56 protein-coding genes, 1 tRNA gene, 1 rRNA gene and 1 riboswitch are annotated in these 50,974 nt (G+C 71.5%); of the genes, 42 read left to right on the top strand and 16 right to left on the bottom strand.

Translation table 11 applies throughout. The annotated features are described in order from the left end of the window. The 3 genes from rrf to IEX47_RS13940 all read left to right on the top strand — a co-directional run. A 5S ribosomal RNA gene (gene rrf, locus IEX47_RS13950) occupies nucleotides 1-75 on the top strand; the annotation flags it as partial. Nucleotides 76-186: 111 nt separating this feature from the next. Continuing rightward, the gene (locus tag IEX47_RS13945) at nucleotides 187-1,230 is read left to right on the top strand and encodes a tetratricopeptide repeat protein (RefSeq protein ID WP_188784600.1); all 1,044 of its coding nucleotides are present in this window, start codon (nucleotides 187-189) and stop codon (nucleotides 1,228-1,230) included. 110 nt (nucleotides 1,231-1,340) lie between these two features. Then, nucleotides 1,341-1,664: a single-stranded DNA-binding protein gene (locus IEX47_RS13940; RefSeq protein ID WP_188784599.1), complete on the top strand. Its 324-nt coding sequence runs from the start codon at nucleotides 1,341-1,343 to the stop codon at nucleotides 1,662-1,664. Here the strand turns inward: IEX47_RS13940 and IEX47_RS13935 are convergent. Then, nucleotides 1,642-2,721, bottom strand: a complete 1,080-nt coding sequence (locus tag IEX47_RS13935) for a DUF1015 family protein (RefSeq protein ID WP_188784598.1) — start codon at nucleotides 2,719-2,721, stop codon at nucleotides 1,642-1,644. The two genes, IEX47_RS13940 and IEX47_RS13935, sit on opposite strands and share 23 nt — an antisense overlap. Before the next feature lie 28 nt (nucleotides 2,722-2,749). Here IEX47_RS13935 and IEX47_RS13930 point away from each other — a divergent pair, with 28 nt between their 5' ends. From IEX47_RS13930 to IEX47_RS13890, 9 genes are all read left to right on the top strand, one after another. Then, entirely contained in the window at nucleotides 2,750-3,760 is a 1,011-nt protein-coding gene (locus tag IEX47_RS13930; RefSeq protein ID WP_188784597.1) for an HAD-IIA family hydrolase, read from the top strand. Continuing rightward, a complete protein-coding gene (locus tag IEX47_RS13925; RefSeq protein WP_188784596.1) occupies nucleotides 3,757-3,975 on the top strand; it encodes a hypothetical protein in 219 nt (72 codons plus the stop codon). Before IEX47_RS13930 ends, IEX47_RS13925 begins: the two co-directional genes overlap by 4 nt. After that, entirely contained in the window at nucleotides 3,975-4,808 is an 834-nt protein-coding gene (locus tag IEX47_RS13920; protein WP_188784595.1) for a TlyA family RNA methyltransferase, read from the top strand. Before IEX47_RS13925 ends, IEX47_RS13920 begins: the two co-directional genes overlap by 1 nt. Continuing rightward, nucleotides 4,805-5,764, top strand: coding sequence for an NAD kinase (locus IEX47_RS13915; RefSeq protein WP_229662881.1), 960 nt, complete (start codon nucleotides 4,805-4,807; stop codon nucleotides 5,762-5,764). Before IEX47_RS13920 ends, IEX47_RS13915 begins: the two co-directional genes overlap by 4 nt. Then, the gene (gene recN / locus IEX47_RS13910) at nucleotides 5,764-7,524 is read left to right on the top strand and encodes a DNA repair protein RecN (RefSeq protein ID WP_188784594.1); all 1,761 of its coding nucleotides are present in this window, start codon (nucleotides 5,764-5,766) and stop codon (nucleotides 7,522-7,524) included. Before IEX47_RS13915 ends, recN begins: the two co-directional genes overlap by 1 nt. 84 nt (nucleotides 7,525-7,608) lie before the next feature. Next, a complete protein-coding gene (pyrG, locus tag IEX47_RS13905) occupies nucleotides 7,609-9,315 on the top strand; it encodes a CTP synthase (protein ID WP_188784593.1) in 1,707 nt (568 codons plus the stop codon). An 8-nt stretch (nucleotides 9,316-9,323) separates the two neighbouring features. Continuing rightward, nucleotides 9,324-9,911 (top strand): NUDIX domain-containing protein, encoded by a 588-nt coding sequence (locus IEX47_RS13900; RefSeq protein WP_188784592.1) that lies wholly within the window; start codon nucleotides 9,324-9,326, stop codon nucleotides 9,909-9,911. Beyond that, nucleotides 9,908-10,834, top strand: a complete 927-nt coding sequence (gene xerD, locus IEX47_RS13895) for a site-specific tyrosine recombinase XerD (RefSeq protein WP_229662880.1) — start codon at nucleotides 9,908-9,910, stop codon at nucleotides 10,832-10,834. The genes IEX47_RS13900 and xerD overlap by 4 nt, the downstream gene beginning before the upstream one ends. Next, on the top strand, nucleotides 10,831-13,359 hold the full coding sequence (locus tag IEX47_RS13890) for a DEAD/DEAH box helicase (protein ID WP_188784591.1): 2,529 nt from the start codon (nucleotides 10,831-10,833) through the stop codon (nucleotides 13,357-13,359). The genes xerD and IEX47_RS13890 overlap by 4 nt, the downstream gene beginning before the upstream one ends. Before the next feature lie 39 nt (nucleotides 13,360-13,398). Here IEX47_RS13890 and IEX47_RS13885 read toward each other — a convergent pair whose 3' ends face one another. Genes IEX47_RS13885 through IEX47_RS13875 form a run of 3 tightly spaced genes read right to left on the bottom strand, consistent with a single transcriptional unit; the run spans nucleotide 13,399 to nucleotide 15,762 of the window. Then, nucleotides 13,399-14,397 (bottom strand): aldo/keto reductase, encoded by a 999-nt coding sequence (locus IEX47_RS13885; protein ID WP_188784590.1) that lies wholly within the window; start codon nucleotides 14,395-14,397, stop codon nucleotides 13,399-13,401. 9 nt (nucleotides 14,398-14,406) lie between these two features. Then, nucleotides 14,407-14,802 (bottom strand): MerR family transcriptional regulator, encoded by a 396-nt coding sequence (locus tag IEX47_RS13880; protein WP_188784589.1) that lies wholly within the window; start codon nucleotides 14,800-14,802, stop codon nucleotides 14,407-14,409. Between the two features lie 33 nt (nucleotides 14,803-14,835). Beyond that, nucleotides 14,836-15,762 (bottom strand): methylenetetrahydrofolate reductase, encoded by a 927-nt coding sequence (locus tag IEX47_RS13875; RefSeq protein ID WP_188784588.1) that lies wholly within the window; start codon nucleotides 15,760-15,762, stop codon nucleotides 14,836-14,838. Nucleotides 15,763-16,047: 285 nt separating this feature from the next. Here IEX47_RS13875 and IEX47_RS13870 point away from each other — a divergent pair, with 285 nt between their 5' ends. From IEX47_RS13870 to IEX47_RS13845, 6 genes are all read left to right on the top strand, one after another. Further along, a complete protein-coding gene (locus IEX47_RS13870) occupies nucleotides 16,048-17,019 on the top strand; it encodes a ParA family protein (RefSeq protein WP_373289228.1) in 972 nt (323 codons plus the stop codon). Next, nucleotides 17,004-17,351 (top strand): hypothetical protein, encoded by a 348-nt coding sequence (locus tag IEX47_RS13865; protein WP_229662879.1) that lies wholly within the window; start codon nucleotides 17,004-17,006, stop codon nucleotides 17,349-17,351. The genes IEX47_RS13870 and IEX47_RS13865 overlap by 16 nt, the downstream gene beginning before the upstream one ends. Beyond that, a complete protein-coding gene (locus tag IEX47_RS13860) occupies nucleotides 17,348-18,235 on the top strand; it encodes a segregation and condensation protein A (RefSeq protein ID WP_188784586.1) in 888 nt (295 codons plus the stop codon). The genes IEX47_RS13865 and IEX47_RS13860 overlap by 4 nt, the downstream gene beginning before the upstream one ends. Then, entirely contained in the window at nucleotides 18,228-18,830 is a 603-nt protein-coding gene (scpB, locus tag IEX47_RS13855; RefSeq protein ID WP_188784585.1) for an SMC-Scp complex subunit ScpB, read from the top strand. Before IEX47_RS13860 ends, scpB begins: the two co-directional genes overlap by 8 nt. After that, nucleotides 18,827-19,615: a pseudouridine synthase gene (locus tag IEX47_RS13850; RefSeq protein WP_308423282.1), complete on the top strand. Its 789-nt coding sequence runs from the start codon at nucleotides 18,827-18,829 to the stop codon at nucleotides 19,613-19,615. The genes scpB and IEX47_RS13850 overlap by 4 nt, the downstream gene beginning before the upstream one ends. 67 nt (nucleotides 19,616-19,682) lie before the next feature. Next, nucleotides 19,683-19,904: a hypothetical protein gene (locus IEX47_RS13845; protein WP_188784584.1), complete on the top strand. Its 222-nt coding sequence runs from the start codon at nucleotides 19,683-19,685 to the stop codon at nucleotides 19,902-19,904. A gap of 40 nt (nucleotides 19,905-19,944) precedes the next feature. Here IEX47_RS13845 and IEX47_RS13840 read toward each other — a convergent pair whose 3' ends face one another. Beyond that, entirely contained in the window at nucleotides 19,945-20,508 is a 564-nt protein-coding gene (locus tag IEX47_RS13840) for an NYN domain-containing protein (RefSeq protein ID WP_188784583.1), read from the bottom strand. A 96-nt stretch (nucleotides 20,509-20,604) separates the two neighbouring features. Here IEX47_RS13840 and aroH point away from each other — a divergent pair, with 96 nt between their 5' ends. Genes aroH through der form a run of 5 tightly spaced genes read left to right on the top strand, consistent with a single transcriptional unit; the run spans nucleotide 20,605 to nucleotide 24,850 of the window. Next, nucleotides 20,605-21,012, top strand: coding sequence for a chorismate mutase (gene aroH / locus IEX47_RS13835; protein WP_188784582.1), 408 nt, complete (start codon nucleotides 20,605-20,607; stop codon nucleotides 21,010-21,012). Beyond that, nucleotides 21,005-22,087 (top strand): prephenate dehydrogenase, encoded by a 1,083-nt coding sequence (locus IEX47_RS13830; RefSeq protein WP_188784581.1) that lies wholly within the window; start codon nucleotides 21,005-21,007, stop codon nucleotides 22,085-22,087. Before aroH ends, IEX47_RS13830 begins: the two co-directional genes overlap by 8 nt. Nucleotides 22,088-22,098: 11 nt before the next feature. Next, nucleotides 22,099-22,773 carry a (d)CMP kinase gene (gene cmk / locus IEX47_RS13825; RefSeq protein ID WP_188784580.1) on the top strand — a complete coding sequence of 225 codons (675 nt, stop codon included), beginning with the start codon at nucleotides 22,099-22,101 and terminating at the stop codon, nucleotides 22,771-22,773. 23 nt (nucleotides 22,774-22,796) lie between these two features. Next, nucleotides 22,797-23,489: a lysophospholipid acyltransferase family protein gene (locus tag IEX47_RS13820; protein WP_188784579.1), complete on the top strand. Its 693-nt coding sequence runs from the start codon at nucleotides 22,797-22,799 to the stop codon at nucleotides 23,487-23,489. After that, a complete protein-coding gene (gene der, locus IEX47_RS13815) occupies nucleotides 23,486-24,850 on the top strand; it encodes a ribosome biogenesis GTPase Der (RefSeq protein WP_188784578.1) in 1,365 nt (454 codons plus the stop codon). Before IEX47_RS13820 ends, der begins: the two co-directional genes overlap by 4 nt. 24 nt (nucleotides 24,851-24,874) lie before the next feature. On the opposite strand, the gene IEX47_RS13810 is transcribed toward der, so the two are convergent. Beyond that, the gene (locus IEX47_RS13810) at nucleotides 24,875-25,429 is read right to left on the bottom strand and encodes a hemerythrin domain-containing protein (protein ID WP_229662878.1); all 555 of its coding nucleotides are present in this window, start codon (nucleotides 25,427-25,429) and stop codon (nucleotides 24,875-24,877) included. An 86-nt stretch (nucleotides 25,430-25,515) separates the two neighbouring features. Here IEX47_RS13810 and IEX47_RS13805 point away from each other — a divergent pair, with 86 nt between their 5' ends. Beyond that, complete coding sequence (locus IEX47_RS13805; protein ID WP_188784577.1) at nucleotides 25,516-26,457, top strand: beta propeller repeat protein; 942 nt, start codon at nucleotides 25,516-25,518, stop codon at nucleotides 26,455-26,457. A 62-nt stretch (nucleotides 26,458-26,519) separates the two neighbouring features. Then, entirely contained in the window at nucleotides 26,520-27,665 is a 1,146-nt protein-coding gene (locus IEX47_RS13800) for a CDP-glycerol glycerophosphotransferase family protein (protein ID WP_188784576.1), read from the top strand. A gap of 31 nt (nucleotides 27,666-27,696) precedes the next feature. Here the strand turns inward: IEX47_RS13800 and IEX47_RS13795 are convergent, their stop codons facing one another. From IEX47_RS13795 to IEX47_RS13780, 4 genes are all read right to left on the bottom strand, one after another. After that, on the bottom strand, nucleotides 27,697-28,389 hold the full coding sequence (locus IEX47_RS13795) for an acyltransferase (RefSeq protein WP_229662877.1): 693 nt from the start codon (nucleotides 28,387-28,389) through the stop codon (nucleotides 27,697-27,699). Nucleotides 28,390-28,456: 67 nt separating this feature from the next. Beyond that, nucleotides 28,457-28,530: transfer RNA gene (locus tag IEX47_RS13790), tRNA-Pro, on the bottom strand. A gap of 31 nt (nucleotides 28,531-28,561) precedes the next feature. Beyond that, nucleotides 28,562-29,233, bottom strand: coding sequence for a hypothetical protein (locus IEX47_RS13785; RefSeq protein WP_188784575.1), 672 nt, complete (start codon nucleotides 29,231-29,233; stop codon nucleotides 28,562-28,564). Nucleotides 29,234-29,314: 81 nt separating this feature from the next. Beyond that, complete coding sequence (locus tag IEX47_RS13780; RefSeq protein WP_188784574.1) at nucleotides 29,315-30,148, bottom strand: adenylate/guanylate cyclase domain-containing protein; 834 nt, start codon at nucleotides 30,146-30,148, stop codon at nucleotides 29,315-29,317. A gap of 65 nt (nucleotides 30,149-30,213) precedes the next feature. Here IEX47_RS13780 and IEX47_RS13775 point away from each other — a divergent pair, with 65 nt between their 5' ends. From IEX47_RS13775 to gcvP, 13 genes are all read left to right on the top strand, one after another. Further along, on the top strand, nucleotides 30,214-31,575 hold the full coding sequence (locus tag IEX47_RS13775; protein WP_188784573.1) for a hemolysin family protein: 1,362 nt from the start codon (nucleotides 30,214-30,216) through the stop codon (nucleotides 31,573-31,575). Continuing rightward, entirely contained in the window at nucleotides 31,572-32,618 is a 1,047-nt protein-coding gene (locus IEX47_RS13770) for a hemolysin family protein (RefSeq protein ID WP_188784572.1), read from the top strand. Before IEX47_RS13775 ends, IEX47_RS13770 begins: the two co-directional genes overlap by 4 nt. Nucleotides 32,619-32,688: 70 nt before the next feature. After that, nucleotides 32,689-33,288 (top strand): cardiolipin synthase ClsA, encoded by a 600-nt coding sequence (clsA, locus tag IEX47_RS13765; protein ID WP_188784621.1) that lies wholly within the window; start codon nucleotides 32,689-32,691, stop codon nucleotides 33,286-33,288. After that, nucleotides 33,281-34,132 (top strand): DUF881 domain-containing protein, encoded by an 852-nt coding sequence (locus IEX47_RS13760; protein WP_188784571.1) that lies wholly within the window; start codon nucleotides 33,281-33,283, stop codon nucleotides 34,130-34,132. The genes clsA and IEX47_RS13760 overlap by 8 nt, the downstream gene beginning before the upstream one ends. Then, a complete protein-coding gene (locus IEX47_RS13755; RefSeq protein ID WP_188784570.1) occupies nucleotides 34,129-34,461 on the top strand; it encodes a small basic family protein in 333 nt (110 codons plus the stop codon). Before IEX47_RS13760 ends, IEX47_RS13755 begins: the two co-directional genes overlap by 4 nt. Next, nucleotides 34,454-35,209, top strand: coding sequence for a DUF881 domain-containing protein (locus tag IEX47_RS13750; RefSeq protein ID WP_188784569.1), 756 nt, complete (start codon nucleotides 34,454-34,456; stop codon nucleotides 35,207-35,209). Before IEX47_RS13755 ends, IEX47_RS13750 begins: the two co-directional genes overlap by 8 nt. 56 nt (nucleotides 35,210-35,265) lie before the next feature. Next, nucleotides 35,266-35,652 carry a glycine cleavage system protein GcvH gene (gcvH, locus tag IEX47_RS13745; protein WP_188784568.1) on the top strand — a complete coding sequence of 129 codons (387 nt, stop codon included), beginning with the start codon at nucleotides 35,266-35,268 and terminating at the stop codon, nucleotides 35,650-35,652. 64 nt (nucleotides 35,653-35,716) lie between these two features. Continuing rightward, nucleotides 35,717-36,208, top strand: coding sequence for an FHA domain-containing protein (locus IEX47_RS13740; protein WP_188784567.1), 492 nt, complete (start codon nucleotides 35,717-35,719; stop codon nucleotides 36,206-36,208). A gap of 2 nt (nucleotides 36,209-36,210) precedes the next feature. Beyond that, complete coding sequence (ftsR, locus tag IEX47_RS13735; protein ID WP_188784566.1) at nucleotides 36,211-36,945, top strand: transcriptional regulator FtsR; 735 nt, start codon at nucleotides 36,211-36,213, stop codon at nucleotides 36,943-36,945. A gap of 31 nt (nucleotides 36,946-36,976) precedes the next feature. Next, nucleotides 36,977-37,441, top strand: coding sequence for a bifunctional nuclease family protein (locus IEX47_RS13730; protein WP_188784565.1), 465 nt, complete (start codon nucleotides 36,977-36,979; stop codon nucleotides 37,439-37,441). 220 nt (nucleotides 37,442-37,661) lie between these two features. Continuing rightward, nucleotides 37,662-38,213 (top strand): MerR family transcriptional regulator, encoded by a 552-nt coding sequence (locus IEX47_RS13725; protein WP_188784620.1) that lies wholly within the window; start codon nucleotides 37,662-37,664, stop codon nucleotides 38,211-38,213. Between the two features lie 76 nt (nucleotides 38,214-38,289). Next, nucleotides 38,290-39,501: a low temperature requirement protein A gene (locus IEX47_RS13720; RefSeq protein ID WP_188784564.1), complete on the top strand. Its 1,212-nt coding sequence runs from the start codon at nucleotides 38,290-38,292 to the stop codon at nucleotides 39,499-39,501. A gap of 56 nt (nucleotides 39,502-39,557) precedes the next feature. Beyond that, nucleotides 39,558-39,649, top strand: a riboswitch (glycine riboswitch). Nucleotides 39,650-39,737: 88 nt separating this feature from the next. Continuing rightward, nucleotides 39,738-42,623 (top strand): aminomethyl-transferring glycine dehydrogenase, encoded by a 2,886-nt coding sequence (gcvP, locus tag IEX47_RS13715; RefSeq protein WP_229662876.1) that lies wholly within the window; start codon nucleotides 39,738-39,740, stop codon nucleotides 42,621-42,623. A gap of 92 nt (nucleotides 42,624-42,715) precedes the next feature. On the opposite strand, the gene IEX47_RS13710 is transcribed toward gcvP, so the two are convergent. After that, a complete protein-coding gene (locus tag IEX47_RS13710; protein WP_188784562.1) occupies nucleotides 42,716-43,930 on the bottom strand; it encodes an SGNH/GDSL hydrolase family protein in 1,215 nt (404 codons plus the stop codon). Between the two features lie 181 nt (nucleotides 43,931-44,111). Here IEX47_RS13710 and IEX47_RS13705 point away from each other — a divergent pair, with 181 nt between their 5' ends. Then, complete coding sequence (locus tag IEX47_RS13705; RefSeq protein WP_188784561.1) at nucleotides 44,112-44,711, top strand: hypothetical protein; 600 nt, start codon at nucleotides 44,112-44,114, stop codon at nucleotides 44,709-44,711. 18 nt (nucleotides 44,712-44,729) lie between these two features. Here the strand turns inward: IEX47_RS13705 and IEX47_RS13700 are convergent, their stop codons facing one another. Then, nucleotides 44,730-46,100, bottom strand: a complete 1,371-nt coding sequence (locus tag IEX47_RS13700; protein WP_188784560.1) for a DNA recombination protein RmuC — start codon at nucleotides 46,098-46,100, stop codon at nucleotides 44,730-44,732. Nucleotides 46,101-46,183: 83 nt separating this feature from the next. Here IEX47_RS13700 and IEX47_RS13695 point away from each other — a divergent pair, with 83 nt between their 5' ends. Next, nucleotides 46,184-46,624, top strand: a complete 441-nt coding sequence (locus tag IEX47_RS13695; protein WP_188784559.1) for an OsmC family protein — start codon at nucleotides 46,184-46,186, stop codon at nucleotides 46,622-46,624. Here the strand turns inward: IEX47_RS13695 and IEX47_RS13690 are convergent. Further along, the gene (locus tag IEX47_RS13690; RefSeq protein ID WP_188784558.1) at nucleotides 46,608-47,288 is read right to left on the bottom strand and encodes a peptidylprolyl isomerase; all 681 of its coding nucleotides are present in this window, start codon (nucleotides 47,286-47,288) and stop codon (nucleotides 46,608-46,610) included. The two genes, IEX47_RS13695 and IEX47_RS13690, sit on opposite strands and share 17 nt — an antisense overlap. A 25-nt stretch (nucleotides 47,289-47,313) precedes the next feature. After that, nucleotides 47,314-48,573: a helix-turn-helix domain-containing protein gene (locus IEX47_RS13685; RefSeq protein WP_188784557.1), complete on the bottom strand. Its 1,260-nt coding sequence runs from the start codon at nucleotides 48,571-48,573 to the stop codon at nucleotides 47,314-47,316. A gap of 79 nt (nucleotides 48,574-48,652) precedes the next feature. Between IEX47_RS13685 and IEX47_RS13680 the strand changes: the two genes are divergently transcribed. Further along, entirely contained in the window at nucleotides 48,653-49,063 is a 411-nt protein-coding gene (locus tag IEX47_RS13680) for an ester cyclase (protein ID WP_188784556.1), read from the top strand. Here the strand turns inward: IEX47_RS13680 and IEX47_RS13675 are convergent. Next, nucleotides 49,060-49,629 carry a nitroreductase family protein gene (locus tag IEX47_RS13675; RefSeq protein ID WP_188784555.1) on the bottom strand — a complete coding sequence of 190 codons (570 nt, stop codon included), beginning with the start codon at nucleotides 49,627-49,629 and terminating at the stop codon, nucleotides 49,060-49,062. The genes IEX47_RS13680 and IEX47_RS13675 overlap by 4 nt on opposite strands. Before the next feature lie 259 nt (nucleotides 49,630-49,888). Here IEX47_RS13675 and IEX47_RS13670 point away from each other — a divergent pair, with 259 nt between their 5' ends. Next, entirely contained in the window at nucleotides 49,889-50,218 is a 330-nt protein-coding gene (locus tag IEX47_RS13670; RefSeq protein WP_188784554.1) for a hypothetical protein, read from the top strand. Between the two features lie 41 nt (nucleotides 50,219-50,259). Here IEX47_RS13670 and IEX47_RS13665 read toward each other — a convergent pair whose 3' ends face one another. After that, nucleotides 50,260-50,907, bottom strand: a complete 648-nt coding sequence (locus IEX47_RS13665; protein WP_188784553.1) for an aggregation-promoting factor C-terminal-like domain-containing protein — start codon at nucleotides 50,905-50,907, stop codon at nucleotides 50,260-50,262. Nucleotides 50,908-50,974 lie beyond the last annotated feature (67 nt).

Here is a 50,974-nt window from a genome sequence, read left to right as displayed (position 1 = left end):
AACCCGGAAGTTAAGCCTGACAGCGCCGATGGTACTGCAACCGGGAGGTTGTGGGAGAGTAGGACGTCGCCGGACAATTTTTCACTAGGGGCCTCCGCCTTCGCGGGGGCCCCTAGTCTTTTGTCCACACCCCGTGCAGGGAGCATGCCTCCTGCACGCCGCCGTATGTGTTGAAAGGTTGCCCCCATGGCTGACCAGTTCCGTCCCCGTCGTTCCGACGCCCCTCGTGGCGGACGTCCCCAGGGCGGTGGTCGCCCCACGAGCCGCGACGGCAAGCCCGCCGCTCGTGATGGCAAGCCTGCCGGCCGGAGCGGGGGCGGCAAGTCCGACTTCCGTGCCGCCGGCCGGGACGAAGCGCCCTCGCGCGGTGGCAAGCCTGCCTCGCGCGACGGCAAGCCGTCGTACGGCAAGCCGGCGGCTCGTGACGGGAAGCCCGGGTCGCGCGACGGGAAGCCGTCGTACGGTGACCGGAAGCCCGGCTCGCGCCCGGCGCGCAAGGACGACTGGAAGCGTCCCACGGACGACCAGCGCCCGCGCAGCGAGGAGCAGTCCCGCTATGACGGTCCGGAGATCCCCGAGGAGGTCACGGGCAAGGAGCTCGATCGCTCCGTGCAGGCCCAGTTGAAGGGCCTGCCCGAGAAGCTGGCGCTCCGCGTCGCGCGTCACCTCGCAGCAGCGGGCCTCCTGATCGACGAGGACCCCGAGACTGCCTACAAGCACACCCTCGCTGCGCGAGCCCGCGCGGCTCGCCTGGCCGTCGTTCGTGAGGCCTGCGGTGAGGCTGCCTACGCAGCGGGGGAGTACGCCGAGGCCCTCGCCGAGCTTCGCGCGGCCAAGCGGATGAACGGCTCTGCTGCGTACCTGCCGATCATGGCGGACTGCGAACGAGCCCTCGGCCGTCCGGACCGTGCCCTGACCCTGGCGAAGAGCCCGTCGGTGGCGAACTTCGAGCCGGAGGCGAAGGCGGAGATGACGATCGTCGAGGCTGGCGCTCGTCGCGACCTCGGCGAGCTCGACGCCGCGCTGCGGACGCTCGAGTTCGCTCCGCTGAGCTCGCGCTCGCGGGCCTCCTGGGTGGTGCGGCTGCGCTACGCGTACGCCGACACCCTCGAGGCGGCCGGCCGCCTCGAGGATGCGCTCACGTGGTTCCACCGCACCGCTGGCATCGACGGTGACGAGATCACCGACGCCATGGACCGCGCTGCTGAGCTGGAGAAGCGGCTCGGCTGAGACCCGCTTTCTGCACACAGCGGCGCGCCGCCAGACGCCTTGCACAGGCCCGGACCCCGGTGGTCCGGGCCTGTTGTCATTTCGGGTCCCATGGGCGCGGAGGTGCAGAGATGACCAACGAGGTGCGTCTGGTGGGCAGGGTGTCCCGCCGTCCTGAGGAGCGGGTGTTGCCGAGCGGTGACAAGGTGGTGTCGTTCCGGCTGTCGGTGCCGCGACCCGGGGGCTCTGCCCGGCCCGGTTCGGACTGGGTCGACTGTGCGGTGTGGTCGGCGCGGTTGCGTCGCACCGTCGCGCGGTGGGTCGTGGGCGAGCAGGTGGAGGTGAGCGGCGCCCTTCGGCGGCGGGTCTTCCGGTCAGGTGCGGGAGTGGTGCCGCTCGTCGAGATCGAGGTCGCTGAGGGGCGGCGAGCGGTCAGTCGCGCAGATCCCGCATGAGCGCGCCCAGGTGCGGCTTCGGCTGGAACGACGTGGCCTTCTGCGGGAAGGGCTGGCCGGCCCGCGCGGCTGTGGCCACCTGCTCGAAGGAGGGGGCGGGCAGGAGGATCGCGACGCCGTCCCGGGCGCGGGCCAGGGCCTGCCCGGCGGTGTGGTGATGCTGGACGCGGGCGTCGTCGACACCCCACGCCGGCAGCAGGTCCTCGTGGAGCGCGAAGACGGGAAGCTGGAGTCCGCGCGGGTGCAGGCTCGCCCACTTCTCGCCGTCGTGGAGGACCAGGGCGTGCTCCAGGCTGGCGAGTGCCTCGCGCCTGCTCGCGTGCGGGCGGTAGTCGTCCCCGCGAAGGATGGCGGCTGCGGCGACGGTCTCGAGGGTCAGGCAGACGACGGAGCGGTGGATGGCCCCGAGCTGCAGCGGCGTGTCCGACTGGTCGACCAGCATCACCAGCGTCTGCTCCCACCCGGTCCCGGGGCGCTGTGCGGCGAGCTCCAGTGCAGCGGCGTAGCGGTGGTGCCCGTCGGCGATGACGGCGCGCGTCGCTGCGACGAGCGTGCCGATGAGCTGGACGTCGTCCGTGTCCTGCACGCGCCACATGCGGTGGTGCTGCCCGCCGGGGTCGGTGAAGGAGAGATCAGGTTTGCGTTCGGTCAGCAGGCCGACAGCGGTCCGGAGGGCCGGCGTGCCGCGGTGCATGAGGAGGATCGGCGCCGGGTTGAGCGCCAGCGTCTCCATGCGCTCCGCCAGCTCGGCGACCTGCTCCATGCGCACGGCCTCGTGGGGGAGGACGGCCGAACCGGCGCGCGTGACGTCGAGCTCGCCGACGATCCCACGGACGCTGACGCCCGACGAGGTGTACTCGTGGATGTAGAGCGCGGGCTCGCCGTCGATCCGGACGTGGCGCTGGCGCTGCCAGTCCTGCAGGCGGCGTGCGGCCGACCGGTAGGGTCGCGCGAAGATCCTGTTGGCCACCGGTGCGCCCACGAAGCTCTCGCGGAGTCGCAACGCGCGGAACGGCCGCAGCACCAGCTGTGGTTCCTGCTCCGGTGGCGTGTCCATGAGGCTGCATCGTAGGGGGAGACGGCAAGTGCTCGGTTCGTGTGGGGAGCCGCTGGCGCGCGTCTACGACCTCGCGATGCTCGATCTCGACGGTGTGGTCTACGTCGGTGACCACGCGGTCGGCGGCGCGCCCGAGGCCATCGACGCGGCACGCGCGCTGGGTATGGCGGTCGCCTTCGTGACCAACAATGCCGCGCGTCCGCCCGCAGCCGTCGCCGAGCATCTCAGCGCCCTCGGTGTCCCCGCACGTGCGGACGACGTGGTCACGTCGGCGCAGGCGGGCGCACGCGTGGTGCGTGAGCGCCATGGTGCCGGCACGATGGTCTTCCTCTGCGGAGGACCCGGCGTCGAGGAGGCCCTGCTCGCCGAGCAGTTGGTGCCGACCGCCGACCCCGCCGCCGCCGAGGTTGTCGTGACCGGCTACGGACCCGACCTGCCCTGGCGCCGCATCCTGGAGGCGTCGATCCTCGTGCGCGACGGACGTCCCTGGGTCGCGACGAATGCCGACCTGACGATCCCGACGTCGAACGGCGTGGGTCTCGGCCACGGCGCGGTCGTGAAGATGATCGAGGAGTTCAGCGGGAGGCGGGCGATCGTCGCCGGGAAGCCCCAGCGCCCCCTGCTCGACGAGACCGTACGCCGCATGGCCGCGCGGCGACCGTTGATGGTCGGCGACCGGCTCGACACCGACATCGAGGGTGCGCAGGTGGCTGGTGTCGACTCCCTGCTCGTGCTCACCGGAGTCAGCGGTCTCGACGACCTGGCGGCCGCGGCGGCGCCGCTGCGCCCGACGTACGTCGCTGCGGACCTGGGCGGCCTGCTCGTCGCGCACGAGGCTCCGACGCGGGTCGCCAGCGGCGCCTGGCACCTCAATGGCTGGTCGGGTGAGGTCGTCGCGGGTGAGCTCGTCGTGCACGGCGACGGCGCCCCAGAGGACTGGTGGCGTGTGGTCGCCTGCGCTGCGTGGCGACACCTGGACGACACGGGTCGGCCGGTGGCGCTGGGTCGGGTGCGCGGTTCGGTACCGTGGTGCGCATGACCGAACAGGATTTCGATCGCGCGGCGGAGCAGGCGACGCCTGCGTCGACGGGCAACACGGCCGTCGACGGCGTCATCTCCAGTCTTGCTGGCCTCGCTGAGGTCCCGGTCTCCGAGCACGTCGCGATCTTCGAGAGCGCCCACGAGCAGCTCCGGGGAGCGCTCGACGCCCCCGCCGGCCCGAAGCCGCCCACGCTGCCGGGCCCGCAGGGCTGATGCCACCGCGTCGACTCCGCCTGGACGCCGAGCTGGTCCGCCGCGGCATGGCCACGTCGCGGGCCCACGCCTCGGAGCTGATCTCCGCGGGCCGGGTGAAGGTCGCAGGTGCCGTCGCGACGAAGCCCGCCACACAGGTGACCACCGATGCGGACGTCTACGTCGTCGAGGACCCTGACGACCCGGGCTACGCCTCGCGCGGGGCACACAAGCTCGCGGGCGCGCTCGCGTCGTTCGGGCCGCTCGGCCTGACGGTGGAGGGGCGCCGCTGCCTCGACGCCGGCGCCTCGACCGGCGGCTTCACCGACGTGCTCCTCCGCGCCGGCGCCCGAGAGGTCGTCGCGGTGGATGTCGGCTACGGGCAGCTGATCTGGCGCCTGCAGAACGACGACCGGGTCCAGGTCCACGACCGCACCAACATCCGGGACATCACCCCGGAGCTGCTGGGCGGCCACGTCGACGTCGTCGTCGGCGACCTCTCCTTCATCAGCCTCGAGCTGGTCCTCGACGCCCTGCTCGGCGTGTGCACCCCCGACGCGGACCTCGCGCTGATGGTCAAGCCGCAGTTCGAGGTCGGCAAGGAGCGCCTGGGCAAGGGCGGCGTCGTCCGCGACCCGGCGCTGCGTGCCGAGACGGTGACCGCCGTCGCCGACGCCGCCGCCCGGCGCGGTTGGGGCGCCCGCGCCGTCGCGACCAGCAAGCTGCCCGGCCCGTCGGGCAACGTCGAGTTCTTCCTCTGGTTGCGTCGTGGCCCGGCCACCATCGGCCCGGCGGAGATCGCGGTGGAGACAGGCGCGCGTCCGTCGGTGCCTTCTGAGAAGGTGGACCCGTGACCACAGATCCCGCCGTGACCGCCGACGTCGCGGTCCGCCGCGTCCTGCTGGTCGCCAACACCACGCGCGACCAGGCCTGCGAGATCGCCCGGGCGTTCGTGAAGTCGCTCTCCGCCCACGGCATCGTGGTGCGTCTGCTCGCCGCCGAGGCTGCCGACCTGGGCCTGCGCCCCGACGAGTCCCGCATCGAGGTCGTGGCCGACGACGGCTCGGCTGCGGTCCACTGCGAGCTCGCCGTGGTCATCGGCGGCGACGGCACGATCCTGCGCGCCGCCGAGATCACCCACCGGTCGGGCACGCCGCTGCTCGGCGTCAACCTCGGCCACGTCGGGTTCCTGGCGGAGGCCGAGCCTGACGACGTCGAGCACACCATCGAGGCGATCGTCGACCGGCGGTGGACCACCGAGGAGCGCCTCACCGTCGACGTGACGGTCCTGCAGGGTGCCGAGGTCGTGGCCAACACGTTCGCGCTCAACGAGGCCTCCGTCGAGAAGGCCGCCCGCGAGCGCATGCTCGAGCTCGTCGTCGAGGTCGACGGTCGGCCGCTGTCGCGCTGGGGCGCCGACGGCGTCGTGTGCGCGACGCCGACCGGCTCGACGGCGTACAACTTCAGCGCGGGAGGGCCGGTCGTGTGGCCGGTCGTCGAGGCGCTGCTCATCGTGCCGCTCAGCGCGCACGCACTCTTCGCCCGCCCGATGGTCGTCGCCCCGAGCTCGGTCATCGCGGTCGAGGTGATGTCCACCAACGAGGGCGCCGGCGTGCTCTGGTGCGACGGTCGTCGCACCGTCGACCTGCCGCCCGGCGCCCGCATCGAGGTACGCCGCGGGGCCCCGGTCCCGCTCGTCCGGCTCCACGACTCGCCGTTCACCGACCGCCTGGTCGCGAAGTTCGGCCTGTCGGTCGAGGGCTGGCGCGGGGCTGCGGAGCGCCGGATGCGCGAGAACGGAAACGACTGATGTTCGAAGAGATCCGGATCCAGTCCCTCGGCGTCATCGAGTCGTCGACGCTCGAGCTCGGACCCGGCCTGACCGCCATCACCGGTGAGACCGGCGCGGGCAAGACGATGATCGTCACCGCGCTCGGCCTGCTCATGGGCGGCCGCGCCGACTCCGGTGCCGTGCGTCGTGGAGCCAGGGCTGCGCGCGTCGAGGGTGTCGTCGACGCCTCGCGCCTGGCCGACCTGACTGCTGCCGTCGAGGAGCTCGGGGGAGAGGTCGAGGACGGCCGCGTGCTGCTGGCCCGCAACATCTCGAGCGAGGGCCGCTCTCGTGCCTTCGTCGGCGGCGCCTCCGTGCCCGCCGCCCAGCTCACCGAGCTCTCCGACGCGCTCGTCGCCGTCCACGGCCAGTCCGACCAGCACCGGCTGCTCAAGGCCAGCGCCCAGCGCGAGGCGCTCGACCGGTTCGGTGGCGAGAAGGTCGCCGCCCTGCTCGAGACCTATCGCGGGCTCCACAAGGAGCTCGGGGCGACCGAGCGCGAGCTCGCCGACGTGGTCGCCCACGCCCGCGAGCGCGCCCGCGAGGCGGACCTGCTCCGCTTCGGCCTCGAGGAGGTCGGCGCAGTCGAGCCGGAGCCCGGCGAGGACGTCGCGCTTGCTGCCGAAGAGGCCCGCCTGGGCTTCGCCGACACCCTGCGCGGCGCTGCCGAGCAGGCCCGTGAGGCGCTCTCCTCGGAGCAGGACCAGCCCGACGCCCTGGGCGCCGTCTCCGCAGCCCGCCGCCTCCTCGACGGCGTCCGCGAGCACGACGACGAGGCGGCAGGCCTCGCCGACCGTCTGGCCGAGGTGAGCTACCTGCTGGCCGACGTCGCGGCCGACGTCGCGTCGTACGCCGCCGGGCTCGACACCGATCCCGCGCGCCTGGCGGTCGTCTCCGAACGCCGGGCCGCGCTGGTCGCCCTGACCCGCAAGTACGGCGAGACGATCGACGAGGTGCTGGCCTGGTCCCAGCAGGCTTCGCTGCGACTGCTCGAGCTGGACGGCACAGACGACCGCATCGCCGAGCTCCGTGCGCAGCGCGGTGACCTGCGCTCTCGCCTGGCCGAGGCCGCGCTGGCACTCAGTGAGGCGCGCCAGGCCGCCGCCGGGAAGCTCGCCGAGGAGATCACCGCCGAGCTCGGCCTGCTCGCGATGCCCCATGCCCGCGTCACCCTCGCCGTCACCCAGGTCGAGGAAGCTGCGCCCTCCGGAGGTGCGACCGGGAGCGACGGCCCGCTGCCGCTCCACGTGGGGGAGCGGTGGCTGCGCTACGCCGGTCACGGTGTCGACGAGGTCGAGTTCCTGCTCGCGGCCAACACCGGCTCCGAGCCGCGCCCGCTCCACAAGGGTGCCTCCGGTGGTGAGCTCTCGCGCGTGATGCTCGCGCTGGAGGTGGCGCTGGCCGGCACCAGCCCGGTGCCGACGTTCGTCTTCGACGAGGTCGACTCCGGCGTCGGTGGCAAGGCCGCCGTCGAGATCGGCCGCCGCCTCGCGCAGCTCGCCCGCACGTCGCAGGTCCTGGTCGTCACCCACCTCCCGCAGGTCGCGGCGTACGCCGACCGGCACGTGGTGATCGCCAAGTCGACCGACGGGGTGGTGACCACCTCGGGCCTCACCGTTCTGAGCGACGACGAGCGCGCCCGCGAGCTCTCGCGCATGCTCGCCGGCATGGACGAGTCCGACACGGCGCTCGCCCACGCGGAGGAGCTGCTCGAGGCTGCGCGCGCCGCGCGCGGCTGAGCGCGCGTCCGAGGCGCGCCCAGCCCGATTCGTGGGATAGGATCGAACCCCGTAGCCGATAGAGATTCGACAACGGGAGTTCCCTTGGCCAGTGCCGCGCAGACCAAGCACGTCTTCGTCACCGGAGGCGTTGCGTCGTCCCTCGGCAAGGGCCTCACCGCCTCCAGCCTGGGTGCTCTTCTCAAGGCTCGCGGTCTGCGGGTCACGATGCAGAAGCTCGACCCGTACCTCAACGTGGATCCGGGCACGATGAACCCGTTCCAGCACGGTGAGGTCTTCGTGACCGAGGACGGCGCCGAGACCGACCTCGACATCGGTCACTACGAGCGGTTCCTCGACACCGACCTCGTCGGCAACGCCAACGTGACGACCGGTCAGGTCTACTCCAACGTGATCGCCAAGGAGCGTCGCGGCGAGTACCTCGGCGAGACCGTCCAGGTCATCCCGCACATCACCAACGAGATCGTCGACCGGATCCTGGCGATGCACGCGCCGGACGTCGACGTCGTCATCACCGAGGTCGGCGGCACCGTCGGCGACATCGAGTCGCTGCCGTTCCTCGAGGCCGCGCGCCAGGTCCGCCAGAAGATCGGGCGCGACAACGTCTTCTTCATCCACGTCTCCCTGGTGCCCTACATTGGTCCGTCGAAGGAGCTGAAGACCAAGCCGACGCAGCACTCCGTCGCCGCGCTCCGCACGATCGGTCTCCAGCCGGACGCCGTGGTCTGCCGCGCCGACCGCGAGCTGCCGCAGAGCATCAAGTCGAAGATCGCGCTGATGTGCGACGTCGACGAGGACGCCGTGGTCACGGCTGCCGACGCGCCGTCCATCTACGACATCCCGAAGGTCCTCCACCGCGAGCGCCTCGACGCCCTCGTCGTACGCAAGCTGGACCTGCCGTTCCGCGACGTCGACTGGTCGGTCTGGAACGACCTGCTCAAGCGGGTGCACCACCCGAAGGAGGAGGTCACGGTCGCGCTGGTCGGCAAGTACATCGACCTGCCCGACGCCTACCTCTCCGTGGCCGAGGCGCTGCGCGCCGGCGGCTTCGCCAACGAGGCGAAGGTCAACGTCGAGTGGATCGCCTCCGACGAGTGCGAGACCCCCGCCGGTGCCGCGAAGCACCTCGCCGACGTCGACGCGATCCTCGTCCCCGGTGGCTTCGGCATCCGTGGCCTCGAGGGCAAGCTCGGCGCGCTGCAGTACGCCCGCACGCACGGCATCCCCACGCTCGGCATCTGCCTGGGCCTGCAGTCGATGGTCATCGAGTACGCCCGCAACGTGCTGGGCCTCGACAAGGCGGCGTCGACGGAGTTCGACCCCGAGACCCCCGAGCCGGTGATCGCCACGATGGAGGAGCAGAAGGCCATCGTCGGCGGCGGCGGCGACCTGGGCGGCACGATGCGCCTCGGCTCCTACCCGGCGAAGCTCGGCAAGGGCACGCTCGCCCGCGAGGTGTACGGCGAGGAGCTCATCACCGAGCGCCACCGCCACCGCTACGAGGTCAACAACGCCTACCGCGCGCAGCTCGAGGACGCCGGCATGGTCTTCTCCGGCATCAACCCGGACCTCGACGTCGTCGAGTTCGTGGAGCTGCCGAAGGACGTCCACCCGTACTACATCTCCACGCAGGCGCACCCTGAGCTGAAGTCGCGCCCGACCCGGCCGCACCCGCTCTTCGCCGGCCTGGTCAAGGCCGCGATCGAGCGCCAGCGCGAGCTGCGGATCCCGATCGACGAGTCGAAGCTGCACAAGGTCGAGGACACCCCCGACGACCGCATCGAGGACTGATCCGCACCGTGCCGATCGCTGACCGCCCCGAGTCGTGGCCGGTGGGGTCCTCCGAGGACCTCCATCGGGACGGCTGGGTGGTCGCGCTCCGCTCCGACCAGGTCCGGCTTCCGGGGGCCGACGGCAACGGGAAGGGCGCGCCGTTCCGGCGTCTCGTCGTCGAGCACCCGGGCGCGGCGATCGTGCTCGCCATCGACGAGGACGGGCGCGTGCCCTGCCTCCAGCAGTACCGGCACCCTGCGCAGATCTCGTTCGTCGAGCTGCCGGCCGGGCTCTGCGACGAGCCGGGAGAGGACGCCCTGGAGGTCGCGAAGCGCGAGCTCCGCGAAGAGGTCGAGCTCGCCGCCGACGAGTGGGTCCACCTGGCCTCGGTCTGGGCCAGCCCCGGCATCAGCGCCGAGCAGCACCATCTCTACCTCGCCCGCGGCCTCACTCCGGCCAGTCGCGGCGACTTCGCGCTCCATGCGGAGGAGGCCGAGATGGAGGTCTTCCGCGCCCCCTTCGACGAGCTGTACGCCGCGGTGCTCGACGGCCGCATCGCTGACGCGCCGATCGCGCTGGCCCTGCTGCTGGCGCGGGCCAAGGGCCTGGCGTGAGCGGCTCGCCGATCGAGCGCGCCATCCGCACCTGGCTCGACCACCTCGCCGTCGAGCGTGGCCTGGCCGCCAACACGCTGAGCTCCTACCGCCGCGACCTCCGGCGCTACGCCGCCTACCTGGCTGCTCGCGACGTGACCGAGATGGACGCGATCACCGAGCAGACGGTCTCCGACTTCCTCGTGCGCCTGCGTGAGGGCGACGCGGACCACCCGCCACTCGGCTCGACGAGCGCGGCGCGCACGATCGTAGCGGTGCGCGGCTTCCACAAGTTCGCCGTGCTCGACGGACTCGCGACCCACGACCCGGCCGCCGCCGTGAAGCCACCGGCTCCGGCCAAGCGGCTGCCCAAGGCCCTCCCGCTCTCGGAGGTCGAGGCGATCCTCGAGGCGTCAGGCGCTGCGGGCACCCAGCTGGCGCTCCGTGACCGGGCGCTGCTCGAGGTCCTCTACGGCACCGGCGCGCGCATCTCCGAGGCCGTCGGCCTCGACATCGACGACATCGACCTGGAGCTCGGCCAGGTGCTGCTGCGCGGCAAGGGTTCCAAGGAGCGGCTGGTCCCGATCGGCTCCTACGCGCGCGATGCCGTGGCGGCGTACCTCCGCGACGCACGGCCGGACCTGATGGGTCCGCAGACGCCGTCCGGTGCGGTCTTCCTCAACTCCCGCGGCGGCCGGCTCTCGCGCCAGTCGGCGTGGGCCGTGCTGGTGAAGGCCGCCGACCTCGCCGGCGTCACCAGGGACGTCTCGCCCCACACGCTGCGCCACTCGTTCGCGACGCACCTGCTCGACGGCGGCGCCGACGTACGTGTCGTGCAGGAGCTGCTCGGGCACGCCAGCGTCACGACGACGCAGGTCTACACGCTGGTCACCGTCGACAACCTCCGCGAGGTCTTCGCCACCGCGCACCCGAGGGCCCGATGAGCACGACCAACGGAGAGGCCGGGTACGACGCGTTCTCCGCGTGGGCGGAGAAGAGCGGCATCGAGCTCTACCCGCACCAGGAGGAGGCGGTCCTCGAGATCCTGGCGGGCAACAACGTCGTGCTCGCGACCCCGACCGGCTCGGGCAAGTCGCTGGTCGCGATCGCCGCCCACTTCGCCGCGCTCGCCGACGACCGCGTGAGCTTCTACACCGCGCCGATCAAGGCACTGGTGAGCGAGAAGTTCTTCGCGCTCTGCGAGGTGTTCGGGGCCGAGGACGTCGGCATGCTGACGGGCGACGCGAGCGTCAACCCCGATGCGCCGATCATCTGCTGCACCGCAGAGGTGCTCGCCAACATCGCGCTGCGCGAGGGGCGGGCCGCCGACGTCGGTCTCGTCGTCATGGACGAGTTCCACTACTACGCCGAGCCCGACCGTGGCTGGGCGTGGCAGGTCCCGCTGCTCGAGCTGCCGCACGCCCAGTTCCTGCTGATGAGCGCGACCCTCGGCGACGTGACGCCGATCAGCGAGGACCTCTCCCGGCGTACGGGGAGGGAGACGGTGCTCGTCGACGGCGCCGAGCGGCCCATCCCGCTGCACTTCAGCTGGTCGCTGACGCCGATGTCCGAGGCGCTCGAGGAGCTCGTCGCCACGAAGCAGGCGCCGGTCTACGTCGTGCACTTCACCCAGAAGGACGCAGTCGAGCACGCGACGTCGCTGCTCAAGGCGAAGCTGCCGGTGGCCGCCGAGACGAAGGCGGCGATCGCCGAGCGGATCGCGCCGGTGCGCTTCGGCGCGGGCTTCGGCAAGACGCTCAGCCAGCTGCTCAAGGCGGGCATCGGCGTGCACCACGCCGGCATGCTGCCGCGCTACCGCCGCCTGGTCGAGCAGCTCGCGCAGCAGGGACTGCTCACCGTCATCTGTGGCACCGACACCCTCGGCGTCGGCATCAACGTGCCGATCCGCACCGTGCTCTTCACCGGCCTGGCCAAGTACGACGGCAGCCGGTCGCGCGTGCTGCGTGTGCGCGAGTTCCTGCAGATCGCCGGGCGGGCCGGCCGGGCGGGCTACGACACCGCCGGCTACGTCGTGGTCCAGGCGCCCGAGCACGTCATCGCCAACGAGAAGGCCAAGGCGAAGGCGGAGGAGCGGCGCGCCGCCGGCAAGAAGAACTCCAAGGCCCAGCTCTCCAAGCCGCCCGAGGGCTCCGTCGTCTGGACCGAGGCCACCTTCACCAAGCTCGTCGACGGCACCTCCGAGCCGCTGCAGAGCCGGATGAAGGTCGACAACTCGATGCTCCTCAACGTCGCAGCCCGCGAGGAGGACACCGCTGAGGCGATGCGCCGGCTCCTGCAGGAGAACCACGAGGACCGCCGCTCGCAGCTCCGGCTCACCCGTCGTGCGCTGCGGCTGACCAGGTCGCTCGTGGCCAGCGGCGTGCTGACCCGCCTCGACGAGCTCGACGAGTTCGGCCGGCGCTACGTCCTCACCGACACGCTGCCTGCCGACTTCGCGCTCAACCAGCCGCTGGCCCACTTCGCCACCGAGGTGCTCGACCTGCTCGACCCGGCGTCCGAGAGCTACATGCTCGACACCGTCTCGGTCATCGAGTCGGTGCTCGAGGCGCCCCGGCAGATCCTCTTCGCCCAGCAGTACGTCGCTCGCGGCGCCGCCGTGCAGGAGATGAAGGCCGACGGCGTCGAGTACGACGAGCGGATGGCGCTGCTCGAGGAGATCACCTGGCCGCAGCCGCTCGCCGAGCTGCTGGGGGCGGCGTACGAGATGTACCGGTCGAAGCACCCCTGGCTCCCCGATGACGCACTCAGCCCGAAGAGCATCGTCCGCGAGATGTGGGAGCAGGCGATGTCGTTCACCGACTTCGTCTCCCGCTACCAGCTCGCGCGATCCGAGGGGCTGGTGCTGCGCTACCTCACCGACGCCTACCGCACGTTGCGGCAGACGGTGCCCGACGCCCAGCGCACGCCCGAGCTCGAGGAGCTCGTGGAGTGGCTGGGGGAGACGGTGCGCCAGACCGACTCGAGCCTGCTCGACGAGTGGGAGGCGCTGGCCCACCCCGACGACGTCGCCCCCGAGGTCAGTCACCACGAGCCGCCGAAGCCGCCGCGCGCGCTCACCGACACCGCGGCGTTCCTGGTGATGGTCCGCAACGCGATGTGGCGCCGGGTCGAGCTCTGTGCGCGCGACGACCTCGACGGGCTGATGCGACTCGAGCGCGACGCTGCAGACCGCACCGAGCCGCCCGCCGAGGTGGCGATGACCCGCAGTCGCTGGGACGACGCCCTCGAGGCGTACTACGCCGAGCACGACACGATCGGCACCGACGGCGACGCCCGCGGGCCGAAGATGTTGACGATCGAGCGCAGCGGCCGGCTCTGGAAGGCGGTCCAGACGATCGCCGACCCCGAGGGTGACCACGACTGGGTGATCGAGGCCGAGGTCGACCTCGACGCCACCGATGCCTGTGGTGAGGCCGTCGTGCGGGGCACGGCGTTCCGCTGCCTCTGACGCCTGCGCGGGTGTCAGCGACAGCGCAACACGCGTGCGTCAGGCGTCGATGTGCGACATGTCGCCGTAGCGGTCGCCGGCGACTGCGTCGCGCGGCACGGCCCGCTCGAGCGCAGCCAGGTCGTCGGCGGTCAGGTCGACGGAGAGCGCACCGGCGTTCTCCTCCAGGTACCGCACCCGCTTGGTGCCGGGGATCGGCGCGATGTCATCGCCCTGCGCGAGCACCCACGCGAGGGCGACCTGACCGGGCGTCGCCCCCTTCGCCTCGGCGATCGCGCGGACGTTGTCGACGAGGCTGAGGTTCTGCGCCAGCGCGTCGCCCTGGAACCTCGGGAAGTACGCCGAGCGGCGGAAGTCCGCGGTGCCGTCGGCCCCGCTCTCGGTCGTGATCGCGCCGGTCAGCAGGCCGCGCCCGAGAGGGGAGTAGGGGACCAGGCCGATGCCCAGCTCGCGCACCACCGGCAGGATCTCGTCCTCGAGGTCGCGGGTGAAGAGCGAGTACTCCGTCTGCAGCGCGGTGATCGGGTGGACGGCGTGCGCCCGACGGATGGTCTCCGCGGACGCCTCCGAGAGGCCGAGGTGACGCACCTTGCCGGCCGCCACGAGCTCTGCCATCGCGCCGACGGTCTCCTCGATCGGCACGGTCTTGTCGACGCGGTGCTGGTAGTAGAGGTCGATGTGGTCGACGCCGAGCCGCTCGAGCGACGCGTCGCAGGCGGCGTGGACGTACTCGGGGCGTCCGTTGATGCCCAGGCGGCTGCCGTCGGCGGCACGCTGGTTGCCGAACTTGGTCGCGAGCTGGACCTCGTCGCGGCGGTCGGCGATCGCGCGGCCGACCAGCTGCTCGTTGGTGAAGGGGCCGTACATATCGGCCGTGTCGAGGAAGGTCACGCCCAGGTCGAGCGCGCGGTGGATGGTGGCGATGCCACCCGCCTCGTCCGGAGTGCCGTAGAACTCCGACATGCCCATGCAGCCGAGGCCGAGAGCCGAGACGTCGAGGGGAGAAGCCGTGCCGAGAATGCGTCGTGGAGTCGTCATGCCGTCCACTCAACGCGTTCGAGCGCGCTTGAAGTCAAGCGCCTGCTCGACCTTTCCCTCGTAGATCCCGATCTTGTGGTCGACGGCGCGCAGGTGCCCGGTGATCTCGGCGAGCTGCGCCTCGACCCGTGACCGGTGCGCGAGCAGGAGGTCGAGCCGCTCCTGCTCGTTGCCGGCTCCGGCGCGCACCAGCGCGGCGTACCGCTTCACGTCGCGGATCGGCATCCCGGTTGCGCGCAGGCGCGTGATCAGCGTGATCCAGGTGAGGTCGCGCTCGGTGTAACGACGGTGGCCCGATGCCGCTCGTTCCACCGGGCCGAGCAGGAGCCCGTCGCGCTCGTAGTAGCGCAGGGTGTGGGCGGTGAGGCCGGTCAGCTCGGCGACCTCGGCGATCGTGAAGGACACCGGACCAGTCTGCGCCTTCGAGTGCGCTCGAGGTCAAGCAGGACGGCGGACGTGCTCGATCAGCCGGCGCGCCAGCTCGACCGAGGCGTCGATCTCGACCTTGCGGATCGACACGCTCTCGACGTTGAGCCCGTAGGGCACCCCGAGCCGCTCGCAGTAGGCCACCAGCTCGGTCGCCGCGTCGAGCGCCTGCTCGAACGACGCCTGCAGCGTGTCCTCGGCATGGCGCAGGTCGTTCTCGATCCAGCGGGGGACGTCGACGCCGAGCCAGCGCAGGAACTCCAGCGTCTTCATCGAGCCGCACACCGAGAACGTGAAGACGACCGGGACCGGCGCGATGCCGGCGTCGCGGCAGGCGTAGGCGTAGTCGGAGACGAGGTTCTTGGCCGCGTTGACGTCGTAGACGACCTGCGTGACGAAGAACCGGCAGCCCGCCGCCTGCTTCGCGAGCAGCCGCTCGTGCTCGTTGCCGCGGCGCGTGTGGCGCTCGGGGATGGCGACGCCGCCGAGGAGAAGGTCGGGGTTGGTCGTGGTGGCCAGCTCCTGCGCCTCGCCCAGCGCGAGCGGGGGCCGGCTGTCGCTGGAGGCGGCCCCGACGAGCACGGAGAGCGTGCGGCCGGGGTCCTGGTCGCTGACCCACCGCTCGAGGGAGCCGGCGTCGTACTTGCCGACGGCGCGGTAGACGACGACGGGGGTCTCCCAGTCGGCCAGCTCACCCGAGAGGTACGCCGCGGGGTCGAGCGTCGGCGTGAAGGGGAAGGGGCGCTCGGACGGGTTCCGGGAGCTCTCGTCGTCGATGTCGTAGAGCACCAGGCCGTCGAGGTCGAGCGGCCGGAGCCGGGCCTTGGTGGCCTCTGCGATCTCCGCGACGCGCTCGGGCGCGGTCGCGCGGCGGGGCGGCGTCAGGGCGAAGAGCACGAAGCGGCCCTGGCGGTCGCGGATGCGGGCGGCGAGGTCCATGGAACGACCCTATGCGCATCGACGCGCAGGGCCGGACGACGGCGGCGAGCGTCCACGGACGCCACTGTCAGGCCCGGCGTTTCGTCCACAGATTGCTCCACAGGCAAGGCCTTCCTGTGCACTTGAGCGGGGGCGATTCCACACGTCGTACACAGATTTCGATGGTGCCGGTGGACAACGCAGGGCCGCCTTGTGACCTGTCAGAGGGCACCCCTAGAGTCCGGTCAACACGGCGAGTTGTCGCCGTGTCGACAAACGGACCACGACCTCGAGGAGAGCTGGCTGATGAGCGGATTCACCCCCACGGGCACGACCGCGCCGGAGATGCCGCCCCTCGTCCGGCCGCCGGTCCCCACCGACGCAGGAGCGACCGTGAGCGCCTTCCCCTCCGCCCCCGCCACGCCCGCCCTCACCGGCGAGCTCGGCCCCACCGGCCGCCCCATGCCGGTCTTCCCCGACCCGCGGCCGCTCACCTCGCACGGACCCGCGCGCGTCATCGCGATGTGCAACCAGAAGGGCGGCGTCGGCAAGACGACCACCACGATCAACCTGGGTGCCGCCCTGGCGGAGTACGGCCGCAAGGTCCTGCTCGTCGACTTCGACCCGCAGGGCTCGCTCTCGGTGGGCCTGGGCCTCAACCCCAACGAGATCGAGGTCGGCACCTACCAGCTGCTGATGGACCCGGCCACCTCGTTCGACGACGTCGTGGTCGCCACCAACGTCGAGGGCATGGACCTGCTGCCCGCCAACATCGACCTCTCCGCCGCGGAGATCCAGCTCGTCCACGAGGTCGGCCGCGAGCAGGTCCTCGCGAGCAAGCTCGCCGCCGTGCGCGACCGCTACGACGTCATCCTGATCGACTGCCAGCCGTCGCTCGGCCTGCTCACGGTCAACGCCCTGACCGCGGCCCACGGCGTGATCATCCCGCTCGAGTGCGAGTACTTCGCGCTCCGCGGCGTGGCCCTCCTCAAGGACACGATCGACAAGGTCAAGAGCCGCCTCAACCCGGGCCTGCAGATCGACGGCCTGCTCGGCACGATGTTCGACGGCCGCACGCTCCACAGCCGTGAGGTCATGGAGACGCTCGTCCGCGGCTGGAGCGACACGGTCTTCCACACCGTGATCCGCCGCACCGTGAAGTTCTCCGACTCGACGGTCGCCGGCGAGCCGATCACGACGTACGCCGCGACGTCGTCGGGCGCCGACCAGTACCGCCAGCTCGCCAGGGAGGTGGCAGCTCGGTGTCTCGACGTGTGAGCATGCCGGCGGCTGACGACCTCTTCCGTCCGACCGCCGCGTCGCTGCAGGCCGTCCCCAACCTCGGCAGCACGGACCCGGCGCCCGCTCCGGCGGCGCCGGCCCGCAAGGGCGCGTCCTCCGGTCGGGTCCGGCACGACGAGAAGATGACCGTCTACATCACCTCCGACGAGCTGATGGACATCGAGCACACCCGCCTGGTGCTGCGTCGCGAGCACGGCATCGCCGCCGACCGTGGCCGCGTCGTCCGCGAGGCGGTCGCGCTCGTCCTCGCCGAGTTCGAGGCCCACGGTGAGGACTCCGCGCTCGTCCGCCGGCTGAGGGCCCGGTGACCACAGCCCCCGAGGCTCCTGCCGAGGCCCTTCCGTCCGACGCGATCGAGGGCGCTGCCGAGTCGGGCGGCTTCGAGGTCCGGCTCGACAACTTCGAGGGTCCGTTCGACCTGCTGCTGTCGCTGATCTCGAAGCACAAGCTCGACATCACCGAGGTCGCCCTCTCGCGGGTCACCGACGAGTTCATCGCGCACGTGAAGGCGGGCGGCAAGGCCTGGGACCTCGAGGTGACCACCTCGTTCCTGCTGGTCGCCTCGACCCTGCTCGACCTCAAGGCGGCCCGCCTGCTGCCGCAGGGTGACGTCGAGGACGAAGAGGACCTCGCGCTGCTCGACGCGCGTGACCTGCTCTTCGCCCGGCTCCTGCAGTACAAGGCGTTCAAGCAGGTCGCCGGTGTCTTCGAGGCGCGCATGGCGGGGGAGGAGAAGCGCCACCCTCGGGCCGTCGGCCTCGAGGAGCGCTTCGCGTCGCTCCTGCCCGAGGTGCTGATCGGCATCGGCCTGGACCAGTTCGCCGCGCTGGCTGCGAAGGCGATGGCACCCAAGCCGGTGCTCGCGCTGCCGACCCACCACATCCACCAGAACACCGTCTCCGTGCGCGAGCAGGCGGGCATCGTCGTCGACCGGCTCAAGCGGTCGGGCACGTTGACCTTCCGCGCGCTGTGCGGCGACGCTCCTGACACGCTCACCCGGGTGGCGCGGTTCCTCTCGCTGCTCGAGCTCTACCGCGAGGGCGCCATCGCCTTCGACCAGGTCTCGCCGCTGGGCGACCTGTCGGTGCGGTGGACCGGCGACGACGACACTGACTTCGAGATCGACGAGTTCGAGGGCGCCCCCGTCGACCCGACCGACGACGTACCCCTCCCGGAGGAGAGCGATGACTGACCAGACCGAGGAGACGACCCTGTCGGTCGCCGTCGCCGACCTCAACCCGGCGCTCGAGGCGATCCTGATGATCGCCGACCAGCCGCTCGACACGATGACGCTCGCCTCCGCCGTCGGCTACCCCGTCGAGGAGGTCGTCGGCGCACTGCAGACCCTCGCCGAGGACTACACCGAGCAGGGCCGCGGCTTCGAGCTGCGCAACGTCGCCGGAGGCTGGCGCTTCTACACCCGCGAGGAGTACGCCGCGGTGGTCGAGGCCTTCGTGCTCGACGGCCAGCAGGCGCGCCTCACGCAGGCGGCGCTCGAGACCCTCGCGGTCGTTGCGTACAAGCAGCCGGTCTCGCGCGCCCGGGTCTCGGCGATCCGCGGCGTCAACGTCGACGGCGTCATGCGCACCCTCCTGTCGCGCGGCCTGGTGGAGGAGGCCGGCAGCGACGAGCAGACCGGCGCCAACCTCTACCGCACCACGAGCTACTTCCTCGAGCGCATCGGTGTCACCTCGCTGGAGGAGCTGCCCGAGCTGGCGCCCTTCCTCCCCGAGATGGACGACCTCGAGGACGAGCTGGCCGCCGCCTTCGCGGAGGGGTCGGCATGAGCGGCGAGACGAACCGCTTCACGCGCTCCCAGGTCGAGACCGACGACGAGGGCCTGGTCCGGCTGCAGAAGTTCCTGGCGCAGTCCGGCGTCGCGTCGCGGCGCAAGTGCGAGGAACTCATGCTCGACGGGCTGGTCGAGGTCAACGGCGAGGTCGTGAGCAAGCTCGGCACCAAGGTCGACCCGGCCACCGCCGTGATCCACGTCGACGGCAAGCGGCTTCCCCCGGTCTCGCCCCACGTCTACCTCGTGCTCAACAAGCCGCGCGGTGTGGTCTCCACGATGAGCGACCCCGAGGGCCGCAAGACCCTCACCGACTTCGTCGACGACCGCCCGGAGCGGCTCTTCCACGTGGGCCGCCTCGACACCGACACCTCGGGCCTGATCCTGCTCACCAACGACGGTGAGTTCGCGCACCGCATGGCGCACCCGTCGTACGAAGTGGACAAGACGTACGTCGCGGAGGTCGACGGCGACGTCTGGCCCGCGACACTGAAGAAGCTCCGCGGAGGCGTGGAGCTCGACGACGGCCCCGTGCACCCGAGCCACGTGCGCCTGGTCGCCGGGCCCAAGGGCAACCCGACCGGCCGCTCGATCGTCGAGCTGACCATCCACGAGGGGCGCAACCGGATCGTGCGGCGGCTGCTCGACTCCGTCGGCCATCCCGTACGCCGCCTCACCCGCACGTCGTTCGGCCCGGTCTCGCTCACCGGACTGCAGGTCGGCAAGGTCCGCGAGCTGACCGACGACGAGCTCGGCGCGCTGCTCGACGGCGTCGGCCTCTGAGCGCTCCGGCGAGGCAGTTTCCCTCGGCATGCAGGGAAAGTGCGTCCGAGGGCGCATACTGGCGGAGATGAGCACCATGTCGGCCCGCGGTCCGCGCCACCTCGCCTCCAGCCCCTTCGCCCCGAAGGTCGAGGTCCCGATCGTGCAGTACGCGCTCGAGGACCGGATCTCGCACGACACCTACGGCCTCGGCCGCGTGATCGGTGTCGAGCCCCACGCCGTGCTCGTCGACTTCGGGTCGCAGAAGGTCCGCGTCACCAGCCCGTACGCCCGGATGGAGCTGCTCTAGCCAGCCGCCCGGCCCGCGAGGGCCGGTCGACCCGCAAGGGTCACAGCAGGAACTGCGCCGGGTCGAACTCGTTGATCGGGATGATCCGGATGCGGGGGAGCGGCTCGTTGAACGCCTGGACGTCGTACTCCAGGTCGAACGTCTGCAGGCCCGCGCCGACGAGCTGCTGGAAGCCGCTGTTGCGGAACTCCACGAAGCCCGCGACGCCGACCCGGCGGCCGTCGAGCAGCTCGTCGATCTCGTCGACGAAGTCACCGTCGTTGCTGACCAGGATGACGTCGTCGTCGCGGTCCTGGAGCGCCTCGAGCGTGCGCTGGATGGCGATGTCGACGACCTTCTCGCCCGGCGCGCCGGACAGCGGCACCGGCCGGTAGCCGATCGCGATCAGCGCCTGGACGAACGCCATCGGCAGCTCGTTGTTGGCCGCGAGGAAGAAGAGGCCCTGGGCCGGCTGCTTCCACCGCTCCTCGGCGAACTGCAGCACGCGGTCCCACCGCGGACGCTCGTCGGCGCGCGGGCGACGGCCGAGGATGTTGCCGCCGAGGGTGGCGTCGATGTTCTCGCCATCGACGAGGACATAGGTGGTGCGGTTTCCGTCGGCCATGTCCGGACCCTACTGCGCGGGGCCCGTGGGGCGCGGCGACGGCGGCGCGCCCGCTAGGGTTTGCGCGTCGGAAACCCTGAGCCCTGAGGAGATCCCGTGGCAGTGCGCGCGGTGCGAGGCGCCACCCAGCTCGACAGCGACACCCGCGAGCAGATGCTCGACCGGGTCGCCGAGATGGTGCGCGGCGTGATGGAGGCCAACGACATCACCGTCGACGACTTCATCTCGATCATCTTCACCTCGACGTCCGACCTGACCAGCGAGTTCCCGGCGTACGCCGCGCGGATCCTCGGCTTCCACGACGTACCGCTCGTCTGCGCCCGGGAGCTCGAGATCGAGGGCTCCATGCCCCGCGTGGTCCGGATGATGGCCCATGTCGAGACCGACCTCCCGCGTGCCGACGTGACCCACGTCTACCTCCACGGCGCGGCCAACCTGCGCCGCGACCTGACCAAGGTCCGCGAGGTTCCCGACGAGGTCGCCGACGGGCCCGCCGATGCCTGAGCGCCCGGCGGGGCAGCTCACCGGCCCCGTGCGGATCGTCGGTGCCGGCCTCCTGGGCGCGTCGATCGGGCTCGCGCTGCGCGCCCGCGGCCTCGACGTGCAGCTCGAGGACCTCAACCCCGACAACCTGCGTACGGCGAGTGGCCTCGGCGCCGGCGTACCCGTGACGGGTGACGAGCCTGAGCCGCAGCTCGTGGTGGTCGCCGTGCCGCCGGACCATCTCGGCGATGTCATCGTCGCTGCGCTCGAGGCGCACCCGGCGGCCGTCGTCACCGATGTCGGAAGCGTGAAGTCGGGCCCCCTCGCCACGGTCGCCAGCCATGTCGCCGCTGACCGCTACTGCGGCAGCCACCCGATGGCGGGCACCCAGCACAGTGGCCCGCTCACCGCCACGCCGACGCTCTTCGAGGGCCGTCCCTGGGCGATCACGCCGCACACGAGCACCTCCGGGGCCGCTCGCGGACTGGTGGAGGAGCTGGTCGCGCTGACCGGCGCCATGCCGCTCGCGTTCGACCCCGACGACCACGACCGTGCCGTGGCGCGCACCAGCCACGTGCCCCACCTGATGTCCGCGCTCGTCGCGGGCCGGCTGGCCGAGGCGCCGGAGGGCCACCTCTCGCTGTCAGGACCCGGCGTCCGCGACGTCACCCGGGTGGCGGGCACCGACCCGGGCATGTGGCTGCAGATCGTGCCGGCCAACGCGCCCGCGATCCTCGAGCTGCTCGGCCAGATCCGCTCCGACCTCGACCTGCTCGAGGCGGCGATCCGCAGCGACGACCGTGAGGCACTCGAGGGCGTGCTCGCCAACGGCGTCGCGGGCACGCGGGCGATCCCGGGCAAGCACGGCGGCCCCGTGCGTCCCATGGCCTCCGTCTTCGTGCACGTGCCCGACCACCCGGGCGAGCTGGCACGGCTCTTCGTCGACGTCGGCGAGGCGGGCGTCAACGTCGAGGACGTCCGCATCGACCACGACCCGGCACGTGCCGGTGGCCAGGTCGAGCTCGTGGTCGAGGTCGCGCGTGTCGAGGTGCTGGTCGCGGCGCTCGAGGCGCGCGGGTGGGCCGTCCACCAGTAGGCTCCCGCCTCATGAGCAGCACCACTCTCGCCACCATCGTCGTCGCCATGGACGGACCCTCGGGCTCCGGCAAGTCGAGCACCTCGCGCGGCGTGGCCGACCGGCTCGGCCTCCGCTACCTCGACACGGGCGCGATGTTCCGTGCGATGACCTGGTTCATGCTCGAGCAGGGCGTCGACCTCACCGACCCCGCGGCGATCGCCGAGCAGGCCGGCAAGCCCGACATCGTCTCCGGCACCGACCCGCTCGCGCCGACGATCACCGTCGACGGCACCGACGTCGCCGAGGCGATCCGCGGCGAGGCCGTGACCGGCGCGGTCAGCCCGGTCTCCGCGGTGCCCGAGGTCCGGGCCCGCCTGCTCCAGCTGCAGCGCGACATCATCGGCGCGGGCGGCATCGTCGTCGAGGGCCGCGACATCGGCTCGGTCGTGGCGCCCGACGCGCCCGTCAAGGTCTACATGACCGCCGACCCGGCTGCCCGTGCGGCGCGTCGCGCCCTCGAGGAGGGCGGCAGTGACGCCGCCGCGGTCGAGGCCTCGCTCCTTGCACGGGACAAGATCGACTCCAGCCGTGCCACCGCGCCGCTGACGATGCCCGACGGCGCGCACCACATCGACACCACGCCGTACTCCCTCGACGAGGTGATCGGGCAGGTGGTCGCGCTGGTCGAGGCCGCCGTCCGCTGAGCCTCGGCGCCGAACGCCCGCCGATGACTGCTGCGCAGGTCCCGCCCACGGCCCTGTTGCGTCGCGCGCGTCCGGCCGCGCGGTGGCTGGTCCGCCGCCAGTACGACGTGCGGCTGCACGGTGGCGAGCACGTGCCGGCCACCGGGCCGGTGATCCTGGCCAGCAACCACATCGGCTTCCTCGACGGTCCGCTGCTCGCGGCGTTCGCACCGCGGCCGGTCCACGCACTGGCCAAGCGCGAGCTCTTCGCCGGGCCGCTGTCGCCCTTCCTGCGTGCCGCCGGACAGATCCCGGTCGACCGGATGCATCCCGACACGGCGGCGGTCCGCTCCTGCCTGGCGGTGCTCGAGCGCGGTGACGTGGTCGGCATCTTCCCGGAGGGAGCCCGGGGTGACGGTGAGCTGCGCGAGGTCCACGGGGGAGCGGCGTACCTCGCGCTGGTGACGGGCGCACCCGTGGTTCCGGTCACGCTGTTCGGCACGCGCGAGCCGGGCGGGAGCTCCTCGAGCCTGCCGCCGCGGGGCGCGCACTTGGACATGGTCTTCGCCGCCCCGTACCGTTTGCAGGCGGTGTCGTGGCCGCGGACCCAGGAACAGGTCGGGTCGGCCACGGCGTCGCTGCGCCAGCACCTCCGTGCGGCGCTCGAGGACGCGAAGGTCCTCACCGGGCGGGAACTTCCCGGCACCCTTCCAGCTGAACAGGACGACCACGCATGAGCGAGTACGACGAGGCCTACCCCCACGACGACGGAGACACGGGCCCGGTCCCGGTGCTGGCCGTCGTCGGCCGCCCCAACGTGGGCAAGTCCACGCTGGTCAACCGGATCATCGGCCGCCGTGAGGCCGTCGTCGAGGACCGTCCGGGCGTGACCCGCGACCGCGTCTCGTACGACGCCACCTGGAACGGCCGCGCGTTCACCGTCGTCGACACCGGCGGCTGGATCCCCGACGCCGAGGGCCTGGCCCTCAACATCGCGCAGCAGGCGGAGGTGGCCGTCAGCCTCGCCGACGCCGTGCTCTTCGTCGTCGACGCCACGGTGGGCATCACCGACGACGACGAGGCGGTCGTCAAGATCCTCCGCAAGTCGAAGAAGCCGGTCATCCTGGCCGCCAACAAGACCGACAACATGGCGCTCGAGATCGAGGCGTACTCGCTGTGGAACCTCGGCCTCGGCGAGCCGTTCCCGATCTCCGCCGCCCACGGCCGCGGCACCGGTGACATGCTCGACGCCGTCCTGGCCGTGCTCCCCGAGCCGCCGCCGCAGCGCGAGGGCAAGGAGATCGGCGGCCCGCGCCGGATCGCGATCGTCGGCCGTCCGAACGTCGGCAAGTCGTCGCTGCTCAACAAGCTCGCCGGCGAGACGCGCGTCGTCGTCGACAACGCCGCCGGCACGACCGTCGACCCCGTCGACGAGCTGATCGAGTTCGGCGGCCGCGAGTGGCGCTTCATCGACACCGCGGGCATCCGCAAGCGGGTCAAGGAGGCCTCCGGCCACGAGTACTACGCCAGCCTGCGCACCGCGACCGCCATCGAGCGGGCCGAGGTCGCGGTGCTCGTCCTCGACGCCGAGCAGAGCATCGCCGAGCAGGACGTCCGGATCATCCAGATGGTCCGCGAGATGGGCAAGGCCCTCGTCATCGCCTTCAACAAGTGGGACCTCGTCGACGAGGAGCGCCGCTACTACCTGGACCGCGAGATCGAGCGCGAGCTCGTCCAGGTCCAGTGGGCGCCCCGCATCAACCTGACCGCTCGCACGGGGTGGCACATCGACCGCCTCGTGCCCGCGCTCGACCGCGCGCTCGAGGGCTGGGAGACCCGCATCTCGACGGGCACGTTCAACGGCTTCCTCGGCCGCCTCGTGCAGGAGCACCCGCACCCGGTGCGCGGTGGCAAGCAGCCCCGCATCCTGTTCGGCTCGCAGGTCTCGGTCGCGCACCCGACGTTCAAGCTCTTCACGACCGGCAAGCTCGACGCCGGTTACGAGCGGTTCATCGAACGCCGCCTGCGCGAGGAGTTCGGCTTCGTCGGCACGCCGATCGAGATCAAGGTGCAGCCGCGGGAGAAGCGCAAGAAGTAGCGCGCGCCGCCCCCGCGGCGTACGTCACTTGCTGGCTTCCTCACGCAGCTTCTGCTGGAGCTCGTCCTTGGTCGTGCCCCGGGGCTGGGGGACGTCCATGTTGGCGGCCTGCTGGCGCAGCTCGTCACGGGTGATGTCCTCGGGCTGCTCGCCCAGGTGCTGCTCGCGCGTCGCGAGGAACGCGGCGCCGAGCTCGGCGCGCCGCTCGTCGGAGAGACCGCCACGCATGTCGGCGAGGACGGTCTCCTCCTCTTCCTCGATGTGGTGGGAGACCGCCTTGACGACCTCCTCGAGGGCAGTGAGGAACTCCGGGCTCTCCGGGTCGGTGTCGGCGAGCTTCGCCAGGAGCTCGTCAGCCTCGACGTGCTCTTCCTGGCTGTGCTCGACGTGGTCAGAGGCGCCGACCTCGTCGGCGACGACCGGGTAGACCTCGGACTCCTCGGCACGGCTGTGGGCGAAGAGCAGGGTCGTCAGCACCGGCAGCGCACCCGGGCGGCTGGCCGGATCCGTGCGCAGCTGCTCGAACAGACGCTCCACCTCGCGGTGGTCCTTCATGATCAGCTCGACGACGTCGTTCACTGGTTCCCTCCTGGGTCCGGAAAGCGGTGATGGCGAGGTACCCGGAGTACCGGACGGCACACCTCCCGCACCGGTAGCCTCTCGCCGTGCCTCGAATCACCGATCTCGCCCTGGGGGCGGGAGCAGTCCTCGCCATCGGCCTGGGAATCCTCGTCGTCAAGCCCGACCCCGCGCCCCCGGGCGCAGGCGGGCCGCTCGTCGTCCCGTCCGTCAGCACCTCGGCGACCGCCTCGGCGTCGCCGTCGGCCCACCCCTCGGGCAAGGCGACCGGGTCCGCCTCCGCCTCGCCGGCGGGCGACGCGGGGAGCCAGAGCACCGCGCTCGTCGTGGGCGCGTCCGCGGAGGGCGGGCCGGTGATGGTCGCCGAGCGGCGCGACTGCACGTCGAACGGCACCGCGAAGGTCGCGGTCATCGACACCAAGGGCAGCGTGCTGACCAGCGATGTCAAGGGCCTCGCAGCCGTCGGCGGCATCGCCGTGACGGGCCACGACACCGCGACGCTCGTCGGCGTGGACACCGATTGCAAGGCGGTCGGCTACGGCACCACGGACGCCGGTCGCACCTGGAAGGCGCTCGACGCCCTCCCCGCGATCTGGTCGCTCATCCCCGGCACGATGAACCAGGTGCACGCGCCGTCGGGCCAGGTCGACGTGCCCTGCGAGCCCGGGGCGATCACCGGGATCGACGACCACGTCGCACGGCTCGCCTGCACCGACGGCCGCCTGCTCGGCACGGTCTCGGGCGGCGACGACTGGTCGATCCTGGGCAACAACCACGACGTCCAGGCCGTGGGCTTCGTCTCGGCGACCACGGCGCTCGCGCTCGTCCCCGACGCCGGCTGCGAGGGCGTCCAGGTGGAGCGCTCGACCGACGGTGGCACGCACTTCCAGCCTGCCCACTGCGTCGAGGGACACGGTCCCTGGGGCCTCTTCACCAACAACGACACGGCGGTCGTCGTGGGCGGCGACACGGTGGCACGGAGCGGCGACGACGGCGCCACGTGGAGCGCGAGGCAGGTCCGCTCCTGACCTGCGGCGGATCCGGAAACCCGTGGTCACGAGCACTGGTCCGGAGACCGTAAAATTCGGACGTGCAGAACCCTCACGTGATCGCGTACTTCGCGGACGACCCGGCCCGTGTCTACCAGCTGCTGCAGTGGCTGCCGGTGCTGGAGCGTCTGGACGCGACCCATCCGACGGGCATCGTGACCCGCAACGAGGAGACTGCCGCGATCGTCCGTGAGCACACGCGGCTGCGGGTCTTCGACGCGCCGGGGTTCAACGACCTCGCCGAGCTGTACGCCGAGATCGACCCCAAGGTCGCGGTCTACTGCAACAACAGCCTCTTCAACTTCAACTCGCTGCTCCAGAGCCGGATGCTGCACGTGCACATCAACCACGGCGAGAGCGACAAGCAGTCGATGGTGAGCAACAACGCCAAGGCCTACGACCGCGTGTTCGTGGCCGGCGAGGCGGCCGTCCAGCGCCACCGCGCCGCGCTGATGGAGCTCGACGAGTCGCGCCTGGTGCGGATCGGTCGCCCCCAGCTCGACCTGCGGCCCGACCCGATCGTCGAGCCGTCCGCGCGCCGCACGGTGCTCTACGCGCCGACCTGGGAGGGCGACGCGGAGTACAACGACTACACCTCCGTCGACCTCTTCGGCCCCGAGATCGTGCGGTCCCTGCTCGCCGTCCCTGACGCGCGGGTCGTCTACAAGCCGCACCCGCGCGTCGTCACCAGCGAGACGCCTGCGATCCGCGACAACCACCTGGCGATCCTCGACCTGCTCGCCGACGCCGTACGCCGTGACGCCGACGCCGGCCACGAGGCCGTGCTCACGGGCGACATCCTCGCGGTCTTCCCGAGCTGCGACGCGATGGTCACCGACGTGTCGTCGGTCGGCCTGGACTGGCTCTACCTGCAGACCGACAAGCCGATCCTCATCACCGATCGCCACCACGACGCCGACCGCCTCCGCCTGGAGGTCCCGGTCAGCCGCTGCGCCGACGTGGTCGACTGCGACAACATCGGTGAGCTCACCGCGCTGGTGACCGACCGCCTGGAGCACGACGCGCACCACCTCGCGCGCGTCGCGATGCGGCACCACTACTTCGACGACCTCGCGGTGGGCGACAGCACGCGCCGCTTCGTCGAGACGGTCGGCGAGCTCGTCGTACGCCGTGACGCGCTGCTCGGCGAGCTCGGCCTGCTCGCGGCCGAGTCGGTCATCGCCTGACGCACGGCGTCAGCCGGCGCTGCTCCGGGGCTCAGGCCTCGCCGGAGAGGAGTCGCTCGACGTCCTCGTGGCGCCAGATCGGCCGCACCTCGCCGGTGCCGCTGGCGGTGACCCACCCGAGGCCGGGCTCGAGGGTGCGCAGCACCTTGGCAGGCACTCCACCGACGACCGCGTGGTCGGGGAACTCGCCACGGACGACGCTGCCGGCCGCGACGACGGTGTTGCGGCCCAGGCGCGTGCCGGGCAGAAGGATCGCGCCGTGGCCGATCCAGGAGCCGGAGCCGATCGCGACGGGGGACCGCTCGCCCCACTGGACGCCGATCGGGGTATCGGGGTCCTGGTAGCCGTGGCCGGAGTCGGAGACGAAGACGTCCTGGCCGAACCAGACGTCGTCGCCGATCTCGATCGACGCGTGCGCGGTGATCGTGGCGCGCTGTCCGATGACGCAGCGGTCGCCGATGACGAGGCCGCGGTGGGGGAGCGACGGGTCCTCGTCGCCGTAGCCGACGCTCAGGGAGCAGTGACGGCCGATCAGCGTGTCCTCGCCGAGGTGGATCTCCGCGCAGCCGAAGAGTGCGGCGTACGGGAAGGTGATCATCGAGCCCCGGCCGAAGGTGCCGAACTCGTCGGCCTTGTCGGTGCCGGGGGCGACGGAGCCCCAGAACTCCATCCGGCGCCAGGCGGCGTGGATGGCGCGGGCGGCCAGGCGGTGGGAGATCAGCACCCGCGCACGCTATCGCGCCCGGGAATGACGAAGGCCGGACCCTCGCGGATCCGGCCTCGTCCTTCGGTCGGGCTGACAGGATTTGAACCTGCGACCCCCTGACCCCCAGTCAGGTGCGCTACCAAGCTGCGCTACAGCCCGAACACCCCCGGCGAGCGGGAGCAGTGGAACCCTACAGCAGGTCAGCGGGTGCTTCTGCACCAGGGTCGTGGTGTGGCGGCGGGTCGTCGGGGAGGAGCCTGTCGACGAGGTGCGGCCACGAGTCGTCGACGAGCTGGAGCAGGTCGATCCGCATGATCCGCTGGATGTGCGGCTTGGCGAACTCCTTCTCCATCACCCGCATCATGAAGCGGCGCAGCTCGGTCTCCAGACCCGCGACGCGCTGCAGGACGGCCGAGCGCCGCTTGTCCGTCTCGACCTGGAGGGAGACCTCGTCCTCCTCGGGCAGGACGACGTCGACCATCAGGTCGAGCGGCGGCTCCAGCCGGAGCTTGACGGTGACCGGCACCAGGAGGCGGGCGCGGAAGCGGTTGACGTCGCGCGCGATCTCGATCGCGAAGTCCACGTCGACGGGGATGATCACGCGGAAGGCGATGTCGGGGCCGGGGATCTCGACGCCGGACATCGGCTGGAACCATCCGGTGGCGTGCACGCGGGCGAACTTGCGCCCGGGCCCGGCACCGATCGGGCCGAGCTCGATCTTCTCGCCGAGCACCCGCTCGACGACCTCGAGCACGCGACGGCGGTGGACGACCTTCCGCAGGAACGCCTCGCCGAAGTCGGCGAAGGTCATGGACGCAGGGGAGGCCGGCACGGCGACGGCGACGTCGTCGGTCTCGGTCATGGGCGTCCCTCCTTTGCGTTCGCGGGTCTTCCAATCTAGCGGTCAGTGGCACTTTCTGGCTCAACAGAGCCAGATTCGGGCTCAATCCCGGGGGTCCACCGGGGTCCAGTCGACCGACCACAGCTGGTGGTGGCCCGGGATGCCCTTGAGGCTCGCGGCGGGCATCCGGAGGCGGAAGTGCTGGTCGGTGACAGCGTCGCGGACCCCCTCGGTGGCGAGGATCTCGCCGCCCGTGGCCAGGCTGGCCACCCGGGCGGCCATCGCGACGTTGAGGCCGAAGTAGTCACCCTCGCGGTGGACGACGCGGCCCGCGTGCACGCCGATCCGCACCCTGATCGGCGTACGCCGGAGCGCGCGACGCCGCGAGACGGTGAGCGCGCGCTGCATCGAGATCGCCACGCCGACGGCTGCGGCGGGGTCTCCGAAGGCGAGCATGAAGCCGTCGCCCTGGGACTTGACCACGTGGCCGCCCGCCTTGGCGACGAGCTTGCGGATGACCTGGTCGTGGGCGTCGAGGAGCGCGACGAACGCGGCGTCGCCGAGCCGCTCGTTGAGCGCGGTGGAGTCCTCGATGTCGGAGAAGACGATCGTGACCGTGCCGTCGTCGCCGATCACGCGGTCGATCGCCTGCTTGTCCTCGAGCGCGAAGCCGGTGAGCTCCTCGATGGAGGAACGCAGCATGCCGCCCACTCCCTGCTCGCGGATCCGCACCGCGGTGCCGACGGCTCCGCGCACCGCCCAGCCAGCGGCCTTCGCGGCGCGGTTGGTCAGCGGCTCGACCGCGTTCTCGACCGCGGTGAGCTGCCGGCGTACGCGACGGAGCTGGACGCGGCTGACGACGAGGAGCACGAGCGACAGCGTGAGCGCGAGGGCCAGGACGACCGAGAGGGTCGTGACGCCGGTGAGGAGGTCCATCGCGACGTGACGCTAGCGCAGGCCAGTAGGGTGCGGGGTGTGAAGTGCGACCCAGGGGCCAGCCAGTGACCGCGTGGATCCTGCTGGTGGTCTCCCTCCTCCTCATCGCGGCCGCGGGCGCTTTCGTCGCGGCGGAGTTCGCGTTCCTCACCGTGGACCGGGGCCAGGTCGACCGGCTCGCCGCCGAGGGCGACGCCGGTGCCGCGGGCGTCCAGAAGGCGCTGCGCGCGCTCTCGACGCAGCTCTCGGGCGCCCAGGTCGGCATCACGGTGACCAACCTCGCGATCGGCTTCCTCGCCGAGCCCGCGATCTCCGACATCGTCGACGGACCCTTGCGCGCGGCGGGCCTGCCCGACGGCGCCGTGACGCCGGTGGCGCTCGGCCTCGGCCTGACGCTCAGCACGCTGGCGACGATGGTCTTCGGCGAGCTCGTGCCCAAGAACCTCGCGGTCGCCCGGCCGCTGCAGGTCGCGCGTGCGACCCAGCGCTTCCAGCGCGGGTTCACCGCGGTCAACCGCTTCCCGATCTGGCTGCTCAACGGCTCCGCCAACGCCGTCGTACGCCGCCTCGGCATGGAGCCGCAGGAGGAGCTGCGGTCCGCGCGCAGTCCCGCCGAGCTCCAGTCGCTGATCCAGCGCTCGGCCGACCAGGGCACCCTCGACGCCGACACCGCCGAGCTGATGGACCGCTCCGTGGAGTTCGGCTCCCGCACCGCCGGCGAGATCATGACGCCGCGGGTCCGGGTCCACAGCGTCGACTCGACCGACCGCGCGCTCGCGGTCATCGAGCTTGCCCGCCAGACCGGCCACTCGCGCTTCCCCGTCTACGGCGAGGGCGACGAGGTCGTCGGCACGGTCCACGTGAAGCACGCGGTCGCCCTGCCGGTGCACGAGCGGTCCACGACGCGGGTCCGCCACATCATGGTCCCGCCGATCGTCGTGCCCGACTCGCTGCGCCTCGACCCGCTCCTCTCGCTGCTGCGCGGCGAGGGCTTCCAGCTCGCGGTCGTCCTCGACGAGTACGGCGGCCACGCCGGCATCGTCACGCTCGAGGACGTCGTCGAGGAGATCGTGGGCGACATCTCCGACGAGCACGACCGGCTCGGCGCGCGCGTCCACCGCCGCCGCGACGGCTCCTGGTCGCTCTCCGGCCTGCTGCGTCCCGACGAGGTCGAGGACGAGACCGGCATCGAGCTGCCCGAGCACGACGACTACGACACCATCGCCGGCCTCGTCCTCCGTGCGCTCGGCCGGGTCCCCATGGCGGGCGACGTCGCGCTCGTCGACCTGCAGGCCGACCCGGAGCGCCCGGCCGTCCGGCGTACGGCGAGGCTGCACGTGGAGCGCATGGACGGCCGCCGCATCGACCGGATCCGGCTCACCGTCGAGGAGAGCGCCGATCCCGAGGCCGGGGAGGACGACGCATGAGCGGCCTTCCCGCGGTGCTGCTGGCCCTGGGCCTGCTGCTCGGCAACGCGTTCTTCGTCGGCGCCGAGTTCGCGCTCGTCGCCGCGCGGCGTACCCAGATCGAGCCGAAGGCCGAGGCCGGCTCGGCGCTGGCGCGCACGACGCTCAAGGCGATGGAGAACATCTCCCTGGTCATCGGCGTCAACCAGCTCGGCATCACGGTCTGCTCCCTGGTGCTCGGTGCCGTCGGCGAGCCCGCGGTCGCCCACCTGATCGAGCCGCTCGTCGAGCTCACCCACCTGCCGCACGACCTGCTCCACCCGGTCTCGTTCGTGATCGCGCTCGCGGTGGTGGTCTACCTCCACGTCGTGCTCGGCGAGATGATCCCCAAGAACATCGCGCTCGCCGGCCCCGACCGCGCCGCGCTGATCCTCGGCCCGGCCGTCTGGTGCTTCGTCGTGGTGCTCCGCCCGGTCATCGTGGTCATCAACGCCCTTGCCGCCGGGATCCTCAGGATCTTCGGCGTCGGGCTGCAGTCCGAGGTCTCGTCGACGTACACCCGTGACGAGGTCGCGGCGCTCGTCGAGGAGTCGCGCGGCGAGGGACTCCTCGAGGACGACGAGTACGGCCGCCTCGCCGGCGCCCTCGGCTTCACCGAGCGCACCGTCGCAGCCGTGGTCCTGGAGCCGCAGGGCGTGACGACGCTCCAGCGCGGAGCCGAGGCTGCCTCCGTCGAGGAGCTCTGCGCCGCCACGGGCTTCTCGCGCTTCCCGGTGACCGGCGACGACGGCGACTGGCTCGGCTACGTCCACATCAAGGACGTCCTCGAGATCGACGAGGCGCGCCGCTTGCGCCCGATCGACGACAAGTGGATCCGCCCGTTCGCGAGCGTGCGGCCCGACGACGTCCTGCACGACGCGCTCGAGACCCTGCAGCGCCGGGGCGCCCACATGGCACGGGTGGTCGGCACAGACGGCGAGGTCATCGGTCTCGTCACGCTCGAGGACGTCCTGGAGGAGCTGGTCGGGGAGATTCGCGACGCGGCGCACCACGACGACGACTGACTCCGACTAGGGTTCCCATCGACCAGAGCGCGTCCGCGCGCCACCACCAGCAGTGACCGGCAGGGGAGACGTGCAGGCCGTACGACGCAGCAACCGGGTGCTCACGCTGCCCAATGCCCTGAGCTTCGTGCGCCTCGCCGGTGTTCCCCTCTTCCTGTGGCTCCTCCTCGGTCCCGAGGCGGACTGGTGGGCCCTCGGTGTCCTGGCGCTCGCGGGCATCACCGACTGGGCCGACGGATACGCCGCGCGCAAGCTCGACCAGCGCTCGGCGCTCGGCGAGATCCTCGACCCGGTCGCCGACCGCCTCTACATCCTGGCCGTGGTCGTCGGGTTCGCGCTGCGCGACGTCGTGCCGTGGTGGGTCGCCGTCGTGCTCCCCGCACGCGACCTCTTCCTGTGGGGCCTCGTGCCGTTCCTGCGGCGCCGCGGCTACAGCGCGCTGCCCGTGCACTTCCTCGGCAAGGCCGCGACCTTCAACCTCCTGTACGCCTTCCCGCTCCTGCTGCTGGGCCAGGGCGACTCGGTCGGGGCGACGATGGCCAACGTCTTCGGCTGGGCCTTCGCGTGGTGGGGCATCGCGCTCTACTGGTGGGCCGGAGTGCTCTACGCCTGGCAGGTCCGCAAGCTCTTGGCGGCTCCCGACCCGAGGGCGGTCCGGCCCGATGCCTGACCGTTCGCCCCTGCCGGCCCACGTGACGATGCCCCTGCTGGACGTCGTGACGCGCAACTCCCTGGACCTCGACTACCAGCACGTGGCCGAGGCGCGGCAGGCAGCGGGGGAGTCCGGCGAGGCGGACCCGGCGCACCGCTGGCGTGCCGCGGTGGTGGTGGGCGTGTTCGGGCTGCTGCTCGTCGTCGCGGCGGTGCAGACGCGGGCATCGGCCGGCGCCGATGCACTGGCTCGCGACGGGCTGGTCCAGCAGATCGGCGTGAAGCGTGACGCCCTGCGTGACGCCAACCGCCAGATCGGCGACCTGCACGACGAGATCGAGTCGCTCACCACGCGCCAGGCCTCCCTCGCCCGGCGTGAGCGCGCGCTGGCGAGCGCCAACGACGAGGTCGGCGCGCTCGCCGGCTACACCGCGGTGCGAGGCCCCGGCGTACGCGCGACGCTCGACGACGCCGCGGACGGCTCCGAGGACGGAGTGGTGCGCGACGAGGACCTGGCCACCCTGGTCGACGGCCTCTGGGCCGCCGGGGCCGAGGCGATCGCGGTCAACGGCATCCGGCTCACGGTGACGACCGGCATCCGCACGGCGGGCAGCGCGATCCTCGTCCACGACCGCGCGCTGCGCCCGCCGTACACCGTGCTCGCGGTGGGTGACGTCAACGCCCTGCAGAGCCGGTTCGTCGAGACGAGCTCCGGCGTGACCTTCCTCGGCGTCCGGTCCCGCTACGGCTTTGTGTTCAGCATGGACAATGACAACCACCTGCGGCTGCCCGCGGCCGCGCGCCCCGACCTGGTGCGTGCCGAGCCCGTGCCGCCACCGAAAAAACCGGAGGACATCCCGTGATCGCAGTGCTGGGACTCCTGGCCGGCGTCGTCGTCGGCCTGCTGCTGAAGCCCGACGTGCCGGCGCCGTTCGTGCCGTACCTCCCGATCGCGGTGGTGGCGGCCCTGGACGCTGTCCTGGGTGCGTTCCGGGCCTACTTCGACGGCATCTTCGACGACAAGGTCTTCGTGGTCTCGTTCGTCAGCAACGTGCTGATCGCGGCGGTGATCGTCTTCCTCGGCGACAAGCTGGGTGTCGGCGGCCAGCTGACCACCGGTGTCATCGTCGTCCTCGGCATCCGGATCTTCTCCAACGCGGCGGCCATCCGGAGGCACGTGTTCCATGCCTGACAACCCCGACGGGCTGGCCGTACCGCCCACCACCGCCCGGGAGCGGCTCCGTGCCTCGCTGCTGAGCCGACCCAGCCGTGGGCAGTGGATCGTCGCCGGCCTGCTGTTCAGCCTCGGCTTCGCCGGCGCGACCCAGGTCGCCCGCCAGTCCGACGACGACCTGACCGGCCTGCGCCAGACCGACCTCGTCCGCGCGTTCGACGGCCTCGCGGCGAGCACCGAGCGCGCCGAGAAGGAGATCGACCGGCTCAAGACCGATCGCGACCGGCTCACGAGCAGCACCAACAGCCGCCAGACCGCCGTCCAGCTGGCCAAGCAGGAGCAGACCGCGCTGGGCATCCTGTCCGGCACCCTCGCGGCGCGGGGATCCGGCGTACGCATCACGATCACCGACCCCGAGTCCAAGGTCACCGCCGCCCTCCTGCTCGACATGGTCCAGGAGCTCCGGGCGACGGGCGCCGAGGCGATGGAGTTCAACGACAGGGTCCGGGTCGTGGCCCAGACCTCGTTCGAGGACTCGACCCAGGGCATCCGGGTCGGCGGGCAGAGCGTCGAGGCGCCGTACGTCATCGACGTGATCGGCGAGCCGGGTGCGCTCGAGGGTGCGCTCGACTTCCCCCAGGGCCCGCTCGAGCGGGTCGAGGCCGTGGGCGGCACGCTCACCACGTCGAAGGACGACGAGGTCGTCGTCGACGCGGTGGTTCCCGACCGCGCGCCGCAGTTCGCCGCGCCCGATTCCGACCGCTAACCTGCCCCGTAACCGCCCCCTCCGGCCTTGCCGGAGACCTGATCCGAGGAGCAACCGTGACCCCCGACGACCTGAAGTACACGAGTGAGCACGAGTGGGTCCGCACCCCGGGCGACGCGGCTGGCTCCGTGCGCGTCGGCATCACCGACTTCGCCCAGGACGCCCTCGGCGACATCGTCTACGTCTCGCTCCCGGAGGTCGGTGACTCGGTCGAGGCGGGCGCCGCGATCGGTGAGCTCGAGTCGACGAAGTCGGTCTCCGACGTCTACTGCCCGGTGGCCGGCGAGATCGTCGCGCGCAACGAGGCCCTGGAGGCAACGCCCGAGCTCGTCAACTCGGACCCGTACGGCGAGGGCTGGCTCTTCGAGGTCGTCCCCGCTGACGCGTCGCACGTCGAGGGACTTCTCGACGCGGCGGCCTACGAGGCGTCCCTGCAGGGCTGATACGTTGGACGCACACCCTCGACCTCCCGTTGAGGGTGATGCCGGACCAGGGAGGGTGGCAGAGATGCCCTATTGCACGAACTGTGGTCACCAGAACCCCGCCGAGGCGCGGTTCTGCTCCCAGTGCGGCACCCGTCTGGCCGGCTCCGCCGCGGCGGAGTCGGAGAGCGAGGCGACCGCGACGATCACGTTCGACGTCGCCGAGCGCGGGCTGGCCCAGACCGAGTCGGCGGCCGTCGACGCGCTCCCCGAGGGCCAGGCGCTGCTCGTAGTGCAGCGCGGTCCGAGCGCCGGCTCCCGCTTCCTGCTCAACGCCGAGGTGGTGACCGCCGGTCGCCACCCCGACAGCGAGATCTTCCTCGACGACGTCACCGTCTCCCGCCGCCACGCGGAGTTCCGCCGCGACGGGTCGGCGTACACCGTGACGGACGTGGGCTCGCTCAACGGCACCTACGTCAACCGCGACCGCATCGACTCGGTGACGCTGCAGGATGGTGACGAGGTCCAGATCGGCAAGTACCGCCTGGTCTTCTTCGCCGGCCACGCCGGAGCCTGAGCATGGGAGCGACCCAGGAGTCGTCCGCGTCAGCGCGGATGAACATCGGACAGGTCCTCGACCTGCTCCGTGACGACTTCCAGGTCACGATCCCGAAGATCCGCTTCCTGGAGGCCGAGGGGCTGATCAAGCCCGAGCGCACCGCGTCGGGCTACCGGAAGTTCTCGTACGCCGACGTCGAGCGGCTGCGCTACATCCTGCGGATGCAGCGTGACCACTACCTGCCGCTCAAGGTCATCGGCGAGCACCTCGACGCGATCGACCGTGGCCAGGAGCCGCCGCCGATCGCCTCGGTCGTTCCGTCCGTGCCGACCGTCTCGCTCGCTGCCGACGGCATGCCGAGCGCCGAGTCCTTCCTGCAGCGCGGCGACACGCGCCTCTCACGCAAGGAGCTGGTGAAGATCGCCGGCATCACCGAGGAGCAGCTCGCCGAGCTCGAGCAGTTCGGCCTGGTCCGTCCCCGCACCGGCACCAGCCTGTACGACGACGACGCGCTGCTGATCGCCCGCACTGCCGCCGAGCTCGCCGAGTTCGGCCTCGAGCCGCGCCACCTGCGCGCCTTCAAGGCCGCTGCCGACCGTGAGGTCGGCCTGGTCGAGCAGATGACCGCACCGGTGCGCAACGGCCGCGACGCGGCCGCCTCCGCGCGGGCCGACGAGACCGTCGCCGCGATCGCCGCGCTCTCCGTGCGCCTGCACGCCACGCTCGTCAAGAGCGGTCTGCGCCGCGGCCGCTGACGCCCTTCCGGTGCGCGAGTAGGGTGAGGGTGTGCGCGAGGTCGACGTCGTCGGAGTGAGGGTCGAGATGCCCTCCAACCAGCCCATCGTGCTTCTGCGCGAGGTGGCGGGGGACCGCTACCTGCCCATCTGGATCGGCGCCGTCGAGGCGACCGCTATCGCCTTCGCCCAGCAGGGCGTCGTGCCTCCGCGGCCGCTGACCCATGACCTGCTGCGTGATGTCATCGCCAGCACGGGCAACACGCTCTCGGAGGTCCGCATCACCTCCATGCAGGACGGTGTCTTCTACGCCGAGCTGCACTTCGCCTCCGGCGTCGAGGTGAGCGCGCGGCCCTCCGACTCGATCGCCCTGGCGCTGCGCACGGGTGCGCGGATCGTCTGTGCGGAGGAGGTCCTCGCCGAGGCCGGGCTCGCCGTGCCTGAGGAGCAGGAGGACGAGGTCGAGCGGTTCCGGGAGTTCCTCGACCACGTCACGCCCGAGGACTTCGAGCCCTGAGCCAACTGACCCTCACCTTCAACTTGAGGGTGAGACACACCGGGGTGTCGCGTTGACCCGATGGGGGCCCGGGCCTACCTTGGAGTGTCTTCGTTGTAACTCCACCGCTGTGGTCTCCACCATGGCGGACCTTCCCCCGGGAGTTGCAGGCAAACGGAGCGAGACGACGGAGGTCGACGTGGAGCTGAACGAAGGTGTGAAGGACACCGCCGCTGCCGAGATGGCAGCTGGCGAGGCTGAGGAGCAGGGTCTGCTCTTCACCGACGACGTGTCCCCCCTGCCCAGCGACGCGGGCTACCGCGGTCCGACGGCGTGCAACGCGGCCGGCATCACCTACCGCCAGCTCGACTACTGGGCCCGCACGGGCCTGATCGAGCCGAGCGTGCGGGGTGCCTCCGGCTCCGGCACCCAGCGGCTCTACTCGTTCCGCGACATCCTGATCCTCAAGGTGATCAAGCGTCTCCTCGACGCGGGCATCTCGCTGCAGCAGATCCGCACGGCGGTCACCCACCTGCGTGAGCGCGGCACCGACGACCTGACCCGCGTGACGCTGATGTCCGACGGTGCCTCGGTCTACGAGTGCACCAGCAACGACGAGGTCATCGACCTCCTCCAGGGCGGCCAGGGCGTCTTCGGCATCGCCATCGGCGGTGTCTGGCGCGAGATCGAGGGCACGCTCTCCGAGCTGCCGAGCGAGCGCGCCGACGACGCGGCCGCGACCTCCAGCGCGAGCGACGAGCTCGCCGCGCGCCGCGCCCGCAAGATCGGCTGACCTCCACCGACCTCGCACCACGTCTCCGGCCGACGACCCGCCCCCGACAGGGGAGCGGGTCGTTAGTCTTTTCCGCATGGACGCGCGCATGGAGGAGACCGAAGAGGACCAGTCCGCCACCACCCTCGAGCTCTTCTTCGACCTCGTCTTCGTCTTCGCGGTCACGCAGGTCACGGCGTTCATGGCGCACGACCTCGACGGCTGGCGGATCGTGCAGGGCCTCGCGGTCCTGGCGCTCTTCTGGTGGGGCTGGGTCGGTTACGCGTGGCTCTGCAACCTGGTCCGCGCCGACGAGGGGCCGGTGCGCCTGATCCTGCTGCTCGCGATGGCGGTGATGTTCCTGGTCGCCCTGGCCATCCCCGAGGCCTTCCACGACCTGCCCGGCGGGCTCGACGGTCCCTACGTCATCGCCGGCTGCTACTTCGCCTTCCGGCTGACGCACCTCGCCCTCTTCTGGGTGTACGCCGAGGGCGACGCCGCGCTGCGTCGCCAGCTGCTGCGCTTCTGCCCGACGATCATCCTCAGCACCGCGTTCCTCGTGCTCGCTGCGCACACGGACTCGCCGTACACCGCGACGTACTTCTGGCTGGCGGCGCTGGCCTCGGACTACGGCGGCACCGTGCTGGGCGGCGCGAGCGGCTGGCGCCTGCGCTCGGCGGGCCACTTCGCCGAGCGGCACGGCCTGATGGTGATCATCGGCCTGGGCGAGTCGATCGTGGCGATCGGTGCGGGCACGAACGACCAGCCGATCTCCTGGCCGGTGATCGCCGCGGCCGCCGCGGGTGTCGCGCTGGCGGCGGCGATGTGGTGGATCTACTTCGACATCAGCGCGCTCAAGGGTGAGGAAGCCCTCGACGAGGTGGTGCGCGGTGGCGGCAACGTGTCGATGGCGCGGGATGCCTACTCGATCCTGCACCTGCCGCTCATGGCCGGCATCGTGCTGATGGCGCTGGGCCTCAAGAAGGCGATGCAGTACGTCGGCAACCCGCACGAGCACCAGCTGACCGACCCGCTCGGCGCCTTGCCCGCTGCGGCGCTCTTCGGCGGTGTGCTGCTCTACCTGCTCGGCCACATCGGCTTCAAGCTCCGGACACTCCACCGGTTCAGCACGCCGCGCGCCGGCCTCGCCGTCGTGGTCGCGGTGGCGTGGCTGGTCAGTGGGGGACTGCCCGCGCTCGGCCAGATCGTCCTGCTGGCCGCGCTCGTGTGGGCGCTGGCGGCGTACGAGACCGTGCACTACGCCGAGGAACGCGCGCGCACGCGTCACGCCGGTCACACCCACGCCTGAGAGCGGCGCTGATCGCCCTCGGGCCGGGGATCGCTGAGGTAACCTTTCCCCGCTGCTGACACCGCGTGGGAGAGACTCCGCGTCAGCGGAGCGCCGAAGGGGCAATTCCTCCCCGGAACTCTCAGGCGCCAGGGACCACGCGGAGTGAGGCAACTCTGGAGCGTCCAGCGTCGGGCGTGACAGAGGGGGAGGCGACACCCGACCCGTCCCACGGGACGCTTCCGATGGAGATCGCCGTGACTGATCTGCCCAGCCTCCACGACCTCGACGCCGCGCTGCCGTTCGTCGACCGGCACATCGGCCTGACGCCGTCCGACATCTCCTCGATGCTCGGCGTCCTCGGCCACGACTCGCTCGAGGCGCTGATGGACGCCGCGGTGCCCGCAGGCATCCGCCCTGCCGCCGAGCTCGACCTGCCGCCGGCGATGACCGAGGCCCAGGTCGGCGCGCTGGCGCGCGAGCTGGCCGGCCTCAACTTTCCCGGAGAGCCGCTGATCGGCCTCGGCTACCACGCGACGATCACGCCCCCGGTCATCCGTCGCAACGTGCTCGAGGACCCGTCCTGGTACACCGCGTACACGCCGTACCAGCCGGAGATCTCGCAGGGCCGCCTCGAGGCACTGATCAACTTCCAGACCATGATCGGCGACCTCGCCGGCCTGCCGATCGCCAACTCGTCGCTCCTCGACGAGGGCACGGCCGCGGCCGAGGCGATGACCCTCGTACGCCGCGCGAACCGCAAGGCCGAGGGCCCGTTCGTCGTCGACGCCGACGCGCTGCCGCAGACCATCGACGTCGTCCGCACGCGCGCCGAGGCGATGGGGATCGAGGTCGTCGTGCGCGACCTCGCCGAGGGCCTTCCCGAGGGCAAGGTCTGCGGCACGCTCATCCAGTACCCCGGTGCATCCGGCGCCGTCCGCGACCCGCGCGCGACCATCGAGGCGACCCACGCCCAGGGCGGCCTCGCCGTCGTCGCCGCGGACCTTCTGGCGCTCACGCTGCTCGAGGCGCCCGGTGCGCTCGGCGCCGACGTCGTCATCGGCTCGTCGCAGCGCTTCGGCGTCCCGCTCTTCTACGGCGGCCCGCACGCCGGCTACATGGCGGTCTCCAAGGGGCTCGAGCGCCACATGCCCGGGCGCCTGGTGGGCGTCTCCATCGATGCCGAGGGCCGTCCGGCGTACCGGCTGGCGCTGGGCACGCGCGAGCAGCACATCCGCCGCGAGAAGGCGACCTCCAACATCTGCACCGCGCAGGTGCTGCTCGCCGTCACCGCCGCGATGTACGCCGTCTACCACGGCCCCGCGGGGCTGACCGCGATCGCGACCCGGACCCACCGCTATGCCGCCGTGATCGCCGCTGGCCTGAAGTCCCTGGGCTACGAGCTCGGCTCGGAATCCTTCTTCGACACGCTCACGGTGGCGACGCCGGGTCGCGCCCAGGCCGTGGTGGCCGCGGCGCGCAGGAGCGGGCTGCACCTGCGCCTCGTCGACGCCGACACCGTCGGCCTCTCGACCTCCGAGGCGACGACGCACGAGACGGTGGAGAAGGTGCTCGCGGCGTTCGGCCCGACCATCGAGGGCATCACCGCGCTCGACCTCGACGAGCTCGACCGCACCACGCCGTCGGCCCTGCCGGGGGAGCTGGCGCGCCAGACGCCGTTCCTCACGCACGAGGTCTTCCACACGCACCGCAGCGAGACGCAGATGCTGCGCTACCTGCACAAGCTCGCGGGCCGCGACTACGCGCTCGACAAGGGCATGATCCCGCTCGGCTCGTGCACGATGAAGCTCAACGCGACGACGGAGATGGAGCCGATCTCGCTGCCGGGCTTCGCCGACCTGCACCCGTTCGTGCCGGCCGAGGACGCGCAGGGCTACCACCAGCTCGTCGCCGCGCTGGAGGGCTGGCTGGCCGAGGTCACCGGCTACGCAGCGGTCTCCATCCAGCCGAACGCCGGCTCCCAGGGTGAGCTCGCCGGCCTGCTGGCGATCCGGGCCTACCACCTCGCCAACGGCGACACCCACCGTGACGTCTGCCTGATGCCCGCCTCCGCGCACGGCACCAACGCCGCGTCGGCGGTCATGGCCGGCATGCGCGTCGTGGTCGTGAAGTCCAACGACGACGGCACCATCGACCTCGACGACCTGCAGAAGCAGTGCGACGAGCACAGCAACGACCTCGCCGCGATCATGGTCACCTACCCCTCGACGCACGGCGTCTACGAGGAGGGCATCACGCAGCTCTGCGAGATCGTCCACTCCCACGGTGGCCAGGTCTACGTCGACGGCGCCAACCTGAACGCGCTGCTCGGCCACGCCCGCCCGGGTGAGTTCGGCGGCGACGTCTCGCACCTCAACCTGCACAAGACGTTCTGCATCCCGCACGGTGGCGGTGGCCCGGGCGTGGGCCCGGTGGCGGTCGGCGCCCACCTCGCGCCGTACCTCCCGACGCACCCGCAGCACCCGCTGGTGGAGAAGCGCGAGGGCATCGGCGCGATCAGCGCTGCGCCGTACGGCTCGGCGGGCATCCTGCCGATCTCGTGGGCCTACGTGCGGCTGATGGGCGCCGCCGGCCTCACCAAGGCGACGGCGACCGCGGTGCTGTCGGCCAACTACGTCGCTGCCCGCCTGGAGGAGCACTACCCGGTGCTCTACAAGGGCGAGAACGGCCTGGTCGCCCACGAGTGCATCCTCGACCTGCGCGGCCTCTCGAAGGAGAGCGGCGTGACCGTCGACGACGTGGCCAAGCGCCTCATCGACTACGGCTTCCACGCGCCGACGATGTCGTTCCCGGTGGCGGGCACGCTGATGGTGGAGCCCACCGAGTCGGAGGACCTCGCCGAGCTGGACCGCTTCATCGACGCGATGGTCGCGATCCGCGGCGAGATCGCCAAGGTCCAGGCGGGGGAGTGGGGCCACGACGACAGCCCACTCGCCCGGGCGCCGCACACGTCGCGTTCGATCGTCGGCGACTGGGACCGTCCGTACTCCCGCGAGCTCGGCGTCTTCCCGACGGGGATCGACCCGGACAAGTACTGGCCGCCGGTCGCGCGCATCGACAACGCGTACGGCGACCGCAACCTGGTCTGCGCCTGCCCTCCGCCCGAGGCCTTCGCCGACTGACCCACCCGCCGAGGCGGCAGATCTGGTGTGGCGAGGCGGCACATCTTGCGTGGTAGGCACACGCAGGATGTGCCGCCTCGGCGTTCAGGGGATCAGTTGAGCGTCATGTTGGGCTCGCCGCTGGCGTTGAAGCCGTTGGCGCCCCTGACGCAGCTGCCGCTCCGCGGCGTTCCGCCGTTCCAGGCCTGGCGGACGCAGTTGCGCAGCGCGAGCTGGCCCCAGTAGTTCGGGTGCAGCGACTCCTGGATGTAGTAGTTGCCCGTCGCGGTCGCCGTGCGGATCGTGTTGACCCACTCGGTCTTGTCGACCGCACCGGTGCTGGTCCAGCTGCTGAGGCCCTGCTCCTCGTAGAGGCCGACGGTGTTCTCGCAGAGGCGTCGGCCGTTGAAGGCGCTGCTCAGGTTGAGCGTCTTCACGTTGGTCATGCCGGTGTCGCCGATCGCGCCGGTGATCGTGTTGTTGATCGTCGGCAGGATCGTGCCGTTGGCATAGTCGGCGTCGGCGTTCCAGAAGCCGCAGCCGCCGGTGCTCTGCCGGGTGTAGCCAGACTCGGAGTAGCGGAACGCCGTCCCGGCAGGCAGCGGCGACTCGTAGTTCTGGACGAGCAGCGTCCACGAGCCGTCGGCGTACCCGGCGTTGCGCATGGCCGTGCGGACGTTGAGCAGCGCGTTCTTGATGTTGGCGCGCTGCGTGGCCACGTTGGCGCTGCTCATCGCGTTGGTGACGACGCTGTCGTCCTTGCAGTAGTCCTTGAACCAGGAGGGCGAGCCGAGGAAGTCGGTCACGCACTGCTGCACGATCGCGCCGAAGTTGAAGTCGTTGCCGCCGATCGAGAGCGACACCATCTTCACGTTGTGACCGGTCGCGAAGTCCTGGAGCATCAGCGCCTGGCCCTTGCCCTGGGTGCCGTTGTAGAAGTCCAGGCCGGGCTTGAAGTAGCCGCTGCTGTCACTGGGCACGGTTCCGGTCTTGGCGCCCGAGCAGGCCAGGTTCAGACCGTTGACCCCGCCGCCGATGTAGATCTCGGCGGCCGTGGAGCGGTGGCAGCGGTTGATCGTCTCGGCCGTGTGCGTGGCGTTGTCGAAGTACGTCGCGGCACCGCCGGCGTCGTGGATCGACTCACCGTTGTTGGTGTTGCCGGCCCAGCGGCCGGCCTCTCCCGAGATGTAGGAGTCGCCGACGGAGACGACCCAGGGCGTACCGACGCCCGGGCCATCTGCCAGCGCGGGGGACGGAAGGGCCGTGATGCCGGCCAGGACGGCGGCCCCGGCGCCGACGGCACCGGCCACTGCTCGGGTGAGACGCATGAACACTCCTCGGTGTGACGTGGGTAACACCCGGCAACATACTGGTCAGTAACCTCGTGGGGAAGAGGTTGGACATCCAATCTTTTCGTCGACCGATTTCAGTGGTTTCGGCAGAAGTCCGTGGTCCGGACCACTATCCTTCAGAAGCAATCGGGTCGGGAGATGGGGAGCTGCGACAACGGTGGACGAGAAGCGCTGTGAGTGGTGTGGCACGTTGTCGCCGGCTGAGGCGGAGAAGTGCACCCTGTGCCGGATCCCGTTCAGCGCGCCGGTTCCGCCGCCGCAGGACTGGAGCCACCTGACCGGCAACATCCCGGTCATCACGGCGCCGCTGCTCGAGACCCCCGCGGCTGCTGCTGCGCCCTCCGTCCCCGAGGACGTCGAGCACACTGCGCCCGCACCGGCGCCGGTGGTGCCGCAGCAGGTTCAGCGCGACGCGGCCGTGCCTCAGCCCGTCCAGGTCGCTGCCGGCTTCGCCGCGCCGACCGTACCGGCCTCCTCGGAGGTCGTGCCCTCGGTGGGGGAGATGGCGACCGACGCTGTCAGGCCCGAGTCGCTCGAGCCGCATGTCCCCGGCTGGCGCGCCCCCGATGACCCGACGCTCCGCGTCTTCGCAGACCGCCTCGAGGAGCGCGAGCGCCGCCCGCTGGCTGGCAACGGCACCAACCGGCGGGGTCGTCGTCGACGCCGCCAGTTCGCGCGACTGCTGGTCTGGCTGGTCGCCCTCGGCCTGATCGCGGCCTTCGTGATCCTCGCGCCCGGGCGGCTGCCCTCCTTCTGACCGCCGCCAGGCCGGCTCTCAGCCGGCCGCGGAGTCGTCGTCGACGACCTCGGCGTCGATCGGCTCGAAGTGGAGCGGAAGCTCGTCACGGTCGACGTCGCGGAGCGCCTCGAAGTCGGCCGCCACGATCCGGCGGGGCGTCTTCTCGATCAGCGTGGGGGTCGCGAGCAGCTTCGCCTCGTCGACCTGGTCGAGCTTGCGGGCGGTGACGAGGACGCGCGACTCCAGCGAGCTCGCGAACGAGTTGTAGTGGTTGACGGCGCCTTCGAGGGAGCTGCGCATCTTCTCGGCGTGGCCGGCGAGCGTGCAGATCCGGCGGTAGAGCTCCTGGCCGAGGTCGAAGAGGCGCTTGGCATCCTCGGTCAGCACGTCCTGGCGCCAGGTGTAGGCCACCGTCTTGAGCACCGCCCAGAGGTTGGCCGGCGTGGCCAGCACGACGCCCTTGCCGAACGCGTACTCCATCAGCGAGGGGTCGACCTCGAGCGCGGCGTTGAGCAGCTGCTCGTTGGGGATGAAGGCGATCGTGAACTCCGGGCTCGCGGCCAGACCGGTCCAGTAGGTCTTGCCCGAGAGCGCGTCGACGTGCCCGCGGATCTTGCGGGCGTGGTCGACGAGCAGGCGCTGCCGCTCGTCGGCGTCGGAGGCCGCCCGGAAGGCTGCGACGAAGGCGGTGTACGGCGCCTTCGCGTCGACTGCCATCTGCTTGCCGCCCGGAAGGTTGACGACCATGTCGGGACGGCGCGCGCCCGAGTCGGCGGTGATCGAGGCCTGGGTCGTGAAGTCGACCCGGGCGAGCAGGCCCGCGGACTCGACCAGCGTGCGGAGCTGCGTCTCGCCCCAGTAGCCCCGCGTGGCGTTGTTGCCGAGGGCGGAGGCCAGCGTGTCGGCCGCCTTGCGCGACTCCTCCGCCGTACGCCGGGTCGTGCGGAGCTGCTCGGCGAGCTCGCCGTGCTGCAGGGAGCGCTGGCGCTCGAGCTCGTCGACCTTGCGCTGCATCGCCTGCAGCTGCTGGGCGACCGGGGTGAGGGTCTTGAGGACCTGGGTCTGGCCCGCCTCGGCGCGCTCGCGCTCGGCCTGCTCGCGGCGGTGCGCCTCGAGCAGGGCCTGGTGGTCGGCACGGGCGTTGACCAGGCTCTGCTGGAGGCTGGCGACCGACTCGCGGAGTCCGGCGACCGTGGCCTCGGCGTGGGCGACGTCGGCCTGCAGCACCGCACGCGCCTCGGCCTCCTCCTGGCGGACCGCGGCGATCTCGGCCCGGTGGCGCGCAGCAGCGATCTCGGGGTCCTCCGCTGCGGGGAGCGGCAGGGTCTCGGCCTGGCGGAGGCGGGCTGCGAGCCAGCCCACGACAGCACCGAGCAGGAGACCGAGGAGCACACCGACGAGAAGCATGTGACCATCCAAACAGCGACCACCGACAGAACCCGCGACCCACGCCGCGAGCCGGCCGGTTGCCTCGGCGTACTGTCCTCGGCATGGGTGACACGCACCGCCAGGTAGAGCTGGAGAAGATCGGCCCGGCGCGGTTCCGCGCGACCAACGAGCGCGGGGGAGTGGTGACGCTCGGCGACGGCACGGACCCCGACTTCACGCCCGTCGAGCTGCTCCTGGCTGCCCTCGCGGGCTGCGGAGCGGTGACGATCGACCCGATCACGGCCCGGCGTGCGGCCGCGACGACGTTCCGCGCCGTCGCGACGGGGGAGAAGGAGCGCGACGAGGGCGGCACCCGGATGGGTCAGCTCACGGTGACCTTCGAGATCGAGTTCCCCGAGGGGCCCGAGGGCGACGCGGCGCGCGCGATCCTGCCCTCGACCGTGGAGCGGACCCACGAGCGCTGGTGCACCGTCAGCCGCACCGTCGAGGCGGGCGCCCCGGTCGTCATGCGGCTGGGGGAGTCGACTACTTCGCCGCGCTGACCGCGACGTCCTTGATCGTCACCGGCTGGTTGGGGTGACCGCCACCGGCCCGGTTGGATCCGTCGTCGCCCTTGGCGCCGACGGCCTTGAGGATCTTGATGCCGGCCGGGGCGAGGTGGCCGAAGACGGTGTAGTCGGGGTTGAGCTGCGTGTCACCGAAGACCAGGAAGAACTGGGACCCGCCGGAGTTGGGGGCTCCGGTGTTGGCCATCGCGAGGGTGCCTGCGGGGTAGGCCTCGTCGCCGGTGACCTCGTCGGGGACGGTGTAGCCCGGACCGCCGCCGGTCGTGCCGGTCGGGTCCCCGCACTGGAGCATGGCGAAGCCGGGGCCGTCGGCGATACGCGGGCAGGGCGTGTCGTCGAAGAAGTCCTGCGCGGCGAGCGAGAGGAACGAGTTCACCGTGCACGGCGCGGCCTTGCCGTCCAGGGTGATCGCGAGGTTGCCGACGTTCGTCTTGATGGTCGCCGCGACCTCACCGGTGGCGGTCGGCTCCGCGGCCGGCGCCTTGACGGGACGCGCGGCCGGCCCCGACGAGGGGTACGAGCAGGTGCCCGAGCCGTCGGACGGCGATGCGGCCTGGTCGCCCGAGTCGCTGCCGCAGGCGGAGAGGGCGAGGGCCGGGACCAGGGCGAGCGAGGCGACGAGCGTCGTACGGGTCAGCATGGCGGCGACTGTAGTGGGCGGGCCCTCACTCGCCGAGCGCGAGGGTGACCGCCTCCTCGAGGCGCAGGGCGCGGCCCCGGGTCCAGGCGCTCGCCCAGGCCTCGACAGTGGTCTGGCTCCGTACGCCCTCGAGGCGGGCCTCGACCAGCCGGGCGTCGAGGGGCAATGCCCGACCGGAGTACGACTCGCGGAGCCGCTCCGCTGCGGCACCGAGCGTGGCGGCGCGCACGGGGTCGCCGTTCGTGGCGGCGACGGCGGCGAGACCGGCGAGGCCCTCGGCCGTGCCCTTCGGCTCGGCCAGGCTCACGAACGCCGCAAGGCTCTGGCTGTAGAGGGACTGGGCGCGGCCGTGCTGGTCCTCGGCGAGCGCCGAGAGGCCGAGGTAGCCGAGGCAGCGCGCCCGGAACCGCTCGTCACCGAGCTCCTCGTAGCGGCGCAGGGCCTCGTTGAACGAGGCCCGTGCGGTACTGGGGTCGTTGGACGCGACGAGGGCCAGTCCGAGGTTGAGGTGCGAGGTCGCCACGAGCCAGGGCTGGTCCAGCCGTTCGGCGTACGAGAGCGCCTCGGTGAGCTCGCGCAGTGCGCCCGACGCATCAGCTCCGGCGAGGGAGACCATGCCGCGCACGGTCGCGGCGTTGCGCCTGGCCGTGTCGTCACCCGTCCCTGCGGCCGCTTCGCTGAGCAGGCGGGCGCACTCGCGTGCGTACGCATCGTCACCCTGCTCGAACGCTAGCCACGCGAGCGCCCAGAGCGCCTTCAGCCGCGTGGACGGCAGCGCCACCGCGCCCGCGAGACCGCGCTCGAGCCAGGCGCGGCCGCGTGCCAGCTCGCCGCGTGCCTGCCAGTACTGCCACAGGCCGAGGCTCAGCCGAAGCACGGACTCGGCGTCGCTGTCCTCGTGGGCCCACCGCAGCGCGACCTCGACGTTGGCGGCGTCCGCGTCGAGGGCGGCGTACCAGTGGTCCTCGCGGCCGAGCTCCCGGCCGACCTGCTCGACCCGCTCCAGGTGCACCGTCACGAACCGGTGCCGGTAGCCGAGGTCGAGCTCGCCGGGAGCCTCCACAGCCTGCCCACGCGCGAGCACGCTGAACTCGTCGGAGGCGCTGCCCGCCAGGCCGAGCGCGCCAGCCAGGCGGCCGGCCGTGTCGGGGTACAGGCGGCGCCGGAGGCCACGCTCGATGTCGCTGATCGTGCGCGCGCTCAGGCCGGAGCGCTCCGCGAGCTCCTCCTGCGTGAGGTGGGCGTCCTCGCGGAGGGTGCGCAGGGTCCGTCCCAGGCTGCCCATGGCCGGACACTAGTCCGAGCACGAAGTCGGTGGGTCACTTTTCGTGGCGGCCCGGGGGAGCGGGGTCGAGGCTGGCCGCATGGACACCAACGCCAACAAGCAGACCGCCCGCCGGTTCTACGACCTCTTCAACGCCGGGGACCTCTCCGGCATCGCCGAGCTCGCCGTCGAGGAGTACGCCGAGAACGACCCGCTGCCCGGGCAGGGGACCGGGCGCGAAGGCCTCGTCGACCGCGTCTCGATGCTCGTGGGCGCCCTCGCTCCGCACTTCACGGTCGAGGACGTCGTCGCGGAGGGCGACCGCGTGGTCGTCCGCTGGAGCCAGACGGGCACGCACGTGGGGGAGTTCTTCGGTGCGCCCGCCACCGGGCGGACCTTCGTCGGCAGCGGGATCGACATCTACCGGCTCACCGACGACGGCCAGCTCGCCGAGCATTGGCACGCCGTCGACCTCTTCGGCCTGCTGACCCAGCTGGGTCTTGTCGGCTAGCCGGCCTGTGTCCGCCCGACGCGAGCCCACGTGATCGCGTCGCGCGTACGTCGTTCGCGACTGGTGCCTGCGCCCTGGTGCGCATGCGGGTCGCCGAGGGGGAGCCCGAGCGCGGCCATGCTGGTCACCTCCCAGTGGGCGGGCACGGCGAACTCGGCTGCGAGCGCGTCGCGGTCGAAGGCGCGGAACTGGTGGACCGCCAACCCGAGGTGGTGGGCCTGGAAGGTCAGGTGGGCGACGGCCTGGCCGAGGTCGTAGTGGGCGAACTCGGAGTACTCCAGGTCGGTGCCCTCGACGTGTCGCTGCGTGAGGTTGGCGACGAGGAGGCTGGCGGCGGGCGCCCAGGCGCCGGAGCTCCGCGCGAGATGGCGCACGAGGCGCGTGTGCACGTCGTCGCCGCGGCGGCCGACGACGAACGACCAGGGCTGGGAGTTGCCTGCCGACGGCGTACGCCGGGCGGCCTCGAGCAGCGCGTCGACGTGGGCCTCGGGGATCACGTGGTCCGGGTCGAAGCGCAGCGGGCTGAACCGCTGCAAGGCGAACGCGTGGACGAGGTCACCGGGCATGGGCAGGCAACCGGCCACATGCGCGTGGCATTCCGCGGGGAGCGGGGCCTCTGCGCACACGGAATGACATAATGTCCATTATCGGATCTATCTGTCGTCTTGCCTGGACGGCAGAGTGGGGCTGTTGTTGGGCAACTGGATGACCAACGACCCCTGCCGAACCAGACCCGCGGCCCTGTCGGCTCGCACAGGACCAGCGCGAGGCTTTCCTTAGGCGCACCTGCACGACGTGGTGCGGTTCCGGAAGGAAGGCAAGAAGATGACGATTGCGCAGAACCCGGTGTTGACGTCGATGCACGATCGTCGTCTGGTCTGGTGGGCCAACGGCCTGGCGGTGGCCGCGGTGATCCTGACCGCGTCCGGCCTCACGGTCCTTGCCATCGTGGGCTTCGATGCCAATGACGAGGACTTCGCCGGCTGGAAGGGCGTCTTCGTCCTCACCGGGCTGTTCGGCGGAACGTTGGTGTCGATCGTGGCGTTCGTGACGGCCGTCGTGGCGAAGATGCGACACGAGCGCTGGGCGCTGCTGTGGCTCCCGCTGCTCTTCGGTCCCGCGTTCATCATCTCCTTGCCGTTCTGGTTCGAGTGACCATGTGGCGCGGACTAGACGTCGGGCAGCACGTCGACGGTTCAGTACCAGCCGAACTTCTCGGAGTGGCGCCACGCAGCCTGCGGGCTGCCGTACCTCGCTCCGATGTACGCGAGACCCCAACGAATCTGGGTCTCCGGGTTGGTCTTCCAGTCCGGGCCGACGGTCGCCATCTTGCTGCCCGGCAGCGCCTGCGGGATGCCGTAGGCGCCCGACGAACGGTTCTGGGCGAGCTGGTTCCAGCCGGACTCGCGGTACCAGAGCGCATCGAGCGCCGGCCACTGGTCGGCGCCCCAGCCGAACTGTGTCATCAGCCGGTAGCCCAGTGCGCGGTTCGTGCCCGGGCGCACCGTGCCCGGCGCAGGCGCCGGCCCACCGGCGGCCATCTGCGCGGCGATCCGCTCGGCCGTGTCGGCGAGCTCGCGCATGATCTGGCCGTCGGTGACGCTCGTGCGCGCCTGGGTCATCGCGGCGAGCTGCTCCGGTGACAGCGTGCGCCCACCGCCACGCGACGCCTCCTGGCGCATCTCCACGGTCGGCCGCGCCTTCACCGCCCGCGCTTCGTCCTTCGGCAGCACGACTGCCGTCGTCGGCGTCGGCGTCGCCGGCGCGCTGACGAACAGCGGCTCGCAGCCGGTCACCACGACGACGGCAGCGACGAGCGCGAGCACAGCACGGCCCTGCGTCATCTGTCGGCTCCCGGCACCTCGTGGCAAGTGAATCTCGCCAACCTAACCCGGCGACGCGCCTCCCGCA

Origin of the sequence: Nocardioides phosphati (assembly GCF_014646375.1) — a bacterium.
GTDB lineage: Bacteria > Actinomycetota > Actinomycetes > Propionibacteriales > Nocardioidaceae > Nocardioides > Nocardioides phosphati.
The sequence above is the reverse complement of the archived record's forward strand: the minus strand, read 5'-3'. Positions and strand labels throughout refer to the sequence as shown.

Excerpts from the sequence above, each read along its gene's own strand:
- IEX47_RS13770 (WP_188784572.1), top strand. The coding sequence starts at position 31,572 with ATGAGCGGCCTTCCCGCGGTGCTGCTGGCCCTGGGCCTGCTGCTCGGC.
- cmk (WP_188784580.1), top strand. The coding sequence starts at position 22,099 with ATGAGCAGCACCACTCTCGCCACCATCGTCGTCGCCATGGACGGACCC.
- IEX47_RS13695 (WP_188784559.1), top strand. The coding sequence starts at position 46,184 with ATGGGTGACACGCACCGCCAGGTAGAGCTGGAGAAGATCGGCCCGGCG.
- IEX47_RS13780 (WP_188784574.1), bottom strand. The coding sequence starts at position 30,148 with ATGGACCTCCTCACCGGCGTCACGACCCTCTCGGTCGTCCTGGCCCTC.
- der (WP_188784578.1), top strand. The coding sequence starts at position 23,486 with ATGAGCGAGTACGACGAGGCCTACCCCCACGACGACGGAGACACGGGC.
- IEX47_RS13870 (WP_373289228.1), top strand. The coding sequence starts at position 16,048 with ATGAGCGGATTCACCCCCACGGGCACGACCGCGCCGGAGATGCCGCCC.
- IEX47_RS13665 (WP_188784553.1), bottom strand. The coding sequence starts at position 50,907 with ATGACGCAGGGCCGTGCTGTGCTCGCGCTCGTCGCTGCCGTCGTCGTG.
- IEX47_RS13725 (WP_188784620.1), top strand. The coding sequence starts at position 37,662 with ATGGCAGCTGGCGAGGCTGAGGAGCAGGGTCTGCTCTTCACCGACGAC.
- IEX47_RS13850 (WP_308423282.1), top strand. The coding sequence starts at position 18,827 with ATGAGCGGCGAGACGAACCGCTTCACGCGCTCCCAGGTCGAGACCGAC.
- IEX47_RS13690 (WP_188784558.1), bottom strand. The coding sequence starts at position 47,288 with ATGCTGACCCGTACGACGCTCGTCGCCTCGCTCGCCCTGGTCCCGGCC.
- IEX47_RS13720 (WP_188784564.1), top strand. The coding sequence starts at position 38,290 with ATGGACGCGCGCATGGAGGAGACCGAAGAGGACCAGTCCGCCACCACC.
- IEX47_RS13700 (WP_188784560.1), bottom strand. The coding sequence starts at position 46,100 with ATGCTTCTCGTCGGTGTGCTCCTCGGTCTCCTGCTCGGTGCTGTCGTG.
- IEX47_RS13920 (WP_188784595.1), top strand. The coding sequence starts at position 3,975 with ATGCCACCGCGTCGACTCCGCCTGGACGCCGAGCTGGTCCGCCGCGGC.
- scpB (WP_188784585.1), top strand. The coding sequence starts at position 18,228 with ATGACTGACCAGACCGAGGAGACGACCCTGTCGGTCGCCGTCGCCGAC.
- IEX47_RS13710 (WP_188784562.1), bottom strand. The coding sequence starts at position 43,930 with ATGCGTCTCACCCGAGCAGTGGCCGGTGCCGTCGGCGCCGGGGCCGCC.
- IEX47_RS13935 (WP_188784598.1), bottom strand. The coding sequence starts at position 2,721 with ATGGACACGCCACCGGAGCAGGAACCACAGCTGGTGCTGCGGCCGTTC.
- IEX47_RS13675 (WP_188784555.1), bottom strand. The coding sequence starts at position 49,629 with ATGCCCGGTGACCTCGTCCACGCGTTCGCCTTGCAGCGGTTCAGCCCG.
- IEX47_RS13885 (WP_188784590.1), bottom strand. The coding sequence starts at position 14,397 with ATGACGACTCCACGACGCATTCTCGGCACGGCTTCTCCCCTCGACGTC.
- IEX47_RS13760 (WP_188784571.1), top strand. The coding sequence starts at position 33,281 with ATGCCTGACCGTTCGCCCCTGCCGGCCCACGTGACGATGCCCCTGCTG.
- ftsR (WP_188784566.1), top strand. The coding sequence starts at position 36,211 with ATGGGAGCGACCCAGGAGTCGTCCGCGTCAGCGCGGATGAACATCGGA.
- IEX47_RS13670 (WP_188784554.1), top strand. The coding sequence starts at position 49,889 with ATGACGATTGCGCAGAACCCGGTGTTGACGTCGATGCACGATCGTCGT.
- IEX47_RS13740 (WP_188784567.1), top strand. The coding sequence starts at position 35,717 with ATGCCCTATTGCACGAACTGTGGTCACCAGAACCCCGCCGAGGCGCGG.
- IEX47_RS13685 (WP_188784557.1), bottom strand. The coding sequence starts at position 48,573 with ATGGGCAGCCTGGGACGGACCCTGCGCACCCTCCGCGAGGACGCCCAC.
- IEX47_RS13785 (WP_188784575.1), bottom strand. The coding sequence starts at position 29,233 with ATGACCGAGACCGACGACGTCGCCGTCGCCGTGCCGGCCTCCCCTGCG.
- IEX47_RS13875 (WP_188784588.1), bottom strand. The coding sequence starts at position 15,762 with ATGGACCTCGCCGCCCGCATCCGCGACCGCCAGGGCCGCTTCGTGCTC.
- IEX47_RS13680 (WP_188784556.1), top strand. The coding sequence starts at position 48,653 with ATGGACACCAACGCCAACAAGCAGACCGCCCGCCGGTTCTACGACCTC.
- IEX47_RS13830 (WP_188784581.1), top strand. The coding sequence starts at position 21,005 with ATGCCTGAGCGCCCGGCGGGGCAGCTCACCGGCCCCGTGCGGATCGTC.
- IEX47_RS13925 (WP_188784596.1), top strand. The coding sequence starts at position 3,757 with ATGACCGAACAGGATTTCGATCGCGCGGCGGAGCAGGCGACGCCTGCG.
- IEX47_RS13820 (WP_188784579.1), top strand. The coding sequence starts at position 22,797 with ATGACTGCTGCGCAGGTCCCGCCCACGGCCCTGTTGCGTCGCGCGCGT.
- IEX47_RS13945 (WP_188784600.1), top strand. The coding sequence starts at position 187 with ATGGCTGACCAGTTCCGTCCCCGTCGTTCCGACGCCCCTCGTGGCGGA.
- IEX47_RS13840 (WP_188784583.1), bottom strand. The coding sequence starts at position 20,508 with ATGGCCGACGGAAACCGCACCACCTATGTCCTCGTCGATGGCGAGAAC.
- IEX47_RS13845 (WP_188784584.1), top strand. The coding sequence starts at position 19,683 with ATGAGCACCATGTCGGCCCGCGGTCCGCGCCACCTCGCCTCCAGCCCC.
- IEX47_RS13940 (WP_188784599.1), top strand. The coding sequence starts at position 1,341 with ATGACCAACGAGGTGCGTCTGGTGGGCAGGGTGTCCCGCCGTCCTGAG.
- IEX47_RS13890 (WP_188784591.1), top strand. The coding sequence starts at position 10,831 with ATGAGCACGACCAACGGAGAGGCCGGGTACGACGCGTTCTCCGCGTGG.
- IEX47_RS13750 (WP_188784569.1), top strand. The coding sequence starts at position 34,454 with ATGCCTGACAACCCCGACGGGCTGGCCGTACCGCCCACCACCGCCCGG.
- recN (WP_188784594.1), top strand. The coding sequence starts at position 5,764 with ATGTTCGAAGAGATCCGGATCCAGTCCCTCGGCGTCATCGAGTCGTCG.